Genomic DNA, 50228 nt, shown 5'->3' with positions numbered 1-50228 from the left:
CGAAATTAACGTAAGGGCCATCGCTCACCAGCTCGCAGCTGTCGTGAGCCTCATACCGCTTGATTCCGCCTTGGTTGGTGGTGTTCATGCAGTTTCCTTGTGCTGGTGCCATTGGAAGGAGTGGGTCCGGCGTTCGGCCTTATGGCTGAATCTCCGGGGCCGGGCTGCTGAGCGCAGCCACGGGAATCGGTTGTGGATGCGGCGCATGAGCCGGTGGCTGCTGGCGTGCTGTAGGTGGCCGGCGAAGCTGGCGATGCGGCAGGACAAGTCACGGAAGTCCGCGGGTGTGCCTCGCAGCTGGCCGCCCTGGACGTGCTGGCCTTCCCACTCGGCCAGCGCCGTGTGAAGATGGCCGACCACGCGCCGCCTCGCCAGCGTGTAGGTCGGGTAGATCACGTAGCCGAGGAAGTCCAGGCCGTCCGTCAGACGGCAGAGCTTCTGCTCGGCTTTCAGGCGCAGCCCGAGCTCGTCGCTCAGGAAGGCCTCGATCTGGTCGCGCCAGGCCGCCAGCTGCTCGCGGTCGTGGTGGAACAGCACGAAGTCATCGACATAGCGCAGGTAGCGCTTGGCCTTGAGCACGTGCTTGGCGAACTGGTCCAGCGCGTCCAGGTAGACGTTGGCGAAGAACTGGCTGGAGAGGTTGCCGATCGGCAGGCCTCGGCCGGCGGGTGCATTGGCAAGGCGCTTGTGCGCCGGAACCTGAGCCTGCTCAGAGGCCGTTGCCCGGTACTGGACGCCTGCGTGCAGCGGAGACCGACGCAGCAGCGCGTGAGTGGCCTGCTGGACAACCTTTGCCGCGCTTTGGCGCTGCAGCCGCGTGCGCAGCATCCGCCACAGGGTGGGCCGGTGAATGCTGTTGAAGAAATTGGCCACGTCCAGCTGCAGATACCAGCCGCCGCCCTCGCCGCTGTGCACCTGGCGCACGAACTGCTGGGCCCGGCGCACAGCCGCGTGGCTGCCGCGTTCCTTGCGGTTGGCGTAGCTGTCGTGGATGAACGACGGCTCCCACAGCGCCTCCAGCTGCGGCACCAGCCAGTGGTGCACCACGCGGTCGGCGAAGTCCGGCGCGTGGATCTCGCGCGCCTTGGGCCGCGTGGCCACAAAGCACGTCGACGGGCGCGGTGCCCAGGTGCCGGCCAGCAGCTCGCGCTGCAGCTGCAGCAGGCCGTCTGCCCAGCGGTGGTCGAATCGCAGCTGGTTGAAGCTCGGAACCTTCTGGCGGCGTGCGCGCCGCCATGCTTGGTACAACTCCTGCAGGCCTACCTCTCCCTGAAACTCACCGGCACGACGCACGGCCAACGCGAACCCGTTGTTGTTGCGGTGGTTGTTGTTGACGTTGCCGTTGTTGAAATTGACGTTCCACGCGGACGCCGAGGACCAGGCGGCCGCCTCCCCATACACTTTCGACCAGGCCGCGCAGCCCGGATGCGGATAGCGCGGCTTCGTCATGAGTTAGCCCCCGCGAGGGCGGTACGGGTACTCAGTTTCTTGCCACGCTGCGCGGCGCCATCGGCTTGCGCATTCTGGGCATGGGAGGAACTGGCCAGGTGGCGGCGCCAGCCGCCCGCCTGGGAGCCCAGCTGTTCGGCCAGGCGGATAAGCATTTCGAACTGGCGGAAGCTGGCGAAGGCGCCAACCCCCTTGCCAATCTGCAGGAGCTGCTTGAGGGCATCGATATCCCGCACCAGCACCGCCACCCACCGCGCCTGCTCGGCGCGTTCGCGCCAGGCGTTGTTGGCGTTGATGAACACCTGCTGGGAACGCGCGCGGAGGTCGCTACCGATCTGGTAGCGGTGGTAGCGGGCAAACCGGCGCACGGCGTTTTCGATCTCGACCGCCATGCGTTCGGCGGCCTTGATGATGGGCGGGGGCTGGAACCGGGAAGTCATCGAGAAAGCCTCAGCAGAAAATCAAATCACTGACCGGCACGACGCACGGCCAACGCGAACCCGAAGTAGCCGCGGTGGAGGTCGCTGACGAGGCCGTAGTCGAAACGGACGAGCCACGCGGACGCCGAGGACCAGGCGGCCGGGGTCTTCGACCAGTACCAGTCGTTCTGGATGCCCTTGAAGAAGTCGGTGTTGATGGCCGGCGAGTAGCGGCTGCGGTCGATCAGCAGCTGCAGTTCCTCGATGGTCGGCAGATCCCAGTCGGTGTGGCCCAGCAGGTCCAGGGCTTTGGCGGCGGCCTCACATTCGGCGTGCGGAACGTCGCTGTCCACGATGTTGGTGGCGGTGAACGTCAGACCGTAGTCGGGCAGGAACACGGCGACGTGGTCAGTGGAATCGTCCGGCAGCTGGTTGCGGTCGGCGCCGATCTTCTTGAGGGTGATGGGGTTCATGGTTGCTCCAGGGAAAGGGTCAAAAGGACCAACTACTGACCGGCACGACGCACGGCCAACGCGAACCCGTAGCCGTTGCGGTGGAGGTAGTAGACGAGGCCGAGGTCGAAATTGACGAGCCACGCGGACGCCGAGGACCAGGCGCAGGGCGTGCTGGTCCAGTGCCACCGCGGCAGCACGCCGGGGAACAGGGCGGTATCGATGGCCGGCTCGTGGCGGGTTTCGTCGACCAGGGCGGCCAGCTCGGCGCGAGTGGGCAGGCGCCAGTCGTCGTGGCCGAGCAGGCGCAGCTCGCTGCAGGCCTTCTCGCAGTCGGCCTGGCTCATGGGATCGCCGTCGTTGTCGCCGATGGACTTCACGGCCCACATCAGACCCGTGGCATGGTCGATCACAGCGACGTGGTCGGTGCGCGAGTCGCTGCCGGCAGCGCTGGTGCCATCGGCGAACAGCTTGGTATGGCCGGTGGCGTGGTGGTCGATGACCTGGCAACGCTCAAGTTCGATCAGCTGGCCGGGCAGGATGGTCGCAGCGGAGATGGAAATCTCAGCTTCGCCTTTGGTGCGAATGGTGATGGCGTTCAACGTGCGTTCCTCGCGTTGCTGTGGGTGCCGCCGTCGGCGGCGCTGGTTGGACTGCAGAGAGCTGCCAGTGCTTCCAGCCGCTCCGCCTCGGCGGTGTAGTGGGCTGCTCGTTCCTGGCGGATCTTCGGAGGGAACTGCACGTCTTTCCGGGCATAGTCGGCGGCGTCTCGGTTGGCCTTTGCGAGGCGCGCCGGGTCGTCGTCGAAAATGTCGAGTTGATTGCGCATGCGGTTCCCTCGAGTGGGTTGCCGGCGAGTGGAAGTCCGGCCGGCGCGGAGCCCGGTCACCCGGGCGGGCGGTTGCTCAGTGGGTGTCGTCAGCGGCCATCGGCGCGCGCTGCCGCTCGGCGGTGCGGCGCTGCATTTCGGCCTTGAAGGCTGGCCAGGTGGTCTGGAGGTCTTCCCAGCAGCGCCATGCGAAGAACACGGCGCCGATGGCGCAGGCGAGGGCGACGGCGTCGACCTGGTTGCGCAGTGCCCAAGGGAGCAGTGCGAGGAGCAGTCCGACGACGACGGCGCAGAAGAAGGGCAGGGCCAGGTGGCGCATTACTCGGTCTCCTGTTCGGCGGAGGGCTCGGCCGGCACCGGCGCCGGGCCGACAGGCGGGGTGATAGGCGGGATGCCGACGGCCATGGCGGCGAAGAAGTCGTGGTCGGTCATTCGGCACCAGCCATGGCGCGGACGCTGGGCTGTCCGGCGACCTCTACGGATGGATAGAAGACGCGGTGCTTTCCGCTTTTGAGGTTCCTTGTCCGGATGCTCACCGACGCCCAGGGCGTTCCATCGATGCCGATGTGCAGATCCACGGTCGTGCTGACGATCAGTGCCCTGCGTTCGACAACGGGATGGCCGTAGCGCTGGGAACGGACGATGCAGCTGGCACCGGGCGGATAGTCATCCTGTGCGACACCGAATGCCTCGCGGGCGGCCCGCTCCAAAGTCGACAGGGCTGCGTCGAGCTGCGGCAGCTCGTTCCTGTATCTGCGGCTCATGCAGCACCTGCCTGCGCGCGCGCTGCACGGCGAGCGGCCGCGACAGCGCCTGCAGCGCTCTTGCCCTGCCGCAGGACGGCATTGGCGGCATAGCTGGCGGCTGCGATGACCTGGTTGGGGAGGAGGCCCCAGCGGCGCCCGGCGCGGGCGACGATGCCAGCGGCTGCAGCGGCGCGCTGAGCGTTGGAGTGGTGGTCGAGGGCGGCGCTCATGCGGCTGCTGCCTGCTGGAGAGCCAGCGGCTTGGAGCGGGCAATGGTGGCGACTTCGGTCGCGCCTTCGTCGATAGCGTCGGCGCAGACGGCCAGGTGTTCGGCCAGCTCACGGGCCTCGACCGAGGTCAGGCTGAGTAGGGCGGAGCCTCCGACCTGGACGACGACGGTGCCGGCGTGGGGCCTAGATTCGACGCGGGCTGCGCCGCGGCTGGTGCTGGTGAACGCGGCCATGGCTCAGGCCTTCCTGCTGCTGACGCAGCTGCTGAAGGCCTCGCCGAACGCGGCCGCGAAGGCGGCGGCGATTGGGCGGAGGGTGGCCCAGAGGGGCCGGTTTGCGGTGCGCATGTTGGTCTCCGGCGCCCTGCCTCTGCTGGGAGGCTTCGTGGGCGGCTGGAGATGAGTATGCCTATAGGAATTGGATCGTCAATGCCTATAGGCATAATATTTTGCAGGAGCCGACGAACGGTATGCCCGCATTCATCGGTTTCAGGCTGCTGTTAGCCCTCGCGGACCTGCTTCATGATGTTGCCCAGGGTCGGGCGATCCCGCTCTGTCGATGTGTCGGGTGCGCTTTGCGGGTTCCTCGGCGCAATGAGCGAACGGAGAAGGTGGTTGGTTTCGTCCTGCTTCTGGACCAGCTGAACCAGTAATCGTCGGATCGCCAGGATGGCGAAGGGGACGAACATCCAGACGATCGCAAAGATCAAGAAGAGGACCTGAAGAACGAGATTTCCCGTTCCGAAGATCGGATCCATAGAGCCTCCATGGCCGGCGACAAGCCGGCCTCGGCCAATCATGCCACCCAAGTGCAGGTGGCGCCCTTGATCAGGCCTACTTCTACGAACGGCACCCCATCGTGGATGGCCTGTTCAGCGCGCTGCAGCGTGTCGATCAGAGACTCCAGGTCTGCATCCGAGAGACATTCCAGAACTCCGTAGACGTGCATCGTTTCTTGCCGCACCAGCCATCCGAGCTGATACAGCGTCTGGAGGTCGATGATCCGGCGCAACATGGCGTCTCGCCTCGTGGCGGACTCGGTTCGCTTGGCCTCCGGCCGGGTCATTTCCTCTGCGATCAGCGCTGCGAGCTCGTCACGAAGCAAGGGGTTCATGTCTCTTCCACCGTCATCATTATGCTTGCCAGGAGTGCCTGCACCGCTTGCGGGGTGCTGGCTGCCAGTTCCGGATCGTGGGCATACAGAGCGGAGATCATGCGGGCTTTGAGCCTTGCAGGAACGCTACGGCCGCTCTGCGCGGTTGCCGCCTCTACTGTCTCGATCAGGGAGGCCAGCTTTGCAGGGTCCAATCCCACATTCTGAGACGCCTGAGACGGGCCTTGTGCTTCAAGGTCCCGCCAGACCAGGTCGTCTATCGACACGCCGAAATGGCGCGCCAATCCGGCGACGGTGGCATAGCCCGGCATCTTGGTCGTGCCGTTAATGATCTTGCTGATGGCCGGCTGGCCGACACCCGCAGCGGAGCTGGCGCGGCCTTGGCCGCCCTGCAGCTGGGAAGTGGTCAGAAAGCGCAGATTCTTGATGAGAAAGTCCATAGCGGAAGGTTCGCGGTTACCGTTCGTCGGGTCGAATGCCTATAGGCATTTAATTGCTTGACCGGGACATTCCTATAGGCATAATCGGGGTATGGACCCCATCGCTGCCATCGACGAACTGCGTGCCGCCCGCCTGACGGATGAGGCCATCGCCTCTGCCGTGGGTGTGCGGCAGTCCACCATCAACCGAATCCGCAATGGCAAGCGGCGTCCGTCCTATGCGGTCGGAAAGGCGCTGGTTGACCTGGCTGCCGCCCGTCGCCGTAAGCGCCGAACGACGCAGCCCAAGGGGAACGCGTCCCGGCCAATCAAAGACTTGGGCCCGCTGCTGGACAGCCGCATGAGCAAGCGCGCGCTGCGCGCCAAGCTGGGTATGGACAGCGACAAGCACCTGTCCATCTTGCTGCAGCTTCCGGTCGAGCAGGTCGAGGCCTGGGCGGATGAGGACATGGTCCCTGCGCTGCCGCAGGTGATGAAGCTGCTGGGGCACGCCGAGCAGCAGGAGCCGGCGCAGCCGGCGAACGAAGACCCCGATGCAGACCGCATCGCCCCTATTGAGGTGGCCTGATATGCGCGCGCTGTCCGATAAGTGGAATCCCCGGCTTTGGCTGCGCGATTGGCTGGCCAAGCCTTCGAAGAACGAGCTGCTGCAGGAGCAGCGGACCAAGGCCGGGCTGCGCGAAGCAACCAGGCTTTGGCACGCCGACCAGAACCGACGGAACGCTATTCGTCGATCAGGTCCTTCGCGGCCTGAATCATGTCCTCTGCCTCCTGTCGCGAAAGCGTCGACGCCTGATGTTTCACCAGTTCGATCACCTGATCCCTGAAGTCTTCGCGCTGCGGCTGATTGCGCGCAAGAACGGTAACCACTGCACGTAGCGCGCGCAGTTCTGCAGTCGTCGATTTCGAGCTCATGTCGCCCTCCTTGCGGGCTTGGTTGTTGGCACATCCAGCGTAGCGCAAGGAGGGCGGCGCCAGTCGTCCCTGAGTAGTAGTCCATGGCGCACATGATGCGCCGCCGCAATGCCCCGAAAAACCTTTAAACACCTGTCTCCCCAAGGTGACCCATGACTTGCCGAACCTCCTCTTTGAACTGGCTGGACGTGCTCTACAACTCCGTGCGCAAGACGCCCGGCGGCGTGGCCGATGCAGCTGCCTACCTGGCCGACCGCCGCGGCAAGTCGATGCACCCGGAGACGCTGCGCGCGAAGCTGCGCGGCCTTGAGGGTGAGTCGCTGACGATCGAGCACGCCGAACTACTGACCGAGTGGATGCAGGAGAAGGCGGGCGGCTGCGAGTACGCGCTGGAGTGGATGCAGGCGCTGGCCGGCCAGTTCGGCATGGCCGTGGACGTGGTCCCGCCGCCGCCGGAAGGCGGCTGGTCGGACGAGATCGGCGCCATCCAGACGAAGCTGCTGGAGATCACCTCGCGCGTGGGCAAGCTGTCGGGCTCCGCTGTGGAGGCCATGTCTGACCGCTGCATCGACAGCGACGAGGCCGAGCTGATGGTGAGCGAGGTGCGTGCGCTGCGCACGATGGCGCACCGCCTGGAGCGCAACGTGGCGCGGGCTGCGGGCAAGGGGAGGGCGCGCCGATGAACCATCCGGCCCGCGCCACCGATCCCAGCACCAGCCACGAAGCTGCGCGCCACGTCGTCGACAGCGGTCTGCAGGAGGACCAGCAGGCTGTCGCCCTGTCCGCCGTGAAGCGTGCCTCTGGCCTCACCAGCAACGAACTGGCGCATCGCATGCAGCTGGACCGATACATGCTCGCCCGCCGCCTGCCTGAGTTGGCAGAGGCTGGTTTGGTCTGGCGCGGCCCGAAGAAGCCCTGCCAGGTGTCTCGCCGCAGCGCATGCACCTGGTGGGCCGTAGCCCCCGGCGAAAACCTGCAGTTGGTGGTCTGAAATGAGCATTTCCCTGATGACCGCCGCGTGGCGCCTGGATCTTCCGGCCTCGCCGAAGCTGGTGCTTCTGGCCATGTGCGACTGGGCGAATGACGAAGGCGCCAGCCTGCATCCGTCGGTGAAGGCGGTTGCCATCCGCGCATCCATGAGCGAGCGCAACGCCAAGCGCGTCCTGCACACCCTGATCGAGGCCGGTTGGCTTTCGGTGGTGGGTAATTCCCTGGGCGGAAAGCCCGGCATGACCCGCCAGTACCAGCTGAATGCCGCCGCGATCATGCGTGGGGGACTCACCCCGACGGGTGACAACTTGTCACGGGTGACAGATCGGGCACGGACGGGTGACACCACGGGTAATGGACGGGTGACAAATGGAGCAGAGACGGGTGACACCCGTGTCACCCAAACCACCATAGATCCATCAGTAGAACCACCAAAGAAGAGCAAGCGCGCAAGCGCGCCGTCTGCTCAGGCGGTGGATCTCGACTTTTCGTCCTGGCCGGCCTCGCCCTCCCCGCAGGTGCTGGGCGACTGGCTTCACCTTCGCCGCACCCGCCGCGCTGCGGTGACCCCGACCGTTCTCGAGAGCTTCGGCCGCGAGCTGCATCTGGCCGCTGCCATGGGCTTCACGGTCGACCAGTGCCTGGCGAAGTGCTGCACCCGCAACTGGCAGGGCTTCGAAGCCGCATGGCTTGAGCGTGACCTGCCGAACACCACCCGAACCTCTGGAGCCGCCCATGGAAGCCATCGCGAGTCTGCTGCCGAACGAGTCCTGCGCCACGCTGCCGAAGGCGAGCGTGAGGAGCAGCAGCGCCGTTTCGACCAAAGGCGCCGAGGCGCCGGCCAAGCCGGTGCTGTCATCGACGGTGACGCGCACGTTGTGGGTTCGGATGGCTGAGGTCTACGGGAGCCGCTGGACCAGCAGCTATGGCGACAACCCCAATCAGGGCGCCGCGCTGACGTGGGCGAAGGGGCTAGCCGGATTGAGCGGTGAGCAGCTGGCCGGCGGCATCAGCGCCTGTATCGCCTGCGCTGACCCTTGGCCGCCGACGTTGCCTGAGTTCCGCATGCGTTGCCTGGGTATCCCGTCGTTCGCGGCGGTACGCGCGGACGGCACCCGGCAGGACGGCTTCACCCGGTTGGTGTGGCAGTACCTCGACGGGCACCGCTACCGCATGTCCAGCGCCGAGCATGCCGATCGCCTGCTGCGCGAGGCCTATGACCAGGCCAAGGAGCACCTGATGCGCGGCGGCGACCTTCCGCCGGCGCCGGCGGGGGAGATTCAGCAGGAGCGCCGTGACTCAGCGCCCGCCACCCGCGAGCAGGTGCAGGGCCACATGGCTGATATCGCCCGCGAACTTGGCCTGTCGGCGGCCGAGGCTGAGGCCATGGGAGCTGATGGCGTGCTGCAGGCGGGCGCGCAATGAGCCAAGACCACCTCGCCCTGGAAGTCCGCCCGGCCTCGGAGCCGGTGGCCGAGGCCGGCTGGTATCTGGCCTACGGCTACGGGATCAAGCCACTCGTGCTGTACGCCGCCCGCGGAACCACGGTCTGGCGTGACGGCATGCGCCAGATCCCGATCACCCGATACGCCGGCCCCGTGCCGGAACTGCGCTGACGCGCGCTGCCCGACCCTTCAAGGAACAGCATCGATGAAACCTCTCGTCATCTACCACTCGAACTGCGCCGACGGCTTCAGCGCGGCATGGGCCGTCCGCCAGGCCATCGAGGCCGAGTTCCACCCCGGTGTGCATGGCACCCCGCCGCCGAACGTGACCGGCCGCGACGTGATCCTGGTGGACTTCTGCTACAAGCCGGAAGTGCTGATGGTGATGCGCAAGGCGGCTCGCTCAATCTTGATTCTGGATCATCACAAGAGCGCAGAGGCCGAGCTTCCAGCATGTAGCAGTGGGCGTCCCGATGCGCTGACCGTCTTCAGGATGGATGCGTTGGAATGGACGGCGCCGAAGACCTGGAACTACTTCCTGGGCTGTGTGTATCAGGACCAGTGCGAAGGTGCTCCCCACGCCAACATCTATGCGCTGTTCGATATGGAGCGCAGCGGCGCCGGCATCGCCTGGGACTTCTTCCATCCCGGAATGGCTCGTCCAAAACTGATCGACTATGTAGAAGATCGCGACCTGTGGCGCTTCGCTCTTCGTGGCACGCGCGAGGTACAGGCGGCCATCTTCAGCTACCCGTACAACTTCGATGTGTGGGATCTGCTTGCGGCGACGCCCATTGAGACCCTGCGCGCTCAAGGTGTCGCCATTGAGCGCAAGCACCACAAGGACGTGGCTGAGCTGGTGGAGGTCGCTAAGCGCCAGATGGTGATCGGCCATTACGACGTGCCGGTGGCCAGCCTGCCTTATACCCTGGCAAGCGACGCGGGTCACCTGATGGCCAAGGGCCATCCGTTCGCCGCCTGCTACTACGACAAGGCGGAGGGTCGGGTGTTCAGCCTGCGCTCGACCGATGACGGCGTGGACGTGAGCGAGGTGGCCAAGCTCTATGGGGGCGGTGGCCACGCGCGCGCTGCAGGCTTCACCGTTCCGCGCGATCACGAGTTGGCGCGTTGCTGATGGACTTCGCCAACTACAACACGCGCAGCCGGTACGCCAAGGAGATCAACGCAGGCTACTCGGCGCGGCTGAACGGCCAGCGCTTGAGCGACAACCCGCACCTGGTGTGGATCGAATGCGAAACGGAGGACGGCGCCAACCGCCGTGCCGGCCCGCTGAGCGAGAAGGCCGAGGCCTGGCAGCACGGGTGGCGTCTGGCGGACGAGGCCGCGCGCTGATGTGGTCGAAGGCGCCGCCGCCGAACAAGGAAGAAGCGGCCCGGATCGAACTGGCCAAGACCGGCCCCTGCATGGCCTGTCTGGTGCGGTACTCGCAGGGCCTGATGGCGCAGCGCTACGTGGTCTACGGCTGCGAGTACAACCACGCCAAATCAGGGGACCGGCGGCGCGGCCACTTCTTCGGCTACGCGCTGTGCCAGTGGCACCACCAGCGCTACTTGAGAGAGGGCATGACCGAACAGCAGATGGTGGAGCGTTGGGGGCCGCCGTTGCATTACTCGAAGAGGTTCCACGAGGCGTTCGGGTCGAACGACGACCTGATCGCCCAGCAGACCTACATCAACAAACTGAGGGCAGCAGCATGATGGACAGAACCAACACCTACGCGGGCTCGGTGCGCCGGCTTTTCGAATCCTTTCCCGAGGCACGGCTGAGGATGCGGGATCTGTGCGCGTTGGCCAAAGCTGACACAGTGGAGCTGCGCTCCCGAATTCGCAGTGCGGTCCGCGACTTGGTCGCATCGGGCTTCCTGGCTAAGGAGGGCAGCGGGCAGCGAGCCGAGTACCAGAATTCCGGGCAGGGGATGCGCCGCACCTTTGTTGTCACCGACGAGCAGCGGGAGAAGTGCAGGGCAGACAAGGCAATGAAGCAGGCGGCCTACCGTGCATCGAAGCGTGCCGGCGCCTCCCCTCGCGCGCCGGACAAGATGACGATCAACCGTGCACGGGTGGATCTTCGCGCCGACCTGGCCCCGGCCAAGCCGTGGGGCAAGGAGAAGAGCGGCCAGCGGGCGGCCGAGACTGTGGAGCAGTTCCAGGCGCGGGGCGGGCAGGTGCTGCGCCTGACGGCCAGCTGGGAGCAGGCAGCATGAGCGGCCCGGCCCGCGTGTGGGTTGTGCTGAATTCAAAGGGGCTGGCGTTCGCCATGGAAACGTCGGAGCCGCCAGGGCACGTACTCAAGAATGGCGAGACGGCGATTCCCTATGTTCCAGCCGCGGCGGCCGCCGAGACCGGCCTGACCGAAACCATTGAGAGCAGGGCTCTGGATCTTCTTTGCGGCGAGTGCGACCTCGACCGCGAGGACTACGACGAGGGCGAACGGATCAATGCCGGGGAAGCGCTCCGCGCCGTAGTTGCGGCGCTGACCCCGCCCGAGGGGTGGGTGCTGATGCCCTTGGAAGCTACTGCCGAGATGCTGGATGACGCATGTGCCGCATTTCCGGGATTCGCCGGTGAGGATCAGATCGATGCTGTCTATGCGGCGCTGATTGCTGCTCGCCCGGAGGTGGCCTGATGGACGCCATCGAGAAGCGGGCGCGCGAGTTGCTGTTGTCGCACTACAGCGCGGCAGGGTTCCAGCAGGGCGATCCTCTGGCGGCAAGCGACGCAAATGCTGTGGCAATCAAAGCCATCGCCACTGCCCTGACGCCGCCGGATGGCTATGTGCTGGTGAACCATACGCAGCTGCGCCAGCTACTGCGGGATGTGGTGACCGCCTCTGACTTTGTTGGCTGCAGGGCCCAGTCGAAGCCGCTCGCTCGCCGACTGGCTGACCAGGCATGGGCCCTGATCGAGACGCCTGCTGGGGCCGTTCGCCCGGAGGTGCCGGGTGCCTGACCGCGCACTGGAGCTGGTGCTCCCCTGGCCGAGCAAGGATCTGTCGCCGAACGCGCGCGTGCACTTCCGGGTAAAGGCCCGGGCCACGAAGTTGGCCCGGCAGACGGCCGCAGTGCTGGCGAACGAGGCGGGCTGGCGCGGCATGGTGCTGCCGCCGGGGCGGCTGCACCTGTGGATCGACTGCTACCAGGCGCCGGGCAAGAAGTTGCCCGACGACGACAACATGACTGGCCGCTGCAAGGCGTACCGGGACGGAATCGCCCAGTTGCTCGGGATCGATGACGGGCGGTTCCAGGCGCACCTGTTCGTGAAGGATGAGCGTCGGCCGGGTGGCCAAGTGGTGGTGCGGATTACGGGCGGGCCGGCAGCGGCCGGCCACTCAACGATAGGGGAAGGGGCATGAATCCACGTGAGGCGATGGGACGGCTGGGGCCGACCACTGTGAAGTTCGATATCGGCCGGGGCGGCGGAAAGCCGGACCTGACGAACCAGGACATTGCCGCGGCGCTGGGCATGGTGCCGGCCGGGCTGGGCCGGGAGCTGCTGGAGGCGTGCTGGTGGCCGGACGGCGCGGCGCTCAGGCAAGGCGCCCTGAGGGACGCCATCCTGTCGCTCGTTATGCCTGAGCTTGCGAGACAGGCCAGGAAGCTGACGGAGGTTCACCTGGATCTGCAGCTGGCCGAGGCAGCCGTATCATTCGCAGGCAGGTCGCCGACCACCACGCAGCGGAATGAAGTGGCCCGGTGCCGTTCAGAGTTGGCAGTAGCACGGGCAGCAACCTGGCCAAAGAACACTGCTGATCATCTACCGGCGATCGCCCGGGCAGCCATAGTTGAGCTGTCTGGCGGCAACAAGTGCATGGCCTGTGGCGGCCGACAGTACAGCATGGAGGAAGCAAAGGTTACGATGTGCAAGGAGTGCCGTGGCACCGGGCTGGAACCGAACCCTGATCGGCGCCGCGCCTTGGCCATCGGTTGCGACCCATCGGACTATCCGCGTAGGTGGCGCGTGGTGTATGAATGGATTCTGGTGAAGATGAGCGATGCGATGGCGGGTGCTGAGCGGCAGTTCGTGGTGACTCTTTCAAGGGATGCGGCGTGATAAACCCGCTGCACGTGAATTTCTCGTTGCAACGCAAGCCCGGCTGGCGGCAGAAGCCTGACTCTACGTGCGACGTGTACGTCGTGATGGCCCGTGATGGCTCGGGGCCGATGTACGTAAAGGTTGGGATGAGCAGCCACCCTGAGTCTCGGCTGGTGTCGATCCAGACGGCCTGTCCGCTTCCGCTGCTGAGAGCGATGGCTTTCACCTGCCGGTCTACTGCCCTGGCCCGGGCGGCTGAGGGAGCGATGCATCTGCACCTGTGCGAGTACTCGACAGTCGGCGAGTGGTTTCGATTCGACTGGGGTGAGGAAAGCAAGAGCTTGCTTGAGACGGCTATGAACGATTTGATTGAGCAGGTGGACGGCAGAAACCTGCGCCAGATCGACCTGTCTACCGTATCTCGTTCGGTCCTGGAAAGGAGGAGAGAGGCCGAGCACGTCCGCTCGAAACAGGTAGCTGCGGCCATGGAGAAGCATCGAGTGGCTGTGGAGTTGCGCGCTCCATATAAAAGTCCGTAATTTTCTACCATCGCGCACGACCCGACCCCGGCCATACAGCCGGGGTTTTTCATTTCCGGACCGACCCATGATCCTGACCGCCTCTACAATCCAGCAGGCGGTTGGCTGCAGTGCCGCCGTCGCCGCCCAGTGGGCTCAGCCCCTGACCGACGCCTGCACGGCGTTCGGTATCAGCACCCCGAAGCGAGTGGCAGCGTTCCTGGCGCAGGTCGGGCACGAGTCGGCGAGCCTGACCCGGACCCTCGAGAACCTGAACTACGGTGCGCAGGGCATGGCCGACACCTGGCCCAGTCGCTACGCCGTCGACCCCAAGGCCAAGCCGAGGAAGCCGAACGACCTGGCGCGCGCGCTGGAACGGAAGCCGGTTGCGATCGGAAACAACGCTTACGCCAACCGGATGGGCAATGGCCCCGAGGCGAGTGGCGATGGCTACCGCTATCGCGGCCGTGGTCCTATCCATAACACCGGCCGGGCCAACTATGCGGCCATCCGCGATGCTTTGCGGGCGAAGGGCATCAAGGGCGTGCCTGACTTCGAGGCCAAGCCTGAGGAACTGGAGCAGCCGAAGTGGGGCGCTTTGGCAGCAGCGACGTTCTGGGATTCTCGGAACCTCAACAAGCTGGCGGACGCAGGCCGATTCGACGAGATCACGGACCGGGTGAACGGTGGCCAGATTGGAGCGGCGGACCGGCGTTCGCGGTACTCCCGCGCGCTGAAGGTGCTTGGGGCATGACGATGGAAGCCCAGCCGAGCCAGGACGGCCGCACCAAGATCTCCCTCGGCCCAGTGGAGCGTTGGATTGCCCTTGTCATCGCCGGCGCCATTGTGAGCATCGGTTACTGGCTGGTTGGTTCCATGCAATCGGTTCTGACCCAGCAGCAGGTAACGAACCAGCAGATCACCGGCCTGCAGCAGCAGCTGCAAATCATGAACACCCAGCTGGCGGACGTCCCGGCGCTGAAGCTCGAACTGGCCAAGCAGGCAGTGCAGGTAGAGCAGAACAAGGCAGACATCCGCGAGCTGAAGCAGCTCAGGGGGCTAAAGTGAAGCTGCAGCTGATCGACAACTGGCGTAAGGCCTGGAAGCTGGCCTCGGTCTGGGTGTTCGGCCTGGTGACCCTGTTCCCCGACGTGTACGACGCGATCGCGGCCATGGGCTGGATGGACGAGTTGCCGAACCCGGCGAAGTGGTCCATCCGTGCCTTGGGCGCCCTCGGCGTCATCGCCCGTGTGCTGGCCCGGAAGAAACCGCCGTGCTGATCGCTGACCCGATCCGCCCGTATGCGGACCTGATCCGCGTGGGCCTGTGGGCACTGCTGGCCGGTGGTCTGTTCGTGGCGGGCTGCCAGCGTGGCGAGGACAAGGCCGCTGCCAAGGCCGAGGCCAGCATCACCAAGGCAAACGATCAGCGCGACGACGCGCGCAAGGAGGCGGCCGAGAACCTGCGTGCCGCCAATGCCTGCGGCGAGCTGCTGAAGGAAGTGAACCGCCAGACGCAGCTGGCCATCGACGAATCCGCCCACCAGCAGAAGGCAGCCCAAGAGGCCGCACGCCTGGCCGAGGCAGCCGCAGCCCAGAGCCAGCGCCGCGCCACCCAGGCCGAGCAGGCCCTGCAGGCGGCCAAGAACCAGCCGGGATGCCGGCAGCAGTTGGAGCAGACCCTATGCGACGCCATTCCGTTGCTGTGATCCTGGCTGCGGCCCTGCCGCTGTGCGGGTTCGGCAGCTGCAGCAAGGCCGAGAAGCCTGACCTGCCCAAGGTGGTGTATGTCCCGGTCGAGCGCACGGTGGCCGTGCCAGCGGCGCTGACCGCCCGATGCCCGGGGAAGCGCGCCACCTCGCGCACAGTGGAAGCGGTCGTCGCTGCTTACAACGCCAACCTCCTGACTCTGGAGGACTGCGATAGCCGTATGAGCGCCATTCAGAAGCTGGCCCCGGCCGGCGACCAGAAGCAGGTGAAGCCGTGAGCCTTTCCGACCGCCTTCGCCGCATCGAGCTGGAGCAGGAAGAGCAGCGCAAGGCCACCGACCGACTGGAAGAGAAGGTCGATGTCCTGCTGGCGGCGCTGGCCGCTGAGGGCGAGGAAGAGCAGGACCAGCCAGCCCGCAGCCTGGACGGCGAGCTGGTTCCCAGCGAGCGCGACCAGTCGCAGAGCCTCGGCTGATGCCGGGGTTCCCGAACCGCCACCGTCCGATGCCTCAGTTGGCGCCGGTGCACGTTGCCCAGTCTGCCCCTGAGAACTACGGCAAAGGGCGCGGCGGCCGACCCTGGCGCCGCAAGCGCGACGCGGTGATGGCGCGTGACCTGTACCTCTGCCAGCCGTGCCGCGCTGCTGGTCGCATCCGCCAGGCAGAAGAGGTTGACCACGTTGTGCCGCAGGCGGAAGGCGGCACGGATGCTTTGGACAACCTGCAGGCGATCTGCTGCGAGTGCCACGGCACCAAGACCAAGGCAGAGGCAGCACGAGGCGCGAATCGTTCTCATCCGTACCTCTCGAAGCGATGAATGCGATTAATTCCCATCAAATGCCCCGGGGGGAGGGGAAAAAGTTCGAAGCGTTCCCCTCGGACACCGGCCGCTCAGTAGTTTTTTTGCACCGTCAATTCAGAAAATTCAGTTTTTGAGGCCTGTCTATGTCCCGCCCCCGCAAGCCGACAGCGCTGAAGGTGGTGGCCGGCACCGACCGGCCTGACCGCGAAGCGCCTGCTGCAGCTGAACTCCCCCTGGTGTCCGATGTGCCACCGGCACCGGACTGGATGCCCAACGCACACGCACGTAAGGAATGGGAGCGCTTAGCCCCAATCCTCCACGCAAACAAGCTCCTGACCGAGGCGGGCCTGTCGGCTCTCGGCCAGCTCTGCGCTCTTCATGGAAAGACCGTCCAGCTGTACGCCGCCGGCGAGGCGCCGGTTGCATCGATGGTCGCCCAGCTGCGTGGACTGATGAACGACTTCGGCCTGACGCCAGTGGCGCAGGGAAAGGTGAAACCGAATGGCGACACGGAAAAGCCGGGCAACGCGTTCGCCGCGCTCGGAAAGCCCCGCGCCGCCGGAAAATGACTACGTCGATGTCGCGATCGGGTATGCGAAGGCGGCTGCGGCAGATAGGGGAGGGAGGTTCGGCCGGCTGATCAAGCTGGCGGCGAAACGGTTCCTGGACGATCTGAAGCGCGCAAAGAAGAAGGGGGCGCCGTTCTCCTTCTCGCGCGATCACGCCAATCACGCCTGCAGCTGGATCGAACTGCTCCCGCACGTGGAAGGCAAGTGGGAGACGCCGGAAATCCGGCTTCACCCGTCGCACGTCTGGTTCGTGGTTCAGCTGTTCGGGTTCCGCAAGGCCGATGGAACCCGCCGCTTCACGTCCGCGCTGTTCGCAGTCGCGCGCAAGAACGCGAAGTCGACGCTGTCGGCTGCCATCCTTCTCTACTGCGAGTGCTGTGAAGAGGAAGAGGGTGCGCAGGTCATTTCCGCGGCTACCACCGGCAGCCAGGCGCGCATCATCTTCAACGTTGCCAAGCGGATGGCAGAGAAGAAGGCCGATCTTCGGGAGGCCTACGGGCTGGAGTGCTGGGCCAATGCCATCAGCCGGGTCGAGACCGGCGCGACGTTCAAGCCGATCAACGCCAAGGCGTCAACGCAGGACGGTCTGAATCCGTCCCACGTTGGCCTCGACGAGATCCATGCGCACAAGACGCCCGATCTGCTGAACGTGTTGCAGTCGGCGGCCGGCGCGCGCCGGAATCCTCTCTGGTTGTTCACGACCACAGAGGGTTACGCGAACCCCGGTCCCTGGTCGGAAATACGGCAGTTCGCCACACAGTTGTTGGAGGGGGTGTTCGGCGATGCTGCCGACCACTTCCTGGCGATCTTCTTCGCAGTGGATAAGGACGACGGGGACTTCGACGAGAAGGCCTGGCACAAGGCCAACCCGTTGATGGACGTGAATCCTCATCTGCTGGCGGCGATCAGGAAGGAGTCGATCGAGGCGAAGGCGATGCCTTCGAAGCTCGCGGAGTTCCAGATCAAGCGGTTGAACCGGCCCGCGGCAGCGGCAAACGGCTTCATCCTTCTGCCGAAATGGAATGCCTGCCATGGCGTGGTCGATCTCGACGCGCTGAAGGACGTTCCCTGCTGGGGCGGGCTTGACTTGGCCAGCACGCGCGACCTTGCATCGCTGCGGCTGGTCTGGCGTTTGGACGACAAGATCATCACTTGGGGCCGCCGCTGGGTGCCTGAGTCGGCAGTGGCGCAGCGCACCGAGCGCGGCACTGTTCCGTATGCGGGCTGGGTCGCGGCCGGGCTACTGGAGCAGACCGATGGCGAGGTCACTGACTACGCGGTGATTGAGCAGGCGGTTCTGGACGTGCACGAGCGTTTCAACCTGCAGTCGCTTGCCTTCGACCGCTGGAACGCGACCGAGATGGTCAGCCGTCTGGTAGCGGCAGAGGTTCCGCTGGTTGAGTTCATCCAGGGTACGAAGTCCTACCACCCAGCAATGGTGGAGCTGGAGCGCGCCTACATCGGCAAGCGGCTGGTGCACGACGGTGACCCTGTGCTGGCTTGGTGCGCGGCAAACCTGGTCGCTCGCAAAGACGTGAACCTGAACATGGCGCCGGACAAGCGCCGGTCCGCCGACAAGATCGACGACATCACCGCGCTGCTGATGGCCATTGGCATCAGCATTCCGGTGGCCGAAGAGAAGAGCAACAAGAAACTCGTCCTCATGACCTTGGGTGGAACTGAATGAACACCGAGAATCGCGCCTACAGCGTGTTGGAGGTCAAGTCCTACGACGACGACCAGCAGATCATCACTGGCTGGGCGACCACGCCGGAGCCCGACCGCTATGGCGACGTTGTCGAGCCCCTTGGCGCCAAGTTCGCGGCCGAGCTGCCGCTGCTGTGGCAGCACCGCCACGACAGCCCCGTCGGCATCGTCAAGTTCGGCAAGCCAACAGCCAAGGGCATCCCGTTCACGGCGAGCGTGGCGAAGATCACCACGGCTGGCGCATTGAAGGACCTCTGTGATCTGGCTTGGCAGTCGGTGAAGGAGAAGCTGGTGCGCGGCGTGTCGATCGGCTTCCGGGCGCTGGAGTACAGCTACATGGATGGCGGCGGTATCCGGTTCGCCGAGACCGAGATCTACGAGCTTTCCCTGGTCACCATCCCGGCCAACGCCGCGGCGACCATCCAGACAATCAAGGCCATGGATACCAGTGGCACCCGTCGCCGCAGCACCTACGGCGTCCCCCTGATTCAGTGCCAGAAGGCGGTGCCGCAACGGCCCGCTGGCGGCGCGGTGAAGTTGCTGGACTGAAGTACCGGGCCTGATGGCCCTGCGGGGTGGAACCCGCTTCCCCTATCTGCAGGCACTGCCCGGCGTGGAAACCGGGCCGAACGGCTGCGCCCATTTCAGAGAGAACAAAATGACCATTCAGGAACAGCAGGAGAAGCTGCGCGCCACGCGCGAAGCCCTGCAGAAGAAGCTCGATGCAGTCGTGCAGAAGGCGATGGACGAAGGCCGCTCGATGGACACTGGCGAAACCGAAGAGTTCGACAGCACCGAGGAGCAGATCAAGGCACTGGACGGCGATCTCGATCGCCTGGGCCGTCTGCTTGCAGCGCAGGCCAAGGCGGCCGTGCCGGCGGCGCAGATCGTCGCCGAAGGTGGTTCGGCCACCGAACCGAAGCGCTCGGTCGGCAAGGGCCCGGCCCTGATTCACAGCCGCAAGAACGAAGAGCAGGGCATCGGCTTCGCCCGCTTCGCGATGGCCATGTACGCCGGCAAGGGCGACGTGTCCAGCGCCAAGGCGTTTGCCGAGAGCGCCTTCCGCGACGACGTTCGGCTCAACGAGATCATGAAAGCCGCTGTTGCGGCGGGCAACACCACTGATCCGGCATGGGCCGGCAGCCTGGTCCAGTACCAGAACCTGTCGAGCGAGTTCGTCGACTTCCTGCGCCCGCGCACGATCATCGGCCAGTTCGGGGTCGGCAATGTGCCGGGCCTGCGTCGCGTGCCGTTCAACGTGCGCATTCCGGGCAAGACCGCCAAGGGCCGCGCTCAGTGGGTCGGTGAAGGTTTCCGCAAGCCGGTCACCAAGTCCGGCTACGAAACCGCGGAGCTGAAGTGGGCGAAGATTGCCGGTATCTCGGTCATCACCGAGGAGCTGGCGCGCTTCTCCGATCCGTCCATCCAGGTCCTGGTGCGCGACGATCTGTCGGATGCGGTCATCGAGCGGATGGACGAGGACTTCATTGACCCGGCGAAGGCTGCCGGCACCGGAGCATCGCTGTCGCCGGCGTCGATCACCAACGGCGTGACCGCGATCCCGGCCACCGGTGACGTGTACGCGGACATCCAGTCGCTCTGGGCGACGGCCGACTCGACCAACCTGCCGGTGGGTAGCGCGGTGTACATCACCAACAGCGCCACCGCGCGTCAGCTGGCCGGCCTGCGCAACCCGTTGATGGCGCGCGAGTTCCCGGGCGTGACCATGACCGGCGGCGAAATCGACGGCGTGCCGCTGGTTGTTTCGAACTACGTTCCGGCCGGCATGTTCATCCTGGCATTCGCCAGCGAGATCTACCTGGCCGACGACGGCGTGGTCACCATTGATGTGAGCCGCGAGGCAACGATCATCATGGACGACGACGCCACCGCCACGCCGACGATCGCCCAGATCCAGAGCATGTTCCAGACCAACCAGCTGGCGATCCGCGCCGAGCGCGTGGTGACCTGGAAGAAGCGCCGCCCGCAGGCGGTTTCGTACCTCACCGGGGTCAACTGGACCAACACCGTCGACCCGGGCACGGGCGGCTAAGAGGCGGTGGTGATGACGGGGGCTTCGGCCCCCGTCTCTTTTCCCAGGAGCATCGAAATGTCGAAGATCCCAATGATCAGGGGCAACCGCGTGGTGAGTGTTGACGCGCGCCTTGCTCCGCTGCTGGAGCGTCACGGCGGCTACCAGCGCCGCGACATGCAGGCCCAGCCCGCTATCGAACCTGCGGGCAGCCAGTCCGTGAATGCCAAGCGCGCCGCCGCAGCGCCGAAGAAGGCTGCAAAGAAGGCGGCATCCAAGCGCACCGCCGACAAGGAAGCGTCCGAATGACTGGCTTCTCGCCCCGTGAGCTGGCTACGGAGTTCGGCGTACGTCGGTACGGCGCTGGCTACCTGAAGACACTGTCTCCAGTAGATGCTGGCCCAGGGCGAGATGGCTGGCAGCCGCTTGTGCGTGAGCCTTTCACCGGCGCCTGGCAGCGGAACATGGAAGAGCGTCATGAGACGATCCTGTCTTACCCGACCCTGTACGCATGCCTCAACCGGATCTGCTCGGATATCGGCAAGCTGCCCTTCCAGCTGAAGGCGGTGGACGAGGCCGGTATCTGGAAGCTGGATTCGAGGAACACGTCCTTCTGGCCGGTGCTGCGCAAGCCGAACGCCTACCAGAGTGCTCAGCAGTTCCGGGAGGCTTGGATGCTCTCCAAGCTGCTGCAGGGCAACACCTACGTCCTGAAGGGGCGCGACGAGAGGAACGTGGTCACCCGTCTGTGGGTGCTGGACCCCAGCCGCGTGCAGCCGATGGTCTCGGAAACCGGCGATGTCTTCTATCAGATCAGCTACGGCAGCTCTTCGAACATGCTGCCGGAGAAGTATCCGGGCGAGCAGCTGATCGTTCCGGCGAGCGAGATCATCCATGACCGGATGAACTGCTTCCACCACCAGCTGATCGGTGTGCCGCCGCTGTGCGCAGCAAACTGGCCGGCCGTGAAGAACCTGAAGATCCTCAAGGACTCGACCACGTTCTTCGCCAACGGCGCGAACCCGGGCGGCATCCTGACTGCGCCGGCGGGTATGACGGACGAAGACGCGCAGGAGGTGAAGGACTACTGGAATACCAACTTCCATGGGTCCAATGCCGGCAAGGTTGCGGTGATCGGCGCCGACATGAAGTTCACTCCGTTCGCCTTCAAGTCCGCCGACAACCAGCTGGTCGAGCAGATGCGCTACTCAGACGAGCAAATCTGCCAGCCATTCGGTGTTCCGCCGTTCAAGGTTGGCATCGGCAGCATCCCTGCCGGAACAAAGCCGGATGAGGTCAACCAGATGTACTACGGCGATGCGCTGCAGACCCACATCGAGGCCATGGAGAACCTGCTGGATGAGGGGCTGGGCATCTCGCGGCCGATGGGCGTAGAGCTGGATCTTGGCCCGCTCCTGCGCATGGATGTGGGCAAGCAGGCAGAGGTGGAGACCAAGCTGGTAAGCGGCAACGTCAAGACGCCGAACGAAGGCCGACTAGCGTTCAACCTTCCGCCGCTGGAGGGTGGCGACACCGTCTACATGCAGCAGCAGGACTTTCCGCTCGACCAGGTCCGGCAGAACAAGATCACGGCCGAACCCGAGGCCGCACCGGTGGCGCCGTCCGCCGAAGCCGACGACACGCCGCCTGAAGACAGCGACGAGCTGCGCGCGCTGCAGCAGGAGAATTTCATGATGAAGGCCCTTCACGCCGCGCGAGCCGAGGTATTCCGCAATGACTGACCCCATCGACTTCGGCAAGGAGATCGGCGGCCTGATCCGTGAGGCGATCGCGCCGGTGAAGCGCGAGCTGGAAGATCTGCGCGAGCGGGCTCCGGAGAAGGGTGATCCCGGCCAGGATGCTGAGCCGGTGGACGTGGATGCGCTGGCTGACCTTGTGGTGGCGAAGCTGCTGGAGTCGCCGCGCCTGCTGACGCTGGTGGACGTGGCCACGGCCGATGCCGTCTCCAAGCACTTTGAAGCCAATCCGGTCCAGCATGGTCGCGATGCCGACCCTGCAGTGATCGAGGCAACAGTGAAGGCCGCTGTCGATGCACTGCCGGTGCCGAAGGATGGCCAGGACGCGGAGTCCGTCACAGAGCAGCAGATCGCTGCGGCGGTGGCCAAGCACCTGACGGAGAATCCGCCCAAGGCCGGCTCCGATGGTGCGGATGGCGTTGGCCTGGCCGGGGCGATGATCGATCGCGCTGGGGAGCTGGTGATCACCACCACCAAGGGCGAAGCCATCAGGCTGGGCAAGGTCGTCGGTGACGATGGCCAGGACGGGCTCAGCTTCGATACCGCCGCTGGTGAGTACGAAGCCGAGCGTGGGTTCGTCATCACGCTTGGCGCCGGCGACCGCCGCAAGGAGTTCGTGCTGCCCTACATGGTGCACCGCGGCTTCTGGCGTGAGGGCATGGGTGTGAAGGCCGGCGAATCGACCACCCATGACGGCGCCCTGTGGATTGCCAAGCGCAGCAATGCGTCCAAGCCCTGTCTGGAGAACGACCAGGACTGGATCCTCGGTGCTCGCAAGGGCAGGGACGGCAAGGACGGTAAGAGCATCAGGGTTCCGGCCGAGCCGGTGAAGCTGGGTGGCAGTCATGCTTGAGTTCGTCACCAAGGCCGATGCCCGAGAGCAGATGCGCATCGACAGCGAAGCCGATGATCGCTGGCTGGCCATCTGGATCCCTGCTGTGTCCGCCTCGGTGGCGGCCTGGCTCAAGCAGGAGTGGCGCGTGTATGTGCTGGAGCGTGACGCGGATGGTCAGCTGGTGCGTGACAGTGCTGGTCGGCCTGTGCCGGCCAAGGACGACACTGGCGAGCCTATCCTGCACCCCGCCGTGATCGCCGCCACCCTGTTGGAGCTGGCTTCTCAGTACCGCTTCCGGGAAGGCGAGGGCGACAACATGGTGCCCAGCGATGCTGGGCACGGCTACGTGCTGTCCAGGGCCGCTACCGCACAGCTGGCGCCGCTGCGCTGCACGACGGTGGCCTGATGAGCAACGTAGCCAGCGGCACGCTCCGCCACCGCGTGCTGATCCAGCGGCAGGTGACGACCAAGGACGAAGACGGCGTGCAGACCACGACGTGGGTCGAGGTGGCCATGGTCTGGGCTTCGGTTGAGCCGCTCTCGGCCCGCGAGTTCATCCAGTCCGGCCAGACCCAATCCGCGGTTACGGCGCGCGTCACCATGCGCTACCGCGATGGCCTGTTGCCGTCCATGCGCCTGATCCACCGCGGCGAGATCTTCAACATTGCCGGCCTGCTGCCTGACAAGACGTCTGGGCTGGAATACATCACGATCCCGGTTTCGGCCGGAGTCAACGACGGGCAGTAGGGGATATGAAGGTCGAAGTTCAAATCCACGGGATCGATGGTGTCCTTGCGACACTGCAGGCGTTGCCGGCTGAGGTCGTCAGCAAGCGTGGCGGTCCGGTCAAGCTCGCATTGGCCAAGGGCGCAAGGTTGCTCCGCGACCAAGCAAAGGAAAACTTCCGCCGTTCCGCAGCTATTGGTGGCGCCGACAGCACGGACACCACCGTCAACAGCATCATCGCCAGCCGTGGTAAGGCGCCGGTCGGAACCAAGGGCGAGCGTCAGCTGGTGCGTGTGAAGCGCAAGGCATTCGTGAACGCGCATGGCTCGAAGACGACCACCCGGAAGGCTGCCCAGCTCATGGAGTACGGGTCCAGTACCCAACCCGCCTATCCGTGGTTGCGTCCGGCCGTGCAGCGCCGGGGGAGCCAGATCATCGACGTGGTCAGCGAAGACCTGCTGAAGCGCCTGGATCAGATAACCAAGCGCCTCGCCGCGCAGAATGGAGGACGCCGCTGATGTTCCCCAAGGTGGCAAGGACGATCCGAACTCCAGCAGTTTCCGCGATTGTTGATGACCGAATCGGCCGTCACGGCGAAGTGGCACAGAACGAGCCTCGCCCCTACATCGTCTGGCAGATCGTGACCGGTTCCGCGTTCGACAACCTGAGCGCAGCTCCAGGCGGTGATTTCACCAGTGTGCAGATCGACTGCTACCACAAGACCGACGCAGGAGTGGAGCAGCTAGCCAATGCAGTGCGTGCTGCGCTGGATGGCGCACTGATCGTCAATCGTGTCGTGATCAACAACCGCGACCCCGATACCAAGCTGTACCGCGTCGGCCTCGAGGCCGATTTCATCGATCAGCGCTGAACGCTGGTCATCCGTAATGCCGCCCTCGCGCGGCCCTTCAGAGGAAACTGCCATGACCGAGGGCGTCGTCAAGACCCAGGGCACCCATCTGTTCTTCGTCAACCCGAACGCGGCCGGTGGCCCGGCGATCGTGAAGTTCGCCTGCCCGACCGGTGCGTCCGGGCTGGGCGGAGCTGCCGATCAGATCGAATCCACCTGCCTGGATGCAACGGTGGACAAGGAGTACCAGCGCGGGTTGGGCAACCCGGGCCAGGTGTCCATCCCGTTCAACTACATCCCCAGCGACGCATCGCATGACGCGCTGTTCAAGCTGAAGGATACCGGCGAGAACGTGAGCTGGTACATCGGCCTGAGCGACGGCACCGCGGCGCCCACGCTCGTCACTGAGGACGAGCTGGTTCCTCCGCTGGCCACTGCCCGGTCCGGCTTCCTGTTCAGCGGCTACGTCGCCGACGTGAACATCGACATCGCCACCAACGAGATCGTGCGGGGCACGGTCACCGTGCAGCGCAGCGGCGGCGTCACCCGCTACGGCAAGCCGCTGGCCTGATCCCATCCAAGCGCCCGGCGCCCCCGCGGCGCCGCGGCGCACCATTCCTGCGGAAGAGCCCCATGACCGAGACCACTAATGTTGCAGTGCCGCTGCTGGATCCCTCGCTTTTCATCTCCGATGATGTGCACGAGCGGCAGGTGAAGCTGCCCGATGGCAAAGAACACATGTTCTACATCCGCGAGCAGGAGGCTGGCGTTCTTCGCGGGTTCTTCGCCGGGCAGACCAGCGAGGACCCAGAAAAGCAGGCTGAATCAATGGCTCGCCTCATCGCGAAGGCCATTTGCGATCCCGAGGGGAAACCGGCTCTTTCGCTGGCGCAGGCCAAGCGCCTGAAGTTCGCGGTGCAGATCGCTCTGACCAAGGCCATCAGCGAGGTGCACAGTTACCAGGGAAAGGAGAGCTTGCCCGGCGAGGAAGCAGCGAGTGGTTCCGATACCAGCTCGCTTTGACCCTGGGCAAGACACTCGGCGAGATCGATGCGATGCCAGCAGCTGAGCTGGACGGCTGGCGCGCGTTCTACGAACTGTACCCATTCGACGATCTGCACCGGTTCCACCGGCCGGCTGCAGTTATAGGAACCGCGTTCGGCGGCAAGTACGAAAGCATCATCGGATTCCTCGCCCCGAGCCCGGACGACCCGGTCCTGAGCGACGCCGATCGCGATGTATCCAAGGCCCTCGGCTTCTAACCTGACTGGACCCCACTATGGCCACTGCCGGCTCAATCGTTGTCGACCTACTGATGCGCACCGGGTCGTTCGAGACCGACACCAACCGCGCGTCCAAGCAGATGAAGAAGCTTGGCAAGGACGCTGGGGAGACCGCTGCTGATATCGGGCGTGCCTTTGGGCTAATCGGCGGAACCATTGCTGGTGGGTTGGCCACGGCCGGTACGGCAGTTCTGGGCTGGACCCGGCAGCTGGTCGATGCATCCGCGGAACTGGAGAAGTTCTCCCGCTTGTCGGGAACGAATGAGCAGGTATTCCAGCGCATGGCCGCAGGCGCGGCCACCGTTGGCATCCAACAGGACAAGCTGGCCGACATCTTCAAAGACACCCAGGACAAGCTGGGTGATTTCCTGCAGACCGGCGGCGGCGCGATGAAGGACTTCTTCGAGCAGATCGCGCCGCGTATTGGGCTGACTGCGAAGGAGCTTCAGCATCTGAGTGGCCCCGAGGTGCTGCAGCGCTATTACAGTGCCTTGGAGCAGGCCGGGGCGAGCCAATCCGAGATGGTCTTCTACATGGAGGCCATTGCCAGCGACTCATCGATGCTGGCACCGCTGCTGGCACGCAACGGCGAGGGATTCAAGAAGTGGGGCGATGAGGCGCAACGCCTTGGTGCTGTGCTCGACGCCGATACCCTAGCCGCTATGAAGGAGGTCAAGGAACAGTCCAACCTGATCCAATTGGCCTTCCAGGGGCTGAAGAACGAGGTGGCAGCCGAACTGCTGCCACAGTTCAAGGAGCTGACCGCTTTCCTTGGATCCGACCAGACCAAGAGCGCCTTCGTCACTATCACCAAGTGGGTTGGAGACCTGGCCGCTGAGATGGCCAACGGCACCGTGCTGCTGGTGAACTTCATCGACAAGGTCATCCAACTGCGGAACTTGGATGCCGGCGGAGCGGTAGGCGATGCCGGCGAAGACGCCTTGAACACCCAGATGGCGCGGCTGACTGACCAGATCAACTACGCCAAGAAGAACACCTCGGGCTTGTTCGGCCTTCCTCTGACCGACGGTCAGGAGGAAGCCCGGCTGAAGCGCATCAATGATCTGGAAGCCAAGCGGCTCGACATCCAGCGGGAGCTGACGAAGAGGTACAGGTCGGAGGCCGCGGGCGAGAGTTTCAAGGGAGTGACGGGTTCGGTCGATAGTACGGCCCGGATTCCTGGGAGCGGCCCACCCACCGGGTCAGGCGTTGCTGGCGCGTCCGGCCGCCGCACGGGCGCTTTGACGAAAGAGAAGTCGCTACTTGAGCAGATCCAGGAAGACTACGAGGCGCTGTATGGAGCAGGCAGCGAGCGTGCTGACGATCAGATCGCCAAACTGGAGCGCGAGATTGCCCTGCATGGGGATCTCAGTGAGGCGGCCAAGGTCAACTACGACATCCAGACCAACGCCTACGGCGCGCTTAGCGAGGCGCAGGCCGAGGTGCTTCGCAATCTGGCGGCGGTGAAGGACGCACAGGACGATTTCGCCGCGCTATATGGGGATGGGCTGCAGGACCTGGCCAGCAAAACCCAGGACGCAAACAGCCAGATGAGCACCTTTGCCGACCAGGGCGCCCGCAACATTCAGGACGCCTTCGCTGACTTCCTGTTCGATCCGTTCTCGGAGGGCTTGGGCGGGATGGTTCAGAGCTTCGCGAAGACGCTGCAGAAGATGGCTGCCCAGGCGGCAGCCTCGCAGATCTTCAAGATGATAGGGAATTGGGCGAACAGCTACAGCGGTGCCGGCTCCAGCTGGATCAATGCCATCGGCAGCGCGATCGGAGGAACGGCAGGAGGCCGTGCCGGTGGTGGCCCGGTAGCGGGCGGCAGTATGTACCGAGTCGGTGAGGGTGGCCGTCCTGAGTTGTTTGATCAGGGCGGGAAAACTTATCTGATCCCTGGTGATGCTGGATCGGTCCGGCCGATAACTGCTGGGTTGCCTGCTTCTTCGATGGGTGCTGGTGGCGGAATCAACAACAACTTCAGCACCACGCTCCACGTGACCAACGACGGCACCAGCAATACTCAGCAGGGCTCAGGGAGCGAACAGGGCCGGCAGGTGCAGCAGGCATTCAACCAGATGATCAACCAGTGGGCGGTACAGCAGTCGCGCCCCGGTGGGATCTTCCACCAGATGAGTACACGCAATGGCTGAGGTCTTCACCTGGTGCGTGCGCACCGAGATCACCGGCACCGGCGACTTTCTTGTCCGGGAGGCGCAGTTCGGCGACGGGTACAGGCAGACCGCTCCCGATGGCCTGAACAACGAGACTCAGCAGTGGCCGATCTCAATCGTCGGCCGCTCGTCAAAGGTGGGGCCTGCACTGGCCTTCCTGCGCGCACAGAAGGGAGCGGTTTCGTTCCTGTGGACGCCGCCGCTTGGGGTGCAGGGCCTGTACCTCTGCAAGTCCTACACGCTGACTCCATATGGCAATGACGTGTTCATGCTCAATGCCACCTTCGAACAAACGTTCCAGCCGTAAGGGATCAACATGGCACGCCAAGTAATCGACACCACCACCGACCACGGGACCTACAAGGGCGACCCCGCCAAGGTTGCTTTCGAGAAGGCCAATGCAAACGACGCTGAGCTGTATGACGCCATCGCGAAGACTGCGTCCTACTCAGGGAAGAACCTTCTGATCAACTGCGGATTACCCATCAACCAGAGAGGGTTTGGTGGTGGCGCCTTGGCTGCCGGTATCTATGGTTATGACCGTTGGAAAGGTGGGACGGGCGGATGCAACATCACGATCAACGCCACCACTGGTGTGTTCACCCACACAAGCGGAGCATTGCAGCAGATCGTGGAACTTCCTGTGCTGGCCTGGGGCCAGCCGCTGACGATCAGCGTGGAGAACCCCAGCGGCAGCATCACGGTAAGCGTGGGCGGGGCCACTGGCACGATCACCTCCGGAGCAGGTCGACGGGGGGTAACGCTCACGCCAACAGGCAGCGGAAACATGACGGTGCAGCTGACCGCAACCGGGGTGACCTATAGCCGGCCGCAGCTGGAACGCGGCAGTGAGCCCACGGCCTTCGATGCTCGACCCGAAGCGCTGGAGCGGGTTCTGTGTCAGCGCTACTACGAAATTCTGGGCTTCATCGCTGTCGCCAATGGTGCTGACTTCTCCAGCATCTTCTACAAGGTGTCGAAGCGTGCTGTGCCAGCAGTAGGCATGGTTAGCGGAAGCATCTCTCCTGCCACATTGAACGCTCGAGGAAACCTTGGCTACGTGAGCATGGATGGCCGCGCCGCGAGCGCGGCCGCCGTCTCGATCTCTGTTGATGCGGAGCTTTGACATGTACAGACTGACCAAAAATCAGAGCGAGATCGAGAACGTCCAGACCGGTGAGCTGATACCGGAAGGGCACCGCCTGTGGGATGAGTACCAGCAGTGGGTCGCTGACGGGAACGTGCCACTGCCTGTGCCCCCTCCCTACCAGCTGCATTCGCCGCAGCACTACCAGGCAATCCGTTCTGCTGCGTGGGACTGGATGACGGCATGGGTGAAGGAGCGGCGCTACGACAGCATCGAGACGTGCGTCGGGTACTTCAATAGCGGTGTACCGCGCTACCGTGACGAAGCCCGTGCGATGGTCGCGTGGCGCGATGCTGTGAATCAGGAGCTGGAGTCACTGGTGCTGGCCGCCCCCGCCGGCATCGAGACGTGGGAGCAGGTTCGGGCTTTGCTGCCACAGCCCGAGGCCTTCAACTGGCCCGGCGAGGTGTCGCTTCCGCTGGGCACAGGTGAATCGGCGGTGCTGGAATGATCACCGCCGATGCACAGCAGCTGGAGCCGGGCGGCCGCGTCACGGTCTACGAGCTGGACGCCAGCAGCTTCGGCGCCGACCAACTGTTCTTCCACGCGCACCTGCAGTCGGGCGTGATCTGGTGGCAGGGGCAGGAGTACGGCGCCTGGCCGATTGAGGCGACCGGCTTCGAGCGCACCAGCGACCAGCCGCCGAACCCGCGTCTGAAGGTCGGCAACTTGGACGGCCGGATCGCGGCGATGTGCATGCTCTACGGCGACATGGTCGGGGCCAAGGTGATCCGCCGGCAGACGCTGGTGAAGTACCTGGACGGTGCGAACTTCCCACCAATTAGGAATCTTCTCGTTAATAGTGGTTTCGAGATCAGCTCGAGTGGCTCGTCTATTGCTACCGGGTGGGTTGCCAACGCAAACGTACCTTCCCCCCAGTACAGCTATGTTGCCAGTGATCTTCCTAGCTCGTCCCGCGCATTGCGAGTGGTAGGGACTGCGACTGCTGCAAGGCAGTACATGGGAGTGGAGCCGCTACAGACCTATCGTCCCAAGGTGAAGCCCGGTAGTGCCTACACCACATCGGTTTACGCGCGAGGCGCTGGAGCAATCGAGATTCGAACAACATATGTGAATTCGGCGAATCAGATTGTTAGCGATACAGGCTCAGCAGAGATTCCTCTAACTGGAAGCATGGTTCGATACGAGTACGCTGCACCGCCAGCGCCTGCCAGCGCTGACAAGGCGAGGTCAATCATTCGGCTTCGTGCGGCTTCTTCCGGACAGGTATTGGAGCTGGTCGTAGACAATGCACAGTTCGAAGAAGGCACAGTTCCGACCGATTTTCAGATCACGTCGATGGATCCGAATGGCGACCGAAACCCGACCGCCGACCCGAACGAGCACTTCCTGGACGAGATCTGGTTCATCGAGCGGAAGGTGGCCGAGACCAAGGAAATGGTCGAGTTTGAGCTGGCCACGGCCATCGACCTCAACGGCGAGCAGCTGCCCGGTCGTCAGATCATCTCGGGCGTGTGCGGCTGGTTGATCCGGGGCGGTTACCGCGGCCCGTTCTGCGGCTACACCGGGCCGGCGGTAGCCGACGCCAACGACGTGCCGACCACCGACCCGGCACGGGACCAGTGCGGGGGCAGGGTGGGGAGCTGCAAGCTGCGCTTCGGCGCCGACAAGCCGCTGCCCTATGGCGGGTTCCCTGCATCCGGCCTGCTACGCACCTGATTCGCGCCACCATCGAGCAACCATCCAGCCCGCCATGTGCGGGCTTTTTCATGGGCGAAACCATGCAACAGAGCACCCTGCAGGCCATCCAGGCGCACGCCGTGGCCGAGTACCCGCGCGAGTGCTGCGGCCTGATCGTGGCCGGCGCCGATGGCGAGGCCTTCATTCCCTGCCGCAACGTGGCCACCACGCCCAGCGAGCACTTCCGGTTGCCGGCTGAGGACTACGCCGACGCGGAGGACAAGGGCGAGGTGCTGGCCGTAGTGCACAGCCACCCGAACGCCTCGGCGGCTGCCTCCGACGCTGACCGGGTCATGTGCGAGGCCAGCGGCCTGCCGTGGCACATCGTGAGCGTTGGCCAGTGCACTGGCGCAGATCCGGAGTGTGGCGACCTGCAGACCATCGAGCCCTGTGGCTACGAGGCGCCGCTGGTTGGCCGCCAGTTCGCCCATGGGGTGCTGGACTGCTACACCCTGGTGCGCGACTTCTACGCCCGCGAGCTAGGCATCCAGCTCAGCCAGTACGAGCGCGAGGACGACTGGTGGGAGAAGGGCCAGGACCTCTACAGCCTGGACCGGCTGCGCGCGGAAGGCTTCGAGCTGATCGATGGCGAGCCGCAGCGCGGCGACATGGTGCTGATGCAGATCCGCTCGCCTGTGCCGAACCACGCCGGGGTCTACCTCGGCGACGGCCAGATGCTGCACCACATGCACGGCCGCCTGTCGGAGAAGGTGGTCTACGGCGGCATGTGGGCCGAGCGCACGCGCTACATCGTCCGGCACAAGAGGGCCCGTCATGGCTGATCGCCTGCGCACCATTCGCCTATACGGCCTGCTGGGTGCACGCTTCGGCCGCAAGTTCCGCCTCGCCGTCAGTAACCCCGCTGAGGCCGTGCGCGCTCTGTGCGTGCTGCTGCCGGGCTTCCAGCAGTACCTCATGGGCGCAAAGGCCAAGGGCATGGAGTTCGCCGTGTTCGTCGGGCGGCAGAACCTGTCCAAGGAACAGCTGCACGATCCGCCCGGCGCTGACGACATTCGGATCGCTCCGGTGCTGGTGGGCTCGAAGCGCGGAGGCGTCCTGCAGACGATTCTCGGCATCGTGCTCATCGTGGTCGGCGTCTGGACCCAGAACTACCAGCTCGTCTTCCAGGGCGGCGTCATGGTGCTGGGGGGCGTTTCCCAGATGCTCGCACCACAGCCGAAAGGGCTTGGCGCCAAAGACAGTGCCGAGAACACCCCGAGCTACAGCATGAACGGCGCCGTCAACACGCAGGCGCAGGGCAACCCTGTGTCTGTCGCCTATGGCGGCCACGACACCAAGGGAATGTTCGTGGGCTCGGCAGTGATCAGTGGCGGCATCTACGCAGAGGATCAGCAGTGAACGTAGCCATCAAGTATCAGCCCACGCAGCTGGCGCGTGCCTGCTCGCCGGTGGCCCTTGCCGGTGCTGGTGGCAAAGGCGGCGGCAATGCCCGCACGCCGGTCGAGACCCCCGACAGCCTGCACTCGATCTCCTACGCCAAGATCCTGGACCTGATCAGCGAGGGCGAGATCCGGGGCCTGGTCGCGGGCAACCAGTCCGTCTACCTCAACCAGGTTCCGATCCAGAACAGTGATGGCACCCTGAACTTTGCTGGCGTGCGCGTGGAAACGCGCGCGGGCACGCAGGATCAGGAATACATCGCCGGATTCCCATCGGTCGAGAACGAGGTCACGGTCGGGGTAGAGCTGCGCAGCAACGCGCCTGTGGTCCGCACGGTCTCTGGCGCTGACCTGTCTGCCGTGCGTATTCGGTTCAGCGTTCCTGCGCTGCAGCGGCAGAACACGGAAAACGGCGATACCGAAGGCTACGCGATCGAGTATGCGATCGATCTGTCGGTGAATGGTGGCGCCTTCAGCACCGTGCTCACCAACGCGTTCCGTGGCAAGACCACCAGCGAGTACCAGCGGAGCCACCGCATTGATCTGCCGGCCGGCACCCAATGGCAGGTGCGTGTGCGCCGCCTGACGCCCAACGCGAACAGCTCGACCGTCGCCGACATCGTCATGGTCCAGTCGCTGACCGAGATCATCGACGCCAAGCTGCGGTATCCCAACTGTGCCCTGGCAGCGGTGCAGGTTGACGCGAGCGCCTTCCAGAACGTGCCCTCGCGTGCGTTCCAAATTTGGGGGCGCATCATCCGTGTGCCGAGCAACTACGACCCGCGCACGCGTTCCTACAGCGGTATCTGGGACGGCACCTTCAAGTCGGCATGGACCAACAACCCGGCCTGGGTGTTCTTCGACATTGTCACCAACGACCGTTTCGGCCTCGGCAATCGGATCCCACTGGATTGGGTGGATAAGTGGCGGTTGTACGAGATCGCGCAGTACTGCGATCAGCTGGTCAGCGATGGTATGGGTGGGCAGGAGCCGCGCTTCACCTGCAGCCTGTACCTGCAGACCAGAGCTGATGCGTACAAGGTCCTGCAGGACATGGCCAGCATGTTCCGGGGCATCAGCTTCTATGCCGCTGGCCAGGTGATGGCCTCGGCGGACATGCCGAAGGACCCGGTCTACACCTACAGCCAGGCCAATGTGGTCGATGGCCGGTTCACCTACGAGGGAAGTGCTCGCAAGGTCCGTCACACCGTGGCCTTGGTGTCCTGGACCGACCCGGATGACTTCGGCCGGCAGAAGGTTGAGCCGGTGCAGCTGCACGACGGCATCGCTCGCTATGGCGTGAACCAGATCGAGGTCACCGCGCTGGGCTGCCATTCGAAGTCGCAGGCGCAGCGGGTGGGCAATCACATCCTCTACAGCGAGAACCTGGAGACAGAGACGGTCACCTTCGCAGTGGGTCTGGATGCGCTGAACTGCATGCCAGGCGATGTGATTCAGGTGGCTGACGCCAACCGCGCCGGCCGCCGGAACTCCGGCCGCGTCAGCGCCGCCACTGCCAACAGCCTGACGCTGGACGTGGTGCCGCCGACCATGGCCGTGGGTGATCGCCTGCGGGCGACGCTGCCGAGCGGTAAGACCGAAGCGCGCACCATCAACGGGATCAACCAGACTACGCGCGTGGTGACCGTTTCCGCGCCGTGGAGTGCGGTGCCGGTGCCGCAGTCGATCTGGGCGACCGAGTCGACCGACCTGGTGCTGCAGCAGTTTCGTGTTCTGGGCATCGCAGAGGAAGAGGGCCTGACCTACCGCATCACGGCGCTGCAGCACCGCCCGGACAAGTTCGCTGCCATCGATGACGGCACGCGTCTGGAGCCGCCGCCGATCAGCGTCATTCCGCCAAGCGTGCAGCCGCCACCGGCCAACGTCCGCATGTCCTCCCATGTGGTGATCGACCAGGGCATCGCCACGCCGGTGCTGACCATCGAGTGGGATGCGGCCGACAAGGCCATTGCCTATGACGTGGAGTGGCGCCGGGACGACCTGAACTGGGTGCGTGCAGGTAGGGTAGGGACCACCAGCTGCGAGGTGCGGGGCATCTATGCCGGCAAGTACCTAGCCAGGGTTCGCGCGGTCAATGCGCTCAACGCGGTTTCGCAGCCGACGCTGAGCATGCTCACGGACATCAAGGGCAAGACCGAGCCGCCGCCGGCGCTGACCTCGCTGACGGCCACGCCGGTGGTGTTCGGCATCCAGCTGGCTTGGGGCTTCCCGCCTGGTGCCACCGATACTGAGCGGACCGAGATCTGGCGCAGCACTGGCCCGAATCGCGAGAACGCCACGAAGTTCGCAGACTTCGCCTACCCGCAGAACCGCTACCAGCTGGACGGCCTGGCCGCCGGTGCGCGGTTCTACTTCTGGGGCCGCCTGGTGGACAAGAGCGGCAACATCGGGCCTTGGTATCCGACGGGTACTGGTGTGATGGGCGAGGCCAGCACAAACCAGTCGGACTACGACGCGTACTTCTCGGGGAAGATCAGCGAGAGCGCGTTGGGCCAAGACCTGCTGGCCAAGATTGAAAGCATCGACCAGATCGTGCCACTGATCTGGGAGGCGGGTGCCACTTACGAGCCCGGCCAGACCGTGATCCACAACGGCAAGATCTGGCTGTGGAACGACAACGCGCCTGGCAATGAGGAGCCGCCGGGCACGAAGTGGAAGGACGTGGGCGATGCGGTCGCGCAGGCTGGTGCGGTGGCCGGCAGGGTGAGCACCCTTGAACTGCAGGTCAACGACCCGGAGACCGGCCTGCAGGCCATTGGCCAGAAGACCGACGGCCTGTTCGCGCAGCTCGATGTGCAGGCTGCCGGTGACAGTGACTGGGGTGCAGGTGACGCCACGGTGTTCGCTGGAACGCTCACCATCCAGACGGTCATTGCTGAGGGCGACTACGCCCTGGCGCGCCGGCAGGAAACAGTTGAGGCGAGCGTTGGCGAAACTCAGGCGTCGGTACAGGCCACATCCCAAGCCATTGTTGATGTGGACGGGCGGATCAGTGCGACCTACACGCTGCGAGCCCAAGTCACCGCTGACGGAAGAATCTACGCCGCCGGCATGGGGCTGGGTGTCGAACAGCAGCCGGACGGTAGTTACCAGAGCCAGGTTCTCTTCGATGTGGGTCGATTCGCGGTGATCAATCTGGTGAATGGGAATGTCACGTCACCGTTCGTGATCCAGGGCGGACAGACATTCATCAGCCAGGCCCTGATCGGCACCGCGTGGATCAAGAGCGCCAACATCGAAGATGCAGCGATCACCAACGCGAAGATCAGCGGCACCATCCAGTCCGACGATTACGTGTCAGGGCAAACCGGCTGGCGGATCAACAAGGCGGCGGGCGGGGGCTTCGAGTTCAACGGTACTGTCGCCGGCGGGTATCGGCTGAACATCACCAACCAGGGCATCTACATCCGCTACCCGAACGGCAATCTCGCCGTAGAGCTTGGAGTGCTGCAGTAATGGCCGACGTTGGTCTGCGGGTAAGGAGCGAGAGCGGGTACGTGGAGACCACGGTCACCACGCGGCTGACCAAGATCATTGGGTCGTACACGTTCCCGCTCTACAACCCGGTCAATTCCAACAACAAGTGGATCGCGCCGCCCGAGGCAAACGGGGGGCTCATCGTCAATGACTTTTCAGGCGGTGAGCCCTTCTACTACTTCACCTGCGAGGGGCAGAGATCAGCGTATGGAATGCTCGTTCCTTCGGTGACCATCTCGGGCAACAGCATCAACTGGAGCTGGGATCCTGACGTGGTGAACTTCCACGTCAGGATGGAGATGTTCCCGAGCCGGCCCACCACCGACACGGTGGGCGGCATCACCCTTCATTACGGGATCTACAGCTGATGGCCGTCGGACTACGCGTGCGAAACCAGGGAACCGGGCAGATCCAGATCGGTCTCGGCTATCGCAACCTGCAACTGGCGAAGTCGGGAACGTTGGATACAGGGAGCTTCTCAGGCGGCGGGACCGGCGGCTCGCCGCCATTTGACTCATGGTCGCCGCGCGGGGCCCTGGCTTCGACGAACGGGACAACGAACCTCCATGTCTGCCGCTACATCAACGACTCCGTGTCGACGAACACTGGTTTTTCTCTGGTTCAGAGCGGCGTGACGTGCGACGTGTACGCCTCCAGCGCGGCTCCCAACAAAACGTTGGAGTACTACACGTTCAGCGCGGCCGAACGAGCGGCGAGCGGGCCGGTCGGGCTGCGTATGCGCGGCGAAGACGGTACGGTGTTCTATGACTCGCGGCGGAAGGGGCTGCGGGTCCTCCAGGTGGTGGCACTGCCGGCGGTTTCAGGTCCTCCGATCGAGGTCGGCCAGTTCTTCCCGGGCGTAAAGGTTGGCATCGCCATCCCGTCGCCGCGCTTCTACTACTTCGCGCAATCGCAGGATCGCTGCACGATGACGGCCGACTACTTCCACATGACGAGCGATAACCGGATCTTCATTTCCCGGCTGCAGACGGTTCAGCAGACCCTGATCACCAACACGTTCCCGGTGGGCGGTGTGACGATGGGGCCGCAGAACGCCACGATCTTCATCGTGGACCTGACCGAGGTGCCGCTGGGGTTCGGATGATGCGGGACTACGCGACTTGCTGCAGCAGGTCCTCGCGGTTGTTCCGTGGCGTGTTCACTGCGCGGCTGACGCGGTAGGCCTCCATCGCCGGCGTCTCGCTGGCCAGCAGCATCGCCATCGCATCGTCGGGGCTGGCAGCGATCCATTCGTCGATCTGGCCGGCCTGCAGCCACACCGGCATGCGGTCGTGGATGTCGGCCGAGACGCCGCTGCTGTCGCCGGTGATGATGGTGAAGGTGCCCAGGTTGCCGTCGGGCAGCAGCGGGCTGGCATCCTCCCACAGGCCAGCGGCCAGCAGCGGTCCGGTGGCGTGGATGAACCACGGGTCCTTCTTCTCGTCGATCGGGCTGACCGACCACTCGTAGTAGCCAGCCATCGGGATCACGCAGCGGCGCTTTTTGAACGCCGCCCGGAAGGCGGGCTTGGTGGCCACCGTCTCGATCCGGGCATTGATGGTCGAGCCCTGCAGGCCCTTGGCCTTCGCCCAGAACGGCAGCAGGCCCCACGCCAGCCGGGTGACCTGCCGGCCTTCGCCGCGGTCCAGAATCACCGATGCGCGCTGCGTCGGCGCCAGGTTGTAGCTGGGCTGGATCTCGGCCAGGCCGGGGGCAAGGTCAGCCAGCCCCGGCTGGCCGAAGTCGATCACCGGGAGCTGGACGAATCGGCCGCACATGGCCGGAGGGTAGCCCGGCCTGCCGTTCCGAGGATGTGATCCCGAACGGTTCAGCCGGTGAATGCTTCCTTGTCGCAGCCTTTGCGACCGCCAGCCGTATCCTTCCCGCCATGTATTCCTCCCACGGCTTCCGCACCGCCCCGATTCCCTCTGGCTGGGTCCAGACCGGCGAGCGCTGGGCGCTCTGGTACAACGGCCGGGAAACGGCAAATGTCACGCTCGATGGCGGTCCTGGTGTCCGGCTGTGGATGGAAGGCTAGAAGATGTGGCACACCAAGGAAGCGCGCGCCGCCAACGTCCGACAGGCGAAGCGCTACGCGGAGCGCTGGTGCGCGGCCAGGCTCTATCCCGATCTGCCCCTTCGCGAGGCCGTCGCGCGGCTGACCGACAGCACCCCGATCCAGCCGCCGCCGCCACTGCCCGGACTGCCGCCAACCCGCGAGCAGCAACAAGCTCGGCGCTTGGCGGAGGCCGGCGCGAAGGAGATCGAGCGGATCAAGGAAGCGCTGGAACCGCGCCGACCGCCGAAGGAGACCAAGCCCCGCCCGAAGGACGCCCGCAAGGCGTGGATGAGGGCAGGGCTGCAGCAGATGCGCCGCGGTGTGTAGCGAGAGAGGATGAAGAAAAAAGGCGGAGTCGGAAAATTCACGACTCCATTACGCCATTTTCTTGGAAACCCTTATGCGGCAAGGGTCTTTGGTGCCGGTGAAAGGACTCGAACCTTCATGGGGTCACCCCCGGCTGATTTTGAGTCAGCTGCGTATACCATTCCGCCACACCGGCAGGCAGCGTGCGAGTGTAACCGAGGTCGGCATGGCTTTCATAGTGGGGAGGCCGATCGGGGCGCGTCCTGTCGGCTTCGGCCCTGTCATGGCTATACTGCGGCGGCTTGAATGCCTCCAGGAGCGGTAGCCGATGACAGTGTTGCAGGACCTGAGGGTGCTGGTGGTCGAGAACGACGAGATGAGTGCCGCACTGCTGCAGATGCAGCTGGTGCATGCCGGTGCGACGGTGGTGGGGCTGGCCGCGAGCGTGGCTGAAGCGCTGCGCCTGCTGCAGGCGTCGACCCCGGACGTGGCCCTGCTCGATTACCGCCTGGCCCGCAATGAGACCAGCGAGCCGGTGGCTGCGGCACTGTCGGCGCGCGGGGTGCCGTTCGTGCTGGCCACCGGGATGCAGGCCGAGCAGCTGCCCGAGCCGATGCTGGCCGGCGTGCTGCTGGTGAAGCCCTATCTCTCGGCAGATCTGAGCCAGGCGCTGGTACGCGCAGTGGGCCGCGCCAGCGCCAGCGCCTGATTGGCGCGTGCTGAAGCGGTGGGCGTATCCTGCCCGGGCCTGAATGCTCAGGCCTACAAGGAGAGTGGCATGAAGAAGTGGATCAAGCGCATGGTAGCTGCGGGTGTCCTTTCGATGGCGGTCTTCGGTGGTACGGCCTCTGCTGCGTGGTGTGGCCAGCCCTGTTTCCAGCTCTACAAGAGCTGCATCGCGCGGGGTGGAGAGGTCGAACAATGCCTGCAGGAACAGGCCTTCTGCGAAGAGGCGATGTGCGGCGGCAATCCCTGATCCATGAACCCCGCCCAGGCGGGGTTTTTCATCTGTGCGCGGTGTTCAGCCCGCTTCTTCGTATACGTAGCGGATCTCCTCGCGGTCGTCGAGGATGCGGTACTGCCGCGCCAGGTCATCCGGATCGGGATTGAGCCAGGCATCGAGGTGTTCCTTGCGGATGGGAACGACGCCGCGGTCATGGCCCGCAGCGGCGACGTCGTGCGGAGGCGTGTCGGTGATCGTGGCAAATGACAGGAGGCGACCTTCCGGTCCTTCCCATTCCGCCCACAGGCAGGCCAGCAGCAGGTCGCGCGGGGGATCGGGCCGGAACTCCAGCACCACGTCCTGATCCTTCTCATCGGCACCCAGCGTACGGCCGGCGATGGCATGGCGTGGCACGTGCTCATAGAACGCCTGCACCACCACCACGCCGTGGCGCAGCCCGAACGCACCGCGCCAATAGCCTTCCAGGCTGTCGCGCCGCGCGTTGTAGGTGCCCGGATATAGCACGTCGTTGCGCGCAGGCTTGTCCGGCAGCCGGCACTGGTAGCGCATCGGCTTGATCACGCGTTTGCCGCCCTCGCTGACCATCACCGGTGCGTAGGTACCGGGGAAAATACGGTTGTCGCGCGGCAGCAGCTGCACCCGGTGCAGGTCTTCCAGCCGAGCCTGCGCACGATCGATGCGGTTGCCGGCCACGCGCAGGTCGTTGCGTGCCTTCTGGGTGGGGCGGGTCGCCAGCGTGGCATTGGCAATATCGCGTCGCTCGCGCTGGCGGGCCAGCTCCGCTTCCAGATCCTGGCGTTCCTGCGCATGCCACTGCTGGATTTTCGCGACGATGTCGCGGCCCTGCTCGGTGCGCGCGCCGGCGAAGCCGTCATCCATCGCCTTGGGAGTTCTGGGGCGCTTCTTGCCAGGATCGTGCGCGTACAGCTCCGCGAATTCTTCCAACGACAGGATGGCGCCGAACTCGCGCACCAGCTTGGCGTAGTCGGCGCGGATCAGGGCGGAATAGCACATGGGAACTCTGCGGGCGTGGGTCGCAGCAGCTGCGACATGGATGAGGCAGGATAGCCCGACCTACAGGGAGATAGCGCATGAATGATTCCGTCGCCTGCCAGTTCCGCGACGCCGTGCCCACGGTCGAAGACTATTGCCAGCTGCGTGTGCTGGCGGGCCTCAGTGCCAAGAGCCAGGAGGCGGCGGCACGCGCGCTGCCCAATACCCTGTATGGCGTGTGTGCCTACCAGGGTAACGAGCTGGTGGCGATGGGGCGCATCGTCGGCGATGGGGGCTGCCATCTGCAGGTCTGCGATATCGCTGTGTTGCCGCGCCTGCAGGGTCAGGGCCTGGGCAAGGAAGTGATGCGTCGCCTGGAGGGCTGGATGCAGGCGAACCTGCCGCCGTCGGCATACGTCAGCCTTCTGGCAGATGGTGAAGCGCACCGGTTGTACGCGCAGTTTGGTTTCGCACCCACCGCACCTGCATCGATCGGGATGTATCGCCGGTTCTGAGGTGTGGCCGAGTTGAAGCCATCCACGCATGGCGTGGATCTACTGGGCCAACCGGCCGCCGGATCCATCCCGGCCCTGCAGTAGATCCGCGCCATGCGTGGATAGGGCCTTCCCAGGAATCACAGGCAAAGAAAAACCCCAGCCGAAGCCGGGGTTTTAAATAATTGGCGTCCCCACGGGGATTCGAACCCCGGTCGCCACCGTGAAAGGGTGATGTCCTAGGCCTCTAGACGATGGGGACGCACGAAAACTTCAAGTTGTAGATCCTTCGACGGCCTAATGTCGAAGTGGTGGAGCCAAGCGGGATCGAACCGCTGACCTCCTGCATGCCATGCAGGCGCTCTCCCAGCTGAGCTATGGCCCCAATGAAACTCCGGATGATCTGCCGGGAGCAGAGTCCGTTTTGAAACTGGCGTCCCCACGGGGATTCGAACCCCGGTCGCCACCGTGAAAGGGTGATGTCCTAGGCCTCTAGACGATGGGGACGCACGAAAAACTTCAAGTTGTAGAACTTTCGACGGCCTAATGTCGAAAGTGGTGGAGCCAAGCGGGATCGAACCGCTGACCTCCTGCATGCCATGCAGGCGCTCTCCCAGCTGAGCTATGGCCCCGTGTTACCGAGCCGCCTATCATACCTGCGTGTTCACGTTTGTGGAAGCTTTTTTTGAGCTTTTTTCGTTCCGGTTCAACCGCGACCACGAGGGCAGGGGAACCGCAACGCCACAACCTGAATGCCGGTAGGCGGTGAACAAAAAAGACCCGGTTATCGGCCGGGTCCTCGTTGTTCGTGATGAGTGGCGTCCCCACGGGGATTCGAACCCCGGTCGCCACCGTGAAAGGGTGATGTCCTAGGCCTCTAGACGATGGGGACGCAATTCTCATCAATGTTCTTTAGCGACCTTTCGACGGCCTAATGCCGAAAGATTGGTGGAGCCAAGCGGGATCGAACCGCTGACCTCCTGCATGCCATGCAGGCGCTCTCCCAGCTGAGCTATGGCCCCACGTCGCTGAGGAGCGAAATAATAGCCTTGCCCCAGGGGGTTGGCAAGCATTTGTTGCACTTTTCTTCACGTGCGTTGCGAAGCCGATGTCAGTCGCCTTTCGCCTGTGCAGCGTCGTCGGTCAGTGCCGCCAGGATCGGGCACTGGTCCAGCGCGCCGTGACCTGGGCAGGCGTCGACCAGCAGCGAAAGTGCAGTGTGCATGCGTTGCAGCTCCGCCATCCGCTGTGCGATGTCCTGCAGGCGCGCCTGCGCGGTGTCGCGCACGCTGCCCATGTCCTGCGAATGGCGATCGCTCAATGCGAGCAGTTCGCCGATCTCTTCCAGGCTGAAGCCCAGCGCCTTGGCGCGGCGGATGAATCGCAGCCGGCGCAGGTCCTGCTCGCCGAAGATGCGGTAGCCACCCGCCGAGCGGGCCGCGGTCGGCAGCAGCTGCTGTCGTTCGTAGTAGCGCACCGTATCGATCGGTACGCCCGCCTGTCGGGCCAGTTGTCCAATGTTCATGGCGGATTCCTGCAGGGGCTGCCGACCATTGTGAAGCCTGGAGTCTGGTCGAGAGTCAAGGCTTGGCCCGGGTGCGCGCATTCAGCGCACTTTGCAACTTTCTTCATAGCCCCGCCGATGGACCAGTTCCTACCCTTCGCCTGAACCGGCCGTTCGATGGCCTGCAACGAACCGAGGAGGTGGTCTGTGGAAGGATTCAGGAACGAAGGATTCGTCGAGATCGCGGTGGTTGAATACCCGGGAGGTGATCCGTCTGCCGCCTCCGTACTGGCCGAAATGGCGCACGTTGCCAATCGCCTTGCCCAACAGCAGCGTCGGCCGTTCAAGCGGGTGCTGGTCACCCGCTGGATCGTGCCGGCCAGCCAGACCGGGGTGCATCGTATTGCGGGTGCGGAAATGCTCGATGCGGCCATCCCGGCTGTGATCGCGGTTCCCGGCCAGATCAGTGCCGGCGCGTGCCTGCGCGCGGACGAGGTCCTGCTGGACTGGCTGCGCGCGCACTATGACGGTGGCAGCCTGCTGGCCGCCGCCAGTGATGGCGTCAGCGTGCTGGCACGCGCCGGGTTGCTGGCCGGGCGTACGGTCAGTGGCCCTGATCTCGGGCGCCATCCAGGCCTGCAGGCGCAGGCCGCGAGCTGGGTGCCGAGCGAGCGGGCGCTGGTGGATGACGGTGACCTGCTGACGGTCGGCGGGGCCCAGGCCTGGCGCTTCCTTGGCCTGCGATTGTTGTACCGGCTGCACGGGCAGGGCGTGGCCAGTGCGGTCGCACAGCAACTGGGCATCACCGTGCCCGCCACGATCCAGCAGGACCTGGAGCGCTTCAGCGCCAACTTCGCACATGGCGATCGTGATGTGCTGAAGGCACAGCGCTGGCTGCACACCACGGCGGCACGCGGCGCCACCCTTGCCGCGATCTGCGAGGTCTCCGGGCTGGAGCCGCGCACACTGCAGCGGCGGTTCCTCAAGGCCACCGGCCTGCGGCCGATCGAATACTGCCAACGGCTGCGCATCGCCAAGGCGCAGACCCTGCTGCAGCAGGGGGCGGGTATCGATGAGGTGGCGTGGGGTGTCGGCTACGCTGATCAGAGTGCTTTCCGCCGGCTGTTCCTGCGCATCGTTGGCATGACGCCGGCCAACTATCGGCGTCACGTCAGCAGCAAGCGTCGCGAGCGGCCCTTGATGCCGTCGGTGGCAGGCAGCCTGCGCGGGCTGCAATCGCCGTCGGTGATGCAACTGGGGCGCAGCGCGGCCTGATGTCGGCGGCATCGTCGCGCTTGCAACCGGAGCGCGACACTTCGACCATGCAGTCAGTGGACGATTGAACAGGTGGTCTGATGTCGAGCGTTGGGCCGGTGCCGATGCCGGTGGTGTTGATTCTCGTGTGCGTAGTGATTGCCATGGCCGTGGCGCGTCTGTGGCCACGCAGGAAGGACGGCATGCCGCTGCCTTCTGCACCCAGCATGGTTCTGGACATGCTGCTGGTGGGACTGCTGTGTGGTCGCATCAGCTTCGTGGCCTTGAACTTCGCGCTGTATCGCGAGGCGCCGTGGAGCATTCTGCAGATTGCCGATGGTGGCTACCACCTGGTGGTTGTCCTGGTTGCGGGATCGGCATGGGGGCTGTGGCGGGTGCGCCCATGGCGGGCGTTGCGCGCCCCGGTGCTGGGCGCAGCGTTGGCGGGTGTGCTGCTATGGGCGGGCGGCAGTCAGCTGCTGTCCGCATGGCAGGAGCGGCAGATGCCCTTGCCGGTACTGCAGGTTGCTGATCTGCAGGGGGGCAGGGTTGATCTGCAGCAGTTCCGGGGAAAACCGCTGGTGCTGAATCTCTGGGCGACCTGGTGCGGGCCCTGCCGGCGCGAGATGCCGGTCCTGGCTGCGGCGCAGCAGGCGCATGCGGACGTGCAGTTCGTGTTCCTCAACCAGGGTGAAACCCTTGAGGAGGTCCAGGGTTTCGTTGCGCGCGAACGGCTCCTGCTGCACAACGTATTGCTGGACGATGACGCTGCGGCATCCACGGTACTGGGCGTGCAGGCCTATCCCTCGACCCTGTTCTTCGACGCCGAAGGGCGCCTGCGTGAACTGCACCTGGGCGAACTGACGGCAGCCGGTCTTGAACACAAACTGCGCCGGCTGCGGTAGCCTGCGCGGGCATCTCACTACGGAGTTCCCATGTTGTCGACTTCCCTGCGCACCGCCCCTGCGGTGCTGTTGCTGCCGGTCCTGCTGGCATTGGCCGCCTGCAGCCAGGCACAGACGCCACCGGGCAAGACCGCCGCGGCACCGGCAGCGAGCGCCACAGCCACGGCCAACAAGGGCGATCGCCCTGCGGTGCTGAAGGGCATCGAGAAGCATGGTTTCGAGGTCGTCGCAGAATTCGATGCCCCCGGTGGCCTGCGGGGCTTCGCCGGCGTGGTCGGCGGCCAGCAGCCGGCAGCGGCCTATGTCACCGCTGATGGCAAGCACGTACTGGTCGGCAGCCTGTTCGATGCGGAGGGCAACGATGTAGCCGCTGAGGCCGTTGAGAAGCTGGTGGCTTCGCCGATGTCGGCCAAGATGTGGACCAAGCTGGAAGCCAGCGCCTGGGTGCGTGATGGCAAGGCCGATGCGCCGCGCGTGGTCTATACCTTCAGCGATGCCAACTGCCCGTACTGCCACAAGTTCTGGGAAGCGGCACGGCCGTGGGTCGATGCCGGCAAGGTGCAGCTGCGTCACATCATGGTCGGCGTGATCCGCGAGGACAGCCCGGCCAAGGCCGCGGCGATCCTTGCCGCGCGTGACCCGAGTGCGGCGCTGCTGCAGAACGAGCACGATTTTGATCGCGGTGGCATCAAGGCGCTGCCGAACATCAGCCGCGAGATCGCTGGCAAGCTCGACGCCAATCAGGTGCTGATGATCGAGATGGGCTTCCAGGGCACACCGGGCATCCTGTTCCAGGACGCACAGGGCCAGGTGCAGCGTCGTGCGGGTCTGCCGCAGGGTGCCGATCTGCAGACGGTGCTTGGCCCGCGCTGAGTGGCGCCAGCCCCATGAAACATTGCGCAGGCCCGCATGGCAGCATGCGGGCCTGTCGCATTCCATGGCGGGCATTGCGGTTGCGGGCCCGCGCAACAGTGGTTCATCGTCACGTCTGAATCGTGACTGACATCAAGCATCCCGCCTTGATTCCAATCAAGGCCAAAAACGACAGGCGGATTAGCCTGTGACGCATGGAATACAGCGTCAATGCGCGATGGATGCCGCGCTCGCCACGCCCTGATCAGGGTCGGCTGGCACAGCCATTCACGACACTCTCACTCCGTGCTTGTTACCCAGACCGCTGCGGTCGCCACCTCTCTGGCAGCGCGGCCTTGATGGCGTCGACATCGGTGCGGGCAGGACAGTGTCATCGTCCTGTTGCTTGCCATGCGCAGGCTGGCCGGTGTCGTCGACGCAGTATCCGCATTTCCAGCAACGGCAGCACGAGGCCGGAGTGGCGCATGCGTGCGTCCCGTCTGCGTGCTGCGAACAGGGGTCGTCCAGGGAGGATGCAATGCGCGTGGCGGTACTGAGCCTGGCCTGTGTGACAGCACTGGCGATCACGCCGGCGTATGCACAGGTGGATGACAAGGAGGACGCGCAGGCGCTGCGTCGTGAGATTGCGGTCATGCGGCAGGCACTGGAGGGCATGCAGCAGCGGTTGGACCGCCTTGAGCAGCGCGACGCAACCGTTGCGCCTGCTACAGCACAGGCACCCGCCGCCGTGGTCGCGCCTGCCAGCACTGCCAACCTGCTGCACCCCACCCAGGTACCGGGCGTGGCACAGCCGGTGCTGCCGCAGCGCGAATCGGTGGCCGATCCGTCCACCGCCGCGTCGCGACCGGACAGTGCGGCCGGCCCGACCGATCCGGATCTGAAGGGCTTCTTCGCCATTCCGGGTACTGACACGGTGATCCGTATCGGCGGCTACGCCAAGCTGGATGCCATCGCCGATTCGCGTGCAGCGGGGGATGAGGATCAGTTCATTCCCTCGTCGATGCCGGTCGGTGGCAGTCATCGTGATGTCTCGAACTTCAACATCCATGCCAAGCAGACCCGCTTCAGTTTCGAGGCGCGACGTCCGACCACGCACGGCAACCTGCGCTTCTACCTAGAGAACGACTTCTTCGGCAGTAGTGACGGCTACGAATTCCGGCTGCGCCATGCCTATGGCCAGCTCGGCAATACCTATGCCGGTTACGGCTACTCCAGCTTCATGGATCCGGACAGCCTGCCCGACACATTGGATTTCGAAGGTCCCGGCGGTGCCGGCTACCTGCTGGTGGCAGGCATCCACCACAGTTTCGCGATGGGCAAGGGCAACACCCTGACCGTCGCCGCCGAAGATCCGAAGACCGAACTTGCCGGCGCCAGCGATGAGCGAGCCGCAGTGAACCGCCTGCCCGACGTGACGGTGACCGCGCGCATGGAGCGCGACTGGGGCCACCTGCAGCTGGGCGCGGTGGCACGCAGCCTGGCCTATGACGGCGATGGCGAGCGCGACCGGCGTATGGCCGGTGGCCTGCAACTCAGCGGTTCGGCCTCGGTAGGCGAGCGCGACCTGCTGCTGTTCGGTGCCCTCGGCGGGCGCGGTCTCAGTCGCTACACCGCCGACCTGACCGGCTCCGGACTGGACGCGGTGGTCAGTGCCGATGGCCGTCTCGACGCGCTGGACCTGCACGGCGGTTTCGTCGGCTACACCCATTACTGGTCCGAGCTGTGGCGTTCGAACCTGATCTTCGGCCAGCTGACCCTGGAGCGGAATGCTGCATTGGCGGCCGACGCATTCCGGCAGAGTCGCTACGGCGTGTTCAACCTGATCTGGAGCCCGGCACCGTCGTGGACGATGGGCATGGAGCTGCTGTACGGCCGCCTGGAACAGCAGAGCGGCGCGCGCGGCGACACGGTCCGGGTGCAGGGCAGTCTGCAATACAACTTCATCAAATAGGCGCCAGCGGTCGTACGCCAGCGTAACCGTCCCCACGCCCGGTTGTACCGGGCTCATGCCAGTACAGGAGATTGTCATGGCAGAAGCAAAGAAAATCGGGGTGGTCGGAGCCACCTTCCTCGTCGCCGGCAACATGATGGGCTCAGGCGTGTTCCTGTTGCCGTCCAGTCTGGCCAAGATCGGCACCGCCTCGATCTGGGGCTGGCTGATCACCACCGCCGGTGCGCTGCTGCTGGCCTTCGTATTCGCCAAGCTGGGCAAGCTGGCACCCAAGGCGGGCGGCCCCTATGCCTACGCGCGTGACTGGTTCGGGCCGTACATGGGCTTCCAGACCAATACCATCTACTGGTTCGCCAACTGGATCGGCAACGTCGCCATTCCTATCGCGGCGGTGGGCTACTTCAGTTACTTCTTCCCGATCCTGTCCGAGCCGCTGGTGCGCTGCATCGCGGTGCTTGTGCTGGTGTGGGCGCTGAGCTTCGCCAACATGATCGGCCCGGCCTTCGTCAGTCGTGTGCAGACGGTCACCACCAGCTTCGCGCTGGTGCCGATCCTGGGTATCGCCATCTTCGGCTGGTTCTTCTTCGATGCCGACATCTTCAAGGGCGCCTACAACGTGTCCGGTGAATCCAACTTCGGCGCGATCTCCAGTGCCGCGGCACTGACCCTGTGGGCCTTCATCGGCGTCGAATCCGCCTCGGTCACCGCCGGCGTGGTGGAGAATCCGGAAAAGAACGTGGCCCGCGCCACCCTGGCGGGCGTGTTCCTGGCTGCCATCGCCTACATCGCCAGTTCGTCGGTGATCATGGGCATGGTGCCCAATGGCGAGCTGCAGACCTCCGATGCTCCGTTCGCACTGGCTGCCGCCAAAGCCGTCGGTGGCTGGGGCGGCGCGCTGGTGAGCCTGTGTGCCTTCATCGGCGCTGCCGGTTCGCTGGGCGGCTGGATCCTGCTGACCGCACAGAGTGCCAAGGCGGCCTCCGATGATGGCCTGTTCCCGAGCATCTTCAGCAAGACCAACAAGGACGACGTGCCGGTCAAGGGCGTGCTGATCGTGGCGGTGCTGATGACCCTGGCGGTGCTGGTCACCTCCACCTCGGAAACCGCATCGGCCCAGTTCGACGTGATCACGTCGGCGGCGGTGGTGCTGACCCTGCTGCCCTACATCTACTCGTGCGTGGCCTGCTACTTCGTGGTCGAGCGTTCGCACACCCTGGTCCACACCGGTGCATTCTGGACCCTGACCAGCCTGACCGTCGTGTACTGCCTGTGGGCGATCTACGGCTCGTCGGGAACCATCGTGCAGTACGCCTTCCTGTTCGTGCTGTTCATCACCGTGTTCTATCCCTTCTTCAGCGAGGAGCGCCGCCAGCAGCGGCAGCGCGCCCGCGAGGCATCGGCCATCAGCGCCGGCGCCCAGCGTTCCTGAGTTAGACAAGGAGAATCAACGTGTACTTCAAGTCCCTGGACTATCCGGTCATTGTCATCGACAACGACTACGAGTCGCCGCGCATCGGCGGCATCCTGATCCGCGCCCTGGTGGAGGAGCTGCGCAGCAACGACCAGCGCGTGCTGTGCGGCCTGAACCTGGATGATGCGCGCGCCGGTGCCCGCACCTACGTGGCGGCCTCGGCGGTGCTGATCTCGATCGACGGCAGTGAAGAGGTGGATGGCGAGTTCCAGCGCCTGACCGCCTTCCTGCGCGAGCAGAGCGCACGCCGCGCCAATCTGCCGGTGTTCCTGTACGGCGAGCGCCGCACCATCGAGAAGGTGCCGAGCAAGCTGCTCAAGTACATCCACGGCTTCATCTTCCTGTTTGAAGATACCAAGAGCTTCATCTCGCGGCAGGTGATGCGCGCGGCCGAAGACTACATGAAGAACCTGCTGCCGCCGTTCTTCAAGGCACTGATCCACCATGCGGCCGAGTCGAATTACTCCTGGCACACGCCCGGCCATGCCGGCGGCGTGGCGTTCACCAAGTCGCCGGTCGGGCGCGCGTTCCATCAATTCTACGGTGAGAACACGCTGCGCAGCGATCTGTCGATCTCGGTGCCGGAACTGGGCTCGCTGCTCGACCACACCGGTCCGATCAAGGACGCCGAGAACGAAGCCGCGCGCAACTTCGGTGCCGACCATACGTTCTTCGTCACCAATGGCACCTCCACCGCCAACAAGATCGTCTGGCATGGCACGGTGGCGCGCGGTGACGTGGTGTTCGTCGATCGCAACTGCCACAAGTCGCTGCTGCACGCGCTGATCATGACCGGTGCGGTGCCGGTGTACTTCACCCCCAGCCGCAACGCGCATGGCATCATCGGCCCGATCAGCCTGGACCAGTTCACGCCGGAGTCGCTGCAGCAGCGCATCGCTGCCAACCCGCTGGCCAGCCAGGCCTACAAGGCCGGCTCCAAGCCGCGCATTGCGGTGGTCACCAACTCGACCTACGACGGCCTGTGCTACAACGCCGAGAAGATCGCCGACGAGATCGGCAGCGCGGTCGACTTCCTGCATTTCGACGAAGCGTGGTACGCCTATGCTGCGTTCCATCCGTTCTACGAGAACCATTACGGCATGGCCAAGGGCAAGCCGCGTGAGCAGGATGCGATCATCTTCACCACGCATTCCACCCACAAGCTGCTGGCGGCGTTCTCGCAGGCGTCGATGATCCACGTACGCAACTCGGCGCAACGCAACCTGGATGCCGAGCGTTTCAATGAGTCGTTCATGATGCACACCTCGACCAGCCCGCACTACGGGGTGATCGCGGCCTGTGACGTGGCCTCGAAGATGATGGAAGGCGATGCGGGCCGTTCGCTGGTACAGGAAATGCACGACGAGGCCATTGCCTTCCGCCGCGCGATGCTGCACGTACGCGATGACCTTGGGCGCGACGACTGGTGGTTCAGCGTGTGGCAGCCGACCCAGGTCGAGCGCAGCCTGGACAAGGGCGACACGCCAGCGCCGCTGGTGGCCAAGCGCGAGGAGTGGTACCTGCAGCCGGATGCGCACTGGCACGGCTTCGAGAACCTGGTCGACGACTATGTGCTGATCGACCCGATCAAGGTGACCCTGCTGACCCCCGGCCTGGCGATGGACGGCAGCATGGGCAAGCTGGGCATCCCGGCGGCGGTGCTGA

At 64.8% G+C, this 50228-nt stretch carries 74 protein-coding genes and 7 tRNA genes (2 of these 81 running past the window's edge); 57 read left to right on the top strand and 24 right to left on the bottom strand.

All coding sequences use genetic code 11. The features are described 5' to 3' along the window. The 10 genes from ACZK5G_RS13590 to ACZK5G_RS13545 form a co-directional block, all read right to left on the bottom strand. Window positions 1-88: the start of a hypothetical protein gene (locus ACZK5G_RS13590; protein WP_478463752.1), read on the bottom strand. It extends 728 nt beyond the left edge of the window; 88 of the gene's 816 nt are visible here — the first part of the coding sequence; the start codon lies at window positions 86-88; its stop codon lies off the left edge, out of view. After that, window positions 85-1449, bottom strand: a complete 1365-nt coding sequence (locus tag ACZK5G_RS13585) for a reverse transcriptase domain-containing protein (RefSeq protein ID WP_478463750.1) — start codon at window positions 1447-1449, stop codon at window positions 85-87. Before ACZK5G_RS13585 ends, ACZK5G_RS13590 begins: the two co-directional genes overlap by 4 nt. Further along, window positions 1446-1889, bottom strand: a complete 444-nt coding sequence (locus tag ACZK5G_RS13580; protein ID WP_478463749.1) for a four helix bundle protein — start codon at window positions 1887-1889, stop codon at window positions 1446-1448. The genes ACZK5G_RS13585 and ACZK5G_RS13580 overlap by 4 nt, the downstream gene beginning before the upstream one ends. A gap of 26 nt (window positions 1890-1915) precedes the next feature. Then, a complete protein-coding gene (locus ACZK5G_RS13575; RefSeq protein ID WP_478463747.1) occupies window positions 1916-2341 on the bottom strand; it encodes an Lcl C-terminal domain-containing protein in 426 nt (141 codons plus the stop codon). A 32-nt stretch (window positions 2342-2373) separates the two neighbouring features. Next, window positions 2374-2922, bottom strand: coding sequence for an Lcl C-terminal domain-containing protein (locus tag ACZK5G_RS13570; protein WP_478463745.1), 549 nt, complete (start codon window positions 2920-2922; stop codon window positions 2374-2376). Then, complete coding sequence (locus ACZK5G_RS13565; protein WP_478463743.1) at window positions 2919-3149, bottom strand: hypothetical protein; 231 nt, start codon at window positions 3147-3149, stop codon at window positions 2919-2921. Before ACZK5G_RS13565 ends, ACZK5G_RS13570 begins: the two co-directional genes overlap by 4 nt. Before the next feature lie 76 nt (window positions 3150-3225). Next, window positions 3226-3468, bottom strand: a complete 243-nt coding sequence (locus tag ACZK5G_RS13560) for a hypothetical protein (protein ID WP_478463741.1) — start codon at window positions 3466-3468, stop codon at window positions 3226-3228. 109 nt (window positions 3469-3577) lie between these two features. After that, window positions 3578-3913, bottom strand: coding sequence for a hypothetical protein (locus ACZK5G_RS13555; RefSeq protein WP_478463740.1), 336 nt, complete (start codon window positions 3911-3913; stop codon window positions 3578-3580). After that, window positions 3910-4125: a hypothetical protein gene (locus tag ACZK5G_RS13550; RefSeq protein ID WP_478463738.1), complete on the bottom strand. Its 216-nt coding sequence runs from the start codon at window positions 4123-4125 to the stop codon at window positions 3910-3912. Before ACZK5G_RS13550 ends, ACZK5G_RS13555 begins: the two co-directional genes overlap by 4 nt. Continuing rightward, on the bottom strand, window positions 4122-4358 hold the full coding sequence (locus tag ACZK5G_RS13545) for a hypothetical protein (protein ID WP_478463737.1): 237 nt from the start codon (window positions 4356-4358) through the stop codon (window positions 4122-4124). The genes ACZK5G_RS13550 and ACZK5G_RS13545 overlap by 4 nt, the downstream gene beginning before the upstream one ends. Between ACZK5G_RS13545 and ACZK5G_RS13540 the strand changes: the two genes are divergently transcribed. Then, window positions 4357-4527: a hypothetical protein gene (locus ACZK5G_RS13540; RefSeq protein WP_478463735.1), complete on the top strand. Its 171-nt coding sequence runs from the start codon at window positions 4357-4359 to the stop codon at window positions 4525-4527. The genes ACZK5G_RS13545 and ACZK5G_RS13540 overlap by 2 nt on opposite strands. A gap of 97 nt (window positions 4528-4624) precedes the next feature. Here the strand turns inward: ACZK5G_RS13540 and ACZK5G_RS13535 are convergent, their stop codons facing one another. Genes ACZK5G_RS13535 through ACZK5G_RS13525 form a run of 3 tightly spaced genes read right to left on the bottom strand, consistent with a single transcriptional unit; the run spans window position 4625 to window position 5678 of the window. Further along, window positions 4625-4882 (bottom strand): hypothetical protein, encoded by a 258-nt coding sequence (locus tag ACZK5G_RS13535; protein WP_478463734.1) that lies wholly within the window; start codon window positions 4880-4882, stop codon window positions 4625-4627. Between the two features lie 38 nt (window positions 4883-4920). Further along, window positions 4921-5238, bottom strand: a complete 318-nt coding sequence (locus ACZK5G_RS13530) for a hypothetical protein (protein ID WP_248858161.1) — start codon at window positions 5236-5238, stop codon at window positions 4921-4923. Then, entirely contained in the window at window positions 5235-5678 is a 444-nt protein-coding gene (locus tag ACZK5G_RS13525; RefSeq protein ID WP_227852734.1) for a helix-turn-helix domain-containing protein, read from the bottom strand. Before ACZK5G_RS13525 ends, ACZK5G_RS13530 begins: the two co-directional genes overlap by 4 nt. Window positions 5679-5769: 91 nt before the next feature. On the opposite strand from ACZK5G_RS13525, the gene ACZK5G_RS13520 reads away from it, so the two are divergent. After that, on the top strand, window positions 5770-6246 hold the full coding sequence (locus tag ACZK5G_RS13520) for a helix-turn-helix domain-containing protein (protein ID WP_478463732.1): 477 nt from the start codon (window positions 5770-5772) through the stop codon (window positions 6244-6246). Between the two features lie 155 nt (window positions 6247-6401). Here the strand turns inward: ACZK5G_RS13520 and ACZK5G_RS13515 are convergent, their stop codons facing one another. Then, window positions 6402-6593 (bottom strand): hypothetical protein, encoded by a 192-nt coding sequence (locus tag ACZK5G_RS13515; RefSeq protein WP_478463731.1) that lies wholly within the window; start codon window positions 6591-6593, stop codon window positions 6402-6404. 152 nt (window positions 6594-6745) lie between these two features. Between ACZK5G_RS13515 and ACZK5G_RS13510 the strand changes: the two genes are divergently transcribed. The 45 genes from ACZK5G_RS13510 to ACZK5G_RS13290 all read left to right on the top strand — a co-directional run bounded on the left by ACZK5G_RS13510 (window position 6746) and on the right by ACZK5G_RS13290 (window position 36894). Next, on the top strand, window positions 6746-7276 hold the full coding sequence (locus ACZK5G_RS13510) for a phage regulatory CII family protein (protein ID WP_478463729.1): 531 nt from the start codon (window positions 6746-6748) through the stop codon (window positions 7274-7276). After that, on the top strand, window positions 7273-7584 hold the full coding sequence (locus ACZK5G_RS13505) for a winged helix-turn-helix domain-containing protein (protein WP_478463728.1): 312 nt from the start codon (window positions 7273-7275) through the stop codon (window positions 7582-7584). The genes ACZK5G_RS13510 and ACZK5G_RS13505 overlap by 4 nt, the downstream gene beginning before the upstream one ends. 1 nt (window position 7585) lies before the next feature. After that, window positions 7586-8479: a helix-turn-helix domain-containing protein gene (locus tag ACZK5G_RS13500; RefSeq protein WP_478463727.1), complete on the top strand. Its 894-nt coding sequence runs from the start codon at window positions 7586-7588 to the stop codon at window positions 8477-8479. After that, on the top strand, window positions 8472-9008 hold the full coding sequence (locus ACZK5G_RS13495) for a hypothetical protein (protein WP_478463725.1): 537 nt from the start codon (window positions 8472-8474) through the stop codon (window positions 9006-9008). Before ACZK5G_RS13500 ends, ACZK5G_RS13495 begins: the two co-directional genes overlap by 8 nt. Further along, a complete protein-coding gene (locus tag ACZK5G_RS13490) occupies window positions 9005-9199 on the top strand; it encodes a hypothetical protein (protein ID WP_478463724.1) in 195 nt (64 codons plus the stop codon). Before ACZK5G_RS13495 ends, ACZK5G_RS13490 begins: the two co-directional genes overlap by 4 nt. 34 nt (window positions 9200-9233) lie before the next feature. Next, on the top strand, window positions 9234-10163 hold the full coding sequence (locus ACZK5G_RS13485; protein WP_478463723.1) for a DHHA1 domain-containing protein: 930 nt from the start codon (window positions 9234-9236) through the stop codon (window positions 10161-10163). Beyond that, window positions 10163-10381, top strand: a complete 219-nt coding sequence (locus ACZK5G_RS13480; RefSeq protein ID WP_478463722.1) for a hypothetical protein — start codon at window positions 10163-10165, stop codon at window positions 10379-10381. The genes ACZK5G_RS13485 and ACZK5G_RS13480 overlap by 1 nt, the downstream gene beginning before the upstream one ends. Continuing rightward, window positions 10381-10746 (top strand): Ref family recombination enhancement nuclease, encoded by a 366-nt coding sequence (locus ACZK5G_RS13475; RefSeq protein WP_478463720.1) that lies wholly within the window; start codon window positions 10381-10383, stop codon window positions 10744-10746. Before ACZK5G_RS13480 ends, ACZK5G_RS13475 begins: the two co-directional genes overlap by 1 nt. Then, complete coding sequence (locus ACZK5G_RS13470; protein WP_478463718.1) at window positions 10743-11252, top strand: hypothetical protein; 510 nt, start codon at window positions 10743-10745, stop codon at window positions 11250-11252. The genes ACZK5G_RS13475 and ACZK5G_RS13470 overlap by 4 nt, the downstream gene beginning before the upstream one ends. Further along, complete coding sequence (locus ACZK5G_RS13465) at window positions 11249-11674, top strand: hypothetical protein (RefSeq protein WP_478463716.1); 426 nt, start codon at window positions 11249-11251, stop codon at window positions 11672-11674. The genes ACZK5G_RS13470 and ACZK5G_RS13465 overlap by 4 nt, the downstream gene beginning before the upstream one ends. Beyond that, the gene (locus ACZK5G_RS13460; protein ID WP_478463714.1) at window positions 11674-11997 is read left to right on the top strand and encodes a hypothetical protein; all 324 of its coding nucleotides are present in this window, start codon (window positions 11674-11676) and stop codon (window positions 11995-11997) included. The genes ACZK5G_RS13465 and ACZK5G_RS13460 overlap by 1 nt, the downstream gene beginning before the upstream one ends. Next, window positions 11990-12400, top strand: a complete 411-nt coding sequence (locus ACZK5G_RS13455; protein WP_478463712.1) for a hypothetical protein — start codon at window positions 11990-11992, stop codon at window positions 12398-12400. The genes ACZK5G_RS13460 and ACZK5G_RS13455 overlap by 8 nt, the downstream gene beginning before the upstream one ends. After that, window positions 12397-13098 carry a hypothetical protein gene (locus tag ACZK5G_RS13450; RefSeq protein WP_478463711.1) on the top strand — a complete coding sequence of 234 codons (702 nt, stop codon included), beginning with the start codon at window positions 12397-12399 and terminating at the stop codon, window positions 13096-13098. Before ACZK5G_RS13455 ends, ACZK5G_RS13450 begins: the two co-directional genes overlap by 4 nt. Next, window positions 13095-13619: a GIY-YIG nuclease family protein gene (locus ACZK5G_RS13445; protein ID WP_478463710.1), complete on the top strand. Its 525-nt coding sequence runs from the start codon at window positions 13095-13097 to the stop codon at window positions 13617-13619. Before ACZK5G_RS13450 ends, ACZK5G_RS13445 begins: the two co-directional genes overlap by 4 nt. 67 nt (window positions 13620-13686) lie before the next feature. Beyond that, the gene (locus ACZK5G_RS13440) at window positions 13687-14352 is read left to right on the top strand and encodes a glycoside hydrolase family 19 protein (protein WP_478463708.1); all 666 of its coding nucleotides are present in this window, start codon (window positions 13687-13689) and stop codon (window positions 14350-14352) included. After that, the gene (locus ACZK5G_RS13435) at window positions 14349-14666 is read left to right on the top strand and encodes a hypothetical protein (RefSeq protein WP_065427804.1); all 318 of its coding nucleotides are present in this window, start codon (window positions 14349-14351) and stop codon (window positions 14664-14666) included. The genes ACZK5G_RS13440 and ACZK5G_RS13435 overlap by 4 nt, the downstream gene beginning before the upstream one ends. Then, window positions 14663-14878 (top strand): DUF7940 domain-containing protein, encoded by a 216-nt coding sequence (locus tag ACZK5G_RS13430; RefSeq protein WP_478463707.1) that lies wholly within the window; start codon window positions 14663-14665, stop codon window positions 14876-14878. Before ACZK5G_RS13435 ends, ACZK5G_RS13430 begins: the two co-directional genes overlap by 4 nt. Further along, on the top strand, window positions 14872-15306 hold the full coding sequence (locus tag ACZK5G_RS13425; protein ID WP_478463705.1) for a hypothetical protein: 435 nt from the start codon (window positions 14872-14874) through the stop codon (window positions 15304-15306). Before ACZK5G_RS13430 ends, ACZK5G_RS13425 begins: the two co-directional genes overlap by 7 nt. Continuing rightward, the gene (gene lysC, locus ACZK5G_RS13420) at window positions 15282-15584 is read left to right on the top strand and encodes an Rz1-like lysis system protein LysC (protein WP_478056792.1); all 303 of its coding nucleotides are present in this window, start codon (window positions 15282-15284) and stop codon (window positions 15582-15584) included. The genes ACZK5G_RS13425 and lysC overlap by 25 nt, the downstream gene beginning before the upstream one ends. Beyond that, window positions 15581-15781: a hypothetical protein gene (locus ACZK5G_RS13415; protein ID WP_478463704.1), complete on the top strand. Its 201-nt coding sequence runs from the start codon at window positions 15581-15583 to the stop codon at window positions 15779-15781. The genes lysC and ACZK5G_RS13415 overlap by 4 nt, the downstream gene beginning before the upstream one ends. Window positions 15782-15828: 47 nt before the next feature. Beyond that, window positions 15829-16122 (top strand): HNH endonuclease, encoded by a 294-nt coding sequence (locus ACZK5G_RS13410; protein WP_478463703.1) that lies wholly within the window; start codon window positions 15829-15831, stop codon window positions 16120-16122. Window positions 16123-16250: 128 nt separating this feature from the next. Then, window positions 16251-16676 (top strand): P27 family phage terminase small subunit, encoded by a 426-nt coding sequence (locus tag ACZK5G_RS13405; RefSeq protein WP_043034793.1) that lies wholly within the window; start codon window positions 16251-16253, stop codon window positions 16674-16676. After that, on the top strand, window positions 16609-18363 hold the full coding sequence (locus tag ACZK5G_RS13400; protein WP_478463701.1) for a terminase large subunit: 1755 nt from the start codon (window positions 16609-16611) through the stop codon (window positions 18361-18363). The genes ACZK5G_RS13405 and ACZK5G_RS13400 overlap by 68 nt, the downstream gene beginning before the upstream one ends. After that, window positions 18360-18932: an HK97 family phage prohead protease gene (locus tag ACZK5G_RS13395; protein WP_478463700.1), complete on the top strand. Its 573-nt coding sequence runs from the start codon at window positions 18360-18362 to the stop codon at window positions 18930-18932. Before ACZK5G_RS13400 ends, ACZK5G_RS13395 begins: the two co-directional genes overlap by 4 nt. A 109-nt stretch (window positions 18933-19041) precedes the next feature. Continuing rightward, window positions 19042-20436, top strand: coding sequence for a phage major capsid protein (locus ACZK5G_RS13390; protein WP_478463699.1), 1395 nt, complete (start codon window positions 19042-19044; stop codon window positions 20434-20436). Window positions 20437-20493: 57 nt separating this feature from the next. Then, window positions 20494-20724 carry a hypothetical protein gene (locus ACZK5G_RS13385; RefSeq protein ID WP_248858135.1) on the top strand — a complete coding sequence of 77 codons (231 nt, stop codon included), beginning with the start codon at window positions 20494-20496 and terminating at the stop codon, window positions 20722-20724. Between the two features lie 155 nt (window positions 20725-20879). Beyond that, the gene (locus ACZK5G_RS13380) at window positions 20880-22157 is read left to right on the top strand and encodes a phage portal protein (RefSeq protein WP_478463697.1); all 1278 of its coding nucleotides are present in this window, start codon (window positions 20880-20882) and stop codon (window positions 22155-22157) included. After that, window positions 22150-23025, top strand: coding sequence for a hypothetical protein (locus ACZK5G_RS13375; protein WP_478463696.1), 876 nt, complete (start codon window positions 22150-22152; stop codon window positions 23023-23025). Before ACZK5G_RS13380 ends, ACZK5G_RS13375 begins: the two co-directional genes overlap by 8 nt. Continuing rightward, window positions 23018-23413, top strand: a complete 396-nt coding sequence (locus tag ACZK5G_RS13370; protein WP_478463695.1) for a head-tail connector protein — start codon at window positions 23018-23020, stop codon at window positions 23411-23413. Before ACZK5G_RS13375 ends, ACZK5G_RS13370 begins: the two co-directional genes overlap by 8 nt. Then, window positions 23413-23754: a phage head closure protein gene (locus tag ACZK5G_RS13365; RefSeq protein WP_478463694.1), complete on the top strand. Its 342-nt coding sequence runs from the start codon at window positions 23413-23415 to the stop codon at window positions 23752-23754. The genes ACZK5G_RS13370 and ACZK5G_RS13365 overlap by 1 nt, the downstream gene beginning before the upstream one ends. A 5-nt stretch (window positions 23755-23759) precedes the next feature. After that, complete coding sequence (locus tag ACZK5G_RS13360; protein ID WP_478463693.1) at window positions 23760-24251, top strand: hypothetical protein; 492 nt, start codon at window positions 23760-23762, stop codon at window positions 24249-24251. Beyond that, window positions 24251-24604: a tail completion protein gp17 gene (gene gp17, locus ACZK5G_RS13355; protein WP_478463691.1), complete on the top strand. Its 354-nt coding sequence runs from the start codon at window positions 24251-24253 to the stop codon at window positions 24602-24604. The genes ACZK5G_RS13360 and gp17 overlap by 1 nt, the downstream gene beginning before the upstream one ends. A 52-nt stretch (window positions 24605-24656) precedes the next feature. Beyond that, on the top strand, window positions 24657-25154 hold the full coding sequence (locus tag ACZK5G_RS13350; protein ID WP_478463690.1) for a phage tail tube protein: 498 nt from the start codon (window positions 24657-24659) through the stop codon (window positions 25152-25154). A gap of 62 nt (window positions 25155-25216) precedes the next feature. Then, on the top strand, window positions 25217-25606 hold the full coding sequence (locus ACZK5G_RS13345; RefSeq protein WP_132809894.1) for a phage tail assembly chaperone family protein, TAC: 390 nt from the start codon (window positions 25217-25219) through the stop codon (window positions 25604-25606). Continuing rightward, a complete protein-coding gene (locus ACZK5G_RS13340; protein WP_132809895.1) occupies window positions 25603-25845 on the top strand; it encodes a hypothetical protein in 243 nt (80 codons plus the stop codon). Before ACZK5G_RS13345 ends, ACZK5G_RS13340 begins: the two co-directional genes overlap by 4 nt. 17 nt (window positions 25846-25862) lie before the next feature. Continuing rightward, a complete protein-coding gene (locus ACZK5G_RS13335; protein WP_478463688.1) occupies window positions 25863-28022 on the top strand; it encodes a hypothetical protein in 2160 nt (719 codons plus the stop codon). Next, a complete protein-coding gene (locus ACZK5G_RS13330; RefSeq protein ID WP_478463687.1) occupies window positions 28015-28350 on the top strand; it encodes a phage tail protein in 336 nt (111 codons plus the stop codon). Before ACZK5G_RS13335 ends, ACZK5G_RS13330 begins: the two co-directional genes overlap by 8 nt. A gap of 9 nt (window positions 28351-28359) precedes the next feature. Continuing rightward, window positions 28360-29169, top strand: a complete 810-nt coding sequence (locus tag ACZK5G_RS13325) for a hypothetical protein (protein ID WP_478463685.1) — start codon at window positions 28360-28362, stop codon at window positions 29167-29169. Between the two features lies 1 nt (window position 29170). Beyond that, window positions 29171-29641 (top strand): hypothetical protein, encoded by a 471-nt coding sequence (locus tag ACZK5G_RS13320; RefSeq protein WP_478463684.1) that lies wholly within the window; start codon window positions 29171-29173, stop codon window positions 29639-29641. Further along, window positions 29638-30870 carry a phage minor tail protein L gene (locus ACZK5G_RS13315; RefSeq protein ID WP_478463682.1) on the top strand — a complete coding sequence of 411 codons (1233 nt, stop codon included), beginning with the start codon at window positions 29638-29640 and terminating at the stop codon, window positions 30868-30870. Before ACZK5G_RS13320 ends, ACZK5G_RS13315 begins: the two co-directional genes overlap by 4 nt. A gap of 62 nt (window positions 30871-30932) precedes the next feature. Then, window positions 30933-31673 carry a C40 family peptidase gene (locus ACZK5G_RS13310; protein WP_478463681.1) on the top strand — a complete coding sequence of 247 codons (741 nt, stop codon included), beginning with the start codon at window positions 30933-30935 and terminating at the stop codon, window positions 31671-31673. Continuing rightward, a complete protein-coding gene (locus ACZK5G_RS13305; protein WP_478056771.1) occupies window positions 31666-32250 on the top strand; it encodes a tail assembly protein in 585 nt (194 codons plus the stop codon). Before ACZK5G_RS13310 ends, ACZK5G_RS13305 begins: the two co-directional genes overlap by 8 nt. Further along, on the top strand, window positions 32247-35768 hold the full coding sequence (locus ACZK5G_RS13300) for a TipJ family phage tail tip protein (RefSeq protein WP_478463679.1): 3522 nt from the start codon (window positions 32247-32249) through the stop codon (window positions 35766-35768). Before ACZK5G_RS13305 ends, ACZK5G_RS13300 begins: the two co-directional genes overlap by 4 nt. Then, window positions 35768-36157, top strand: a complete 390-nt coding sequence (locus ACZK5G_RS13295; protein ID WP_478463678.1) for a hypothetical protein — start codon at window positions 35768-35770, stop codon at window positions 36155-36157. The genes ACZK5G_RS13300 and ACZK5G_RS13295 overlap by 1 nt, the downstream gene beginning before the upstream one ends. Next, window positions 36157-36894 carry a hypothetical protein gene (locus ACZK5G_RS13290; RefSeq protein WP_478463677.1) on the top strand — a complete coding sequence of 246 codons (738 nt, stop codon included), beginning with the start codon at window positions 36157-36159 and terminating at the stop codon, window positions 36892-36894. Before ACZK5G_RS13295 ends, ACZK5G_RS13290 begins: the two co-directional genes overlap by 1 nt. 7 nt (window positions 36895-36901) lie before the next feature. On the opposite strand, the gene ACZK5G_RS13285 is transcribed toward ACZK5G_RS13290, so the two are convergent. Continuing rightward, window positions 36902-37567, bottom strand: coding sequence for an SOS response-associated peptidase (locus ACZK5G_RS13285; RefSeq protein WP_478463676.1), 666 nt, complete (start codon window positions 37565-37567; stop codon window positions 36902-36904). A gap of 263 nt (window positions 37568-37830) precedes the next feature. On the opposite strand from ACZK5G_RS13285, the gene ACZK5G_RS13280 reads away from it, so the two are divergent. Then, the gene (locus tag ACZK5G_RS13280) at window positions 37831-38175 is read left to right on the top strand and encodes a hypothetical protein (protein WP_478463674.1); all 345 of its coding nucleotides are present in this window, start codon (window positions 37831-37833) and stop codon (window positions 38173-38175) included. An 89-nt stretch (window positions 38176-38264) separates the two neighbouring features. Here the strand turns inward: ACZK5G_RS13280 and ACZK5G_RS13275 are convergent. Then, a tRNA-Leu gene (locus ACZK5G_RS13275) sits at window positions 38265-38350 on the bottom strand. A gap of 132 nt (window positions 38351-38482) precedes the next feature. On the opposite strand from ACZK5G_RS13275, the gene ACZK5G_RS13270 reads away from it, so the two are divergent. Continuing rightward, entirely contained in the window at window positions 38483-38863 is a 381-nt protein-coding gene (locus ACZK5G_RS13270) for a response regulator (RefSeq protein WP_032129385.1), read from the top strand. A gap of 69 nt (window positions 38864-38932) precedes the next feature. Next, window positions 38933-39130 carry a hypothetical protein gene (locus tag ACZK5G_RS13265; RefSeq protein WP_010484956.1) on the top strand — a complete coding sequence of 66 codons (198 nt, stop codon included), beginning with the start codon at window positions 38933-38935 and terminating at the stop codon, window positions 39128-39130. Window positions 39131-39175: 45 nt separating this feature from the next. Here ACZK5G_RS13265 and ACZK5G_RS13260 read toward each other — a convergent pair whose 3' ends face one another. Beyond that, window positions 39176-40132: an SOS response-associated peptidase family protein gene (locus tag ACZK5G_RS13260; protein WP_049399994.1), complete on the bottom strand. Its 957-nt coding sequence runs from the start codon at window positions 40130-40132 to the stop codon at window positions 39176-39178. Window positions 40133-40209: 77 nt separating this feature from the next. Here ACZK5G_RS13260 and ACZK5G_RS13255 point away from each other — a divergent pair, with 77 nt between their 5' ends. Continuing rightward, entirely contained in the window at window positions 40210-40626 is a 417-nt protein-coding gene (locus tag ACZK5G_RS13255; RefSeq protein ID WP_010484960.1) for a GNAT family N-acetyltransferase, read from the top strand. Between the two features lie 165 nt (window positions 40627-40791). Here the strand turns inward: ACZK5G_RS13255 and ACZK5G_RS13250 are convergent. The 7 genes from ACZK5G_RS13250 to ACZK5G_RS13220 form a co-directional block, all read right to left on the bottom strand. Then, window positions 40792-40867, bottom strand: a tRNA-Glu gene (locus ACZK5G_RS13250). Window positions 40868-40914: 47 nt separating this feature from the next. Next, window positions 40915-40990 (bottom strand) — tRNA-Ala (locus ACZK5G_RS13245). Window positions 40991-41036: 46 nt separating this feature from the next. Further along, window positions 41037-41112: transfer RNA gene (locus ACZK5G_RS13240), tRNA-Glu, on the bottom strand. 49 nt (window positions 41113-41161) lie between these two features. Further along, window positions 41162-41237, bottom strand: a tRNA-Ala gene (locus ACZK5G_RS13235). 184 nt (window positions 41238-41421) lie between these two features. Next, window positions 41422-41497 (bottom strand) — tRNA-Glu (locus ACZK5G_RS13230). 54 nt (window positions 41498-41551) lie between these two features. After that, window positions 41552-41627, bottom strand: a tRNA-Ala gene (locus ACZK5G_RS13225). Window positions 41628-41716: 89 nt separating this feature from the next. After that, window positions 41717-42130, bottom strand: coding sequence for a heavy metal-responsive transcriptional regulator (locus tag ACZK5G_RS13220; RefSeq protein ID WP_032129382.1), 414 nt, complete (start codon window positions 42128-42130; stop codon window positions 41717-41719). A gap of 186 nt (window positions 42131-42316) precedes the next feature. Here ACZK5G_RS13220 and ACZK5G_RS13215 point away from each other — a divergent pair, with 186 nt between their 5' ends. From ACZK5G_RS13215 to ACZK5G_RS13190, 6 genes are all read left to right on the top strand, one after another. Beyond that, window positions 42317-43384 carry a GlxA family transcriptional regulator gene (locus ACZK5G_RS13215; RefSeq protein ID WP_032129381.1) on the top strand — a complete coding sequence of 356 codons (1068 nt, stop codon included), beginning with the start codon at window positions 42317-42319 and terminating at the stop codon, window positions 43382-43384. An 80-nt stretch (window positions 43385-43464) separates the two neighbouring features. Beyond that, entirely contained in the window at window positions 43465-44268 is an 804-nt protein-coding gene (locus tag ACZK5G_RS13210) for a TlpA disulfide reductase family protein (protein WP_032129380.1), read from the top strand. Window positions 44269-44298: 30 nt separating this feature from the next. Then, window positions 44299-45141 (top strand): thiol:disulfide interchange protein DsbG, encoded by an 843-nt coding sequence (gene dsbG / locus ACZK5G_RS13205; protein WP_049422839.1) that lies wholly within the window; start codon window positions 44299-44301, stop codon window positions 45139-45141. Window positions 45142-45658: 517 nt separating this feature from the next. Beyond that, entirely contained in the window at window positions 45659-47092 is a 1434-nt protein-coding gene (locus tag ACZK5G_RS13200; RefSeq protein WP_478463673.1) for a DcaP family trimeric outer membrane transporter, read from the top strand. Window positions 47093-47168: 76 nt separating this feature from the next. Further along, window positions 47169-48521, top strand: coding sequence for an arginine/agmatine antiporter (gene adiC, locus ACZK5G_RS13195; RefSeq protein WP_006461445.1), 1353 nt, complete (start codon window positions 47169-47171; stop codon window positions 48519-48521). A gap of 20 nt (window positions 48522-48541) precedes the next feature. Then, window positions 48542-50228 carry the 5' portion of an Orn/Lys/Arg family decarboxylase gene (locus ACZK5G_RS13190; RefSeq protein WP_006373744.1) on the top strand. 602 nt of this gene lie beyond the right edge of the window, so 1687 of the gene's 2289 nt are visible here — the first part of the coding sequence; it begins with the start codon at window positions 48542-48544; its stop codon lies off the right edge, out of view.

It is taken from the genome of Stenotrophomonas sp. 62841_Sma, assembly GCF_056482945.1.
The sequence above is the reverse complement of the archived record's forward strand: the minus strand, read 5'-3'. Positions and strand labels throughout refer to the sequence as shown.

Excerpts from the sequence above, each read along its gene's own strand:
- ACZK5G_RS13320 (WP_478463684.1), top strand. The coding sequence starts at position 29,171 with ATGTACAGACTGACCAAAAATCAGAGCGAGATCGAGAACGTCCAGACC.
- ACZK5G_RS13360 (WP_478463693.1), top strand. The coding sequence starts at position 23,760 with ATGAAGGTCGAAGTTCAAATCCACGGGATCGATGGTGTCCTTGCGACA.
- ACZK5G_RS13485 (WP_478463723.1), top strand. The coding sequence starts at position 9,234 with ATGAAACCTCTCGTCATCTACCACTCGAACTGCGCCGACGGCTTCAGC.
- ACZK5G_RS13465 (WP_478463716.1), top strand. The coding sequence starts at position 11,249 with ATGAGCGGCCCGGCCCGCGTGTGGGTTGTGCTGAATTCAAAGGGGCTG.
- ACZK5G_RS13375 (WP_478463696.1), top strand. The coding sequence starts at position 22,150 with ATGACTGACCCCATCGACTTCGGCAAGGAGATCGGCGGCCTGATCCGT.
- ACZK5G_RS13285 (WP_478463676.1), bottom strand. The coding sequence starts at position 37,567 with ATGTGCGGCCGATTCGTCCAGCTCCCGGTGATCGACTTCGGCCAGCCG.
- ACZK5G_RS13480 (WP_478463722.1), top strand. The coding sequence starts at position 10,163 with ATGGACTTCGCCAACTACAACACGCGCAGCCGGTACGCCAAGGAGATC.
- ACZK5G_RS13270 (WP_032129385.1), top strand. The coding sequence starts at position 38,483 with ATGACAGTGTTGCAGGACCTGAGGGTGCTGGTGGTCGAGAACGACGAG.
- ACZK5G_RS13490 (WP_478463724.1), top strand. The coding sequence starts at position 9,005 with ATGAGCCAAGACCACCTCGCCCTGGAAGTCCGCCCGGCCTCGGAGCCG.
- ACZK5G_RS13565 (WP_478463743.1), bottom strand. The coding sequence starts at position 3,149 with ATGCGCAATCAACTCGACATTTTCGACGACGACCCGGCGCGCCTCGCA.
- dsbG (WP_049422839.1), top strand. The coding sequence starts at position 44,299 with ATGTTGTCGACTTCCCTGCGCACCGCCCCTGCGGTGCTGTTGCTGCCG.
- ACZK5G_RS13495 (WP_478463725.1), top strand. The coding sequence starts at position 8,472 with ATGGCTGAGGTCTACGGGAGCCGCTGGACCAGCAGCTATGGCGACAAC.
- ACZK5G_RS13330 (WP_478463687.1), top strand. The coding sequence starts at position 28,015 with ATGGCTGAGGTCTTCACCTGGTGCGTGCGCACCGAGATCACCGGCACC.
- ACZK5G_RS13585 (WP_478463750.1), bottom strand. The coding sequence starts at position 1,449 with ATGACGAAGCCGCGCTATCCGCATCCGGGCTGCGCGGCCTGGTCGAAA.
- ACZK5G_RS13460 (WP_478463714.1), top strand. The coding sequence starts at position 11,674 with ATGGACGCCATCGAGAAGCGGGCGCGCGAGTTGCTGTTGTCGCACTAC.
- ACZK5G_RS13325 (WP_478463685.1), top strand. The coding sequence starts at position 28,360 with ATGGCACGCCAAGTAATCGACACCACCACCGACCACGGGACCTACAAG.
- ACZK5G_RS13295 (WP_478463678.1), top strand. The coding sequence starts at position 35,768 with ATGGCCGACGTTGGTCTGCGGGTAAGGAGCGAGAGCGGGTACGTGGAG.
- ACZK5G_RS13400 (WP_478463701.1), top strand. The coding sequence starts at position 16,609 with ATGGCGACACGGAAAAGCCGGGCAACGCGTTCGCCGCGCTCGGAAAGC.
- ACZK5G_RS13380 (WP_478463697.1), top strand. The coding sequence starts at position 20,880 with ATGGAAGAGCGTCATGAGACGATCCTGTCTTACCCGACCCTGTACGCA.
- ACZK5G_RS13310 (WP_478463681.1), top strand. The coding sequence starts at position 30,933 with ATGCAACAGAGCACCCTGCAGGCCATCCAGGCGCACGCCGTGGCCGAG.
- ACZK5G_RS13345 (WP_132809894.1), top strand. The coding sequence starts at position 25,217 with ATGACCGAGACCACTAATGTTGCAGTGCCGCTGCTGGATCCCTCGCTT.
- ACZK5G_RS13545 (WP_478463737.1), bottom strand. The coding sequence starts at position 4,358 with ATGGCCGCGTTCACCAGCACCAGCCGCGGCGCAGCCCGCGTCGAATCT.
- ACZK5G_RS13365 (WP_478463694.1), top strand. The coding sequence starts at position 23,413 with ATGAGCAACGTAGCCAGCGGCACGCTCCGCCACCGCGTGCTGATCCAG.
- ACZK5G_RS13335 (WP_478463688.1), top strand. The coding sequence starts at position 25,863 with ATGGCCACTGCCGGCTCAATCGTTGTCGACCTACTGATGCGCACCGGG.
- ACZK5G_RS13395 (WP_478463700.1), top strand. The coding sequence starts at position 18,360 with ATGAACACCGAGAATCGCGCCTACAGCGTGTTGGAGGTCAAGTCCTAC.
- ACZK5G_RS13535 (WP_478463734.1), bottom strand. The coding sequence starts at position 4,882 with ATGGATCCGATCTTCGGAACGGGAAATCTCGTTCTTCAGGTCCTCTTC.
- ACZK5G_RS13210 (WP_032129380.1), top strand. The coding sequence starts at position 43,465 with ATGTCGAGCGTTGGGCCGGTGCCGATGCCGGTGGTGTTGATTCTCGTG.
- ACZK5G_RS13510 (WP_478463729.1), top strand. The coding sequence starts at position 6,746 with ATGACTTGCCGAACCTCCTCTTTGAACTGGCTGGACGTGCTCTACAAC.
- ACZK5G_RS13260 (WP_049399994.1), bottom strand. The coding sequence starts at position 40,132 with ATGTGCTATTCCGCCCTGATCCGCGCCGACTACGCCAAGCTGGTGCGC.
- ACZK5G_RS13560 (WP_478463741.1), bottom strand. The coding sequence starts at position 3,468 with ATGCGCCACCTGGCCCTGCCCTTCTTCTGCGCCGTCGTCGTCGGACTG.
- gp17 (WP_478463691.1), top strand. The coding sequence starts at position 24,251 with ATGTTCCCCAAGGTGGCAAGGACGATCCGAACTCCAGCAGTTTCCGCG.
- ACZK5G_RS13575 (WP_478463747.1), bottom strand. The coding sequence starts at position 2,341 with ATGAACCCCATCACCCTCAAGAAGATCGGCGCCGACCGCAACCAGCTG.
- ACZK5G_RS13525 (WP_227852734.1), bottom strand. The coding sequence starts at position 5,678 with ATGGACTTTCTCATCAAGAATCTGCGCTTTCTGACCACTTCCCAGCTG.
- ACZK5G_RS13440 (WP_478463708.1), top strand. The coding sequence starts at position 13,687 with ATGATCCTGACCGCCTCTACAATCCAGCAGGCGGTTGGCTGCAGTGCC.
- ACZK5G_RS13265 (WP_010484956.1), top strand. The coding sequence starts at position 38,933 with ATGAAGAAGTGGATCAAGCGCATGGTAGCTGCGGGTGTCCTTTCGATG.
- ACZK5G_RS13505 (WP_478463728.1), top strand. The coding sequence starts at position 7,273 with ATGAACCATCCGGCCCGCGCCACCGATCCCAGCACCAGCCACGAAGCT.
- ACZK5G_RS13305 (WP_478056771.1), top strand. The coding sequence starts at position 31,666 with ATGGCTGATCGCCTGCGCACCATTCGCCTATACGGCCTGCTGGGTGCA.
- adiC (WP_006461445.1), top strand. The coding sequence starts at position 47,169 with ATGGCAGAAGCAAAGAAAATCGGGGTGGTCGGAGCCACCTTCCTCGTC.
- ACZK5G_RS13550 (WP_478463738.1), bottom strand. The coding sequence starts at position 4,125 with ATGAGCGCCGCCCTCGACCACCACTCCAACGCTCAGCGCGCCGCTGCA.
- ACZK5G_RS13475 (WP_478463720.1), top strand. The coding sequence starts at position 10,381 with ATGTGGTCGAAGGCGCCGCCGCCGAACAAGGAAGAAGCGGCCCGGATC.
- ACZK5G_RS13405 (WP_043034793.1), top strand. The coding sequence starts at position 16,251 with ATGTCCCGCCCCCGCAAGCCGACAGCGCTGAAGGTGGTGGCCGGCACC.
- ACZK5G_RS13470 (WP_478463718.1), top strand. The coding sequence starts at position 10,743 with ATGATGGACAGAACCAACACCTACGCGGGCTCGGTGCGCCGGCTTTTC.
- lysC (WP_478056792.1), top strand. The coding sequence starts at position 15,282 with ATGCGACGCCATTCCGTTGCTGTGATCCTGGCTGCGGCCCTGCCGCTG.
- ACZK5G_RS13200 (WP_478463673.1), top strand. The coding sequence starts at position 45,659 with ATGCGCGTGGCGGTACTGAGCCTGGCCTGTGTGACAGCACTGGCGATC.
- ACZK5G_RS13500 (WP_478463727.1), top strand. The coding sequence starts at position 7,586 with ATGAGCATTTCCCTGATGACCGCCGCGTGGCGCCTGGATCTTCCGGCC.
- ACZK5G_RS13290 (WP_478463677.1), top strand. The coding sequence starts at position 36,157 with ATGGCCGTCGGACTACGCGTGCGAAACCAGGGAACCGGGCAGATCCAG.
- ACZK5G_RS13315 (WP_478463682.1), top strand. The coding sequence starts at position 29,638 with ATGATCACCGCCGATGCACAGCAGCTGGAGCCGGGCGGCCGCGTCACG.
- ACZK5G_RS13370 (WP_478463695.1), top strand. The coding sequence starts at position 23,018 with ATGCTTGAGTTCGTCACCAAGGCCGATGCCCGAGAGCAGATGCGCATC.
- ACZK5G_RS13385 (WP_248858135.1), top strand. The coding sequence starts at position 20,494 with ATGTCGAAGATCCCAATGATCAGGGGCAACCGCGTGGTGAGTGTTGAC.
- ACZK5G_RS13530 (WP_248858161.1), bottom strand. The coding sequence starts at position 5,238 with ATGAACCCCTTGCTTCGTGACGAGCTCGCAGCGCTGATCGCAGAGGAA.
- ACZK5G_RS13520 (WP_478463732.1), top strand. The coding sequence starts at position 5,770 with ATGGACCCCATCGCTGCCATCGACGAACTGCGTGCCGCCCGCCTGACG.
- ACZK5G_RS13555 (WP_478463740.1), bottom strand. The coding sequence starts at position 3,913 with ATGAGCCGCAGATACAGGAACGAGCTGCCGCAGCTCGACGCAGCCCTG.
- ACZK5G_RS13280 (WP_478463674.1), top strand. The coding sequence starts at position 37,831 with ATGTGGCACACCAAGGAAGCGCGCGCCGCCAACGTCCGACAGGCGAAG.
- ACZK5G_RS13220 (WP_032129382.1), bottom strand. The coding sequence starts at position 42,130 with ATGAACATTGGACAACTGGCCCGACAGGCGGGCGTACCGATCGATACG.
- ACZK5G_RS13515 (WP_478463731.1), bottom strand. The coding sequence starts at position 6,593 with ATGAGCTCGAAATCGACGACTGCAGAACTGCGCGCGCTACGTGCAGTG.
- ACZK5G_RS13255 (WP_010484960.1), top strand. The coding sequence starts at position 40,210 with ATGAATGATTCCGTCGCCTGCCAGTTCCGCGACGCCGTGCCCACGGTC.
- ACZK5G_RS13580 (WP_478463749.1), bottom strand. The coding sequence starts at position 1,889 with ATGACTTCCCGGTTCCAGCCCCCGCCCATCATCAAGGCCGCCGAACGC.
- ACZK5G_RS13450 (WP_478463711.1), top strand. The coding sequence starts at position 12,397 with ATGAATCCACGTGAGGCGATGGGACGGCTGGGGCCGACCACTGTGAAG.
- ACZK5G_RS13350 (WP_478463690.1), top strand. The coding sequence starts at position 24,657 with ATGACCGAGGGCGTCGTCAAGACCCAGGGCACCCATCTGTTCTTCGTC.
- ACZK5G_RS13540 (WP_478463735.1), top strand. The coding sequence starts at position 4,357 with ATGGCTCAGGCCTTCCTGCTGCTGACGCAGCTGCTGAAGGCCTCGCCG.
- ACZK5G_RS13390 (WP_478463699.1), top strand. The coding sequence starts at position 19,042 with ATGACCATTCAGGAACAGCAGGAGAAGCTGCGCGCCACGCGCGAAGCC.
- ACZK5G_RS13435 (WP_065427804.1), top strand. The coding sequence starts at position 14,349 with ATGACGATGGAAGCCCAGCCGAGCCAGGACGGCCGCACCAAGATCTCC.